This is a genomic window from Bathymodiolus thermophilus thioautotrophic gill symbiont (assembly GCF_003711265.1).
In the GTDB taxonomy this organism is placed as follows: Bacteria; Pseudomonadota; Gammaproteobacteria; order PS1; family Pseudothioglobaceae; genus Thiodubiliella.
In genome coordinates, this window is record NZ_CP024634.1 from 2,652,294 (window position 1) to 2,708,462 (window position 56,169).

Consider the following 56,169-nt stretch of genomic DNA (forward strand, 5'->3'; position numbering starts at 1 on the left):
CGTGATAAATATTTTTATGCTTACCTGATTTATCTCGTTGATTGATAATCCATAAACTGTCGGTATTTACTTCCAGTTCTTTCCAGTTTGATAAATCTAAGTCGTTAAATTTCATACAAATATTCATTAGCAAACAAATCCTGCACAGTCTCACGCTTGCGTATTAACTGGTGGTTGGTGTTTGAGACTATGACTTCGGCGACTCGGGGGCGGCTGTTGTAGTTGGAGCTCATGGTGAAGCCGTAGGCGCCGGTGGACATTAGTGCTAAATAGTCGCCTTCGGATAGGGATAAATCTCGGTTTTTGGCGAGGAAATCGCCGGTTTCGCAGATGGGGCCGACTAGGTTCCAGTTGGCTTGGGTGCCGGCGGGGGTTTTGTTGATGGGTAGGACTTGGTGGTAGGCGTTGTAGAAACTGGGGCGTAGGAGGTCGTTCATGGCGCCATTGACAATGGCGAATGCGTGGGTGGAGTTTTGCTTTAGAAATTCAACTTTGGTGATAAAAATACCGGCATTGCCGACAATGGCTCTGCCGGGTTCTAGGATGATTTCGGTTTGCCCTACTTTGCTGATGATGGCGTCAATGTAGGCTTGGATATTGATGGTTTCTTCGCCTTCGTAATTGATGCCAACGCCGCCGCCTAGGTCTAGGTGTTGAATGTTGATGTTGTGTGTGTTTAATTGGTCGAGTAGGGTTAATACTTTATCTAGGGCATCTAAGAATGGGGAAACATCGGTGATTTGTGAGCCGATGTGGCAGTCTAGTCCTTGTACTGTTAGGTGTTCGGAATGTTGGATGTGTTGGTATAAATCAAGTGCTTCGCTCATGTCAACGCCGAATTTGTTTTCTTTTAGTCCTGTGGAGATGTAGGGGTGGGTTTTGGCGTCAACATTGGGATTGACACGGATGGAAATTGGGGCTTGTTTGCCGACGGAGCGGGCGACGGATTCTATTCTATTAAGTTCGGAGGCGGATTCTACATTAAAGCAACGCACGCCTACTTCGAGTGCTCGTTCGATTTCTATTGCGGTTTTTGCTACGCCTGAAAAAACGCATTTATTTGCTGTGCCGCCTGCGGCAAGTACGCGTTCTAATTCGCCAATGGAGACGATGTCAAAGCCTGCGCCGATTTTTGCCAATACATTCAGCACTGCCAAATTAGAATTTGCTTTGACTGCATAACACACTAAGTGTGGATGCGTGCCAAAGGCTTGGTCAAATTCACGCCAGTTGTTTTCAATATCGGTGCGAGAATAGACATACAGTGGTGATCCGTAAGTATCGACTAACTCTGGAATGGCAACAGAGTCGGCGTGCAGGGTGTTGTTTTGATAAGAAAAGCTCATAATGTAGAATCCGTTTGTGTGGCATTTAGTGTGGTTAATGGGGCAGGTTTGACCTGTTCCAATTCGCCCATTCTGCCACAAGCAGAAAGGCCGATGACAACGATTAATGCTGTTAATTTAATGATTATTTTCATGTTAATCTTCTGTTAATTTAGTGCTTATTTTAACAGCAATTCGTCTAATCGTTGAATGAACGCATCTCGTGGCAGATTGAATGCGCCTAGGCTTTGTAGGTGTGGGTTTTGCACCTGACAATCAACCAATTCATAACCCATATTTTGTACCAAATGCACAAAGGCTATTTTTGAGGCGTTGCTTACTAGAGAAAACATGGATTCACCAAAAAACACCTTGCCCATACGCACGCCATACAATCCGCCGACCAGTTCCGTATTTTGATAGACTTCCACCGATTGCACCACACCTTGTGCGTGCAATTCGGTATAGGCTTGTACCATCGCTTTATCAATCCAAGTGCTGTCTTGTCCTTTACGCTTGATGCTTTTACAGTGATGAATGACGCGTTCGAAATTGCTGTTGGTTTTGAGGGTGAATTGATTGGTTCGTAGTGTTTTTCTTAAACTTTTAGAAATATGTAGCGTCTCAGGCGTAATCACCATTCGTGGATTTGGACAATACCAAAGCACTGGATCGTTTTCACTATACCAAGGAAAAATACCTTGTTGATACGCGCTAATAAGCCGATTAGGGGATAAATCGCCACCAATGGCAATCAAGCCATTTGGCTCCTCTAGTGCTAATTCAACCTGTGGAAATGGCGTGTTTGGCGTGTATAGAATAAATGCTTCAGGAATGTTGATTTTTAACAATCTCCCTTGCCATATACAACGCTGCAATACTTCTGGCTTCGGTTAAATCTTCGTGATAAACCAATTTTTCTAAGTTAGACAATTGATGCTCAACCACCTCTAACGGCTCTGGTTCATCACCTTCTGCACTGTCTTTATACAAATCCTGTGCCAGCACGATGTGCGTCACACTAGATTGATAACCGGGGGCAATGGTTATTTCTTTGATAAAAGTGAGTTTGTTGGCACCATAACCAATTTCCTCAATTAATTCTCTATTGGCGGCTTCAAGTGGCGTTTCGCCATCGTCAATTTTTCCTTTCGTGAGTGCCAATTCATATCTATCTGTGCCGCCAGAATATTCATAAATCATCAGCACAGTGTCATCATTTAACATAGGCACTACCAGCACCGCACCGTTTTCAGAAGGTTTTAGCCGTTCATATTGGCGTTTTTCGCCATTGGAAAAGGCAACATCCATACTTTGAATGTTGAAAAATTTTGTCGTGGCAATATTTTTAATATTAGATACTTTAGGTTTTTTTTGCATATATCTATTATAAAGCATTTAAAGGTCTTTACATAAATATGGATAATTAACAACAATCATTATCCGTTGGGCAACATTGCGACTTAAACCATGATAGGACTGTTACTTTGTCAGGAATACCACCTGCGTGTGCGATTTTTCCATCTACGATAACACCAGGGGTGGACATAATTCCATAAGACATAATTTCTGCTGTATCTTCAATTTTCTTTAAATTAATTGAAATGGCGTTATCGCTGGCTACCTTTTCAATTAATTTTTGTGTTGCCTTGCAATTTGCACACCCAACACCCAGTACTTTAACTTCAATCATTTACTTCTCCTTTTTTTTATAAAATAACATTAAACACAACGCCAATAAGGGTAATTGCAATGGCAATAATCGTGGTAAAAAGTATAAGCGCTTGCCATTTGATCACCTTTCTTAAAATCAATAATTCTGGCAAAGAAATTGCCGCAATACTCATCATAAAAACCAAAGTTGTGCCAACTGCCACTCCTTTAAGTAACATTGCTTCAGCCAACGGAATTACGCCTACTGCATTTGAGTATAAAGGTACGCCAACTAAAACTGCCATTGGAACAGCCAAAAGATTGTTGGACTGACCCAGACTTTGCACCCAAGTTTCTGGAAAAAAGCCATGGAACCAAGCGCCCAAGCCAACGCCTAAAATCACCCATTTCCAAATTCTCCCTACAATTTCCTTTACCTCGCCTATTGCATAACGATTTCTGACTTTAAAACTATTGTCTTGCTTGAGAGTGGGCATTTCCCCCATTTGAATATCCCAAACATAGTCCTCAACCCATCTTTCAGGTTTAAATTTTTCAATAATAATGCCACCAAAAAAAGCAACTAGCAAGCCAGCACCAACATACATAGCAGTAATTTCCCAGCCTACAATCCCCAATAACATCATCACAGCAATTTCATTAATCATAGGGCTGGCAATTAAAAATGAAAAGGTAACGCCAAGTGGAATGCCTGCCTCAACAAAGCCAATGAATAACGGCACAGATGAGCATGAACAAAATGGTGTGAGTGCACCTAAGAAAATAGCAAGAATTCTAGCGATAAATTTGGATTTTCCACGCACATAATGACGCACTTTTTCAGGTGAAACAAACGAGCGGAATAACCCCATAATATAAATAACGATAACCAGCATAAAAAATATCTTGCTAATGTCCATTACAAAAAAATGCATACTTTCGCCAAGTTTGGTTTTGGCATCCATGCCCATTAAGCCAAATACTAAATAATTGGCTAAAATTTCAAACATTATTTTGCTCTGTATTTGGTCTATTTTCCATTTCTGTTAATCTTTGTAAATCTTGCTTACATAAGGTTTGTTTGCACGCTTCTATTGTTACAAGTTTAATAATTGTCGCTTGAAAATCCGTCAAATTTGGGTGGATAGAATACAAAACCCATTTGCCGCAACGGCGTTTACAAATCAAGCCATTAAGTTTTAGGATGCTTAGATGGCGTGAAGTTTTAGATTGTCCAAGATTAAGCGCATACTCTAATTCACAAACACACAACTCTTTATACTTATAAATAAGCACCAAACACCTAAGTCTAGTTTCATCAGACAAAACATTAAAAAAATCATTCATATTTTATTTATTCGTTTATTCGTATATACGGTTTTTCATATATTATATAGTAAAAAAATAAATAGAATAAATATGGTGAGACCTTTGCATAAATATGGATGATTAGCAAAATTCAATTTTTGCCCACTTGGTAATTTTCTTAAACCTTGCCCTAGTAGGGCTAAGGCTGGGTTTAAAAAATTACCAAGTGGGTGAAACGAGGATTCTTGATGATTATTCATATTTATGCAAAGGTCTCATGGTGTATCATATTTCATAATTTAATTCGGGGAGAGTATTATGAAAAAAGGTCTATTGATATTATTGGTAATCGCTGTTGGTATTTATTTATTCTCCAATTCAGAAGCCTATAAATTTGAAAAAATTGCCAAGAATGTTTTCGTCATGCACGGCTCATTGGATGAGCCTAACCCAGAAAACAAAGGATTTATGAACAATCCGGGGCTTATCGTTGGCAAAAACGGTGCTATTATTATTGACCCTGGGAGCAGTTACCAAGTGGGAAAGATGGTGCTTGATAAAGTTAAGGCCATTACCGACAAACCCATTGTTGCAGTATTTAACACCCATGTTCACGGCGACCACTGGCTGGGCAACCAAGCCATTGTTGAGCAATATCCAGCCATCAAAATTTATGCTCACAAAAATATGATTAAACAAGCCAAAGAGAGTGAAGGTGAGCGCTGGATAGCACTGATGAGTGATTTAACCAAGGGTGCATCTGATGGCACTATTGCCACTTTTCCCACCAATACTACCACGCACTTACAAATTATCAAGGTAGGGGGTGAAACTTTCAGGATGCACCACGATATTACAGGCGTGGCGCACACCAATACCGATTTAATGGTTGAGCATCTGCAAAGCAAAACTTTGTTTCTTGGTGACAATGGTTTTGTCCACAGACAGGGCAGATTTGACAATACCTCTGATATGCACGGCAATATCAAAGCCTTAGAATATGCGATTAATTTAAAACTTGCACATTATGTACCGGGACATGGGCCAACGGGCGATGCAGACCATGCTGTTAAACCATTTTTAGATTATTTATTGATTATTCAAGATGAAGTTGAAAAAGGCTATAAAGAAGATTTAGCCGACTATGAAATTAAGCCCACTGCGCTTAAAAAACTAACAGCCTATCAAGAATGGCATGGATTTGATGGTCAATTTGGCAGGCATATTAATAAAATGCTACTTGAGATTGAGGCACTGGACGATTAACTTGAGGCTTAAATACTGTGCCTTTTAGGCATTTTTTGGCAAAATCGAGAACGCAGGATAGGGTTTTTATCGAAAGGTTAAAGGTGCGTTGATTTTTTTTAGAATTTCCTTTTCGTTACTATTTCTTAGAAACGACATCGGACATAACGGCGTATTCTAAATACTTTATGGCATCTTCTGTTACTTGTTGGCAATCACCCATAAAGCAAACTTGCATCCAATTATTTTCTAATAAATAATTACTGTTGTAACTAACCAAAATACCTAAATTAAGCATTTTTTGTCCTAATTTTGAGGACGATACGCCTTCTGGCAAAACAATGGTGGTAATATGTGGTGCACGATAGTTTTCATGTGCCAATACTTTAAGTCCAGTTTTTTCTATTTTCACACGAAAATCATGTGACCATTTTTCAACTTGGCTAAATTGAGCGTCCCAATCCTTTTTTAAGGCAATAATTAACCCATAAACCGCATTGGAAGAAATGGTATATGGCACACCTTGTGCATATATATAGTCAGACAAATCAAAGCAACGAGGCAACAAGCAATTAACTTCACTCACCAATCCACTGCTAAAAATAAGTGCCAATCCAGGCAAGGAGCCTACCCCTTTGCCACTCGTTGCCGAGGCAAGATAAACATCTGTCAAATCAACAGTGCATGAGCCGATTGTGCTAATGGCATCCAAACACAATAAAACTTGTTGCTGTTGACACCATTCTCGTATTGAATTTAAATCATTTAATACGCCTGTTGAGGTTTCGCAATGCACCATCCACAACCAGCGAAATTCACCATTGTCATTATTAATTTGCTTGAGAAAGTCTTGTGTAAATGCCAAGCCATCCTCCACAACAAAAACTTCATAATCTAAATTAGCCCGCCTTGCATGGTCTTCTATACGCCTGCCAAACTCTCCACTCACCAAAACAATCCCTTTGCCCGATATTTTTGACAGTTGTGCTGCAATAATATCATTGGCAAATGTTCCGCTTCCAGTGGTAATATACGCTTGCTTTGTGTTTAAACGCTGGCACAAGGTATCTTGCAAACGGGAAAAATCATTCATAAAATCACCCCCTCTGTGCGAGATTGGTGTTTTTGAATAGGCTGCCATAATGTTTTTACTAATAGAAACAGGGCCCGGCAAGTAATTGAAAATTGTTTGATTTTGATTCAGAGATTTTAGTTTTTTCTTAAAATCAATTGCACGGTCAAGTGTAATATACATAGGTTGAAATTGCACATCTTGCGCACCAACAAGATCACCAAATGCTTGAAATCCAACATGTCGATAAAGTCTTGCCTGCTTGGTAATGCCAGAGATAACCATTAAATCATAACCTTGATTTATAACAAATTCAAACAACTTTTCAAAAATGCCAGACAAAACATCGCCATGCCGATTTTTAGACACAATGCTTAACAGTCTAATCTCACAAATCGACCGAAAACTAGGCAAATGCTCATCAATATTCTTTAACTTATTGTCCAAAGAAAATGGACGATTGTCATTCACGGACAGCATTCCTAATAAATCTTGACCTTGCAAACAAACAATATAGGCGTTGTGTTCATGGAATTTATCAATCAATTTTTCTTCTTGATTGATATCATGTTGTGGAATTTCCTCAACAAAAGTTTGATAATTCAGCCGATGTATGGCGTCAAATTCCCATGCTTCAGAGGCTACTTTAAAAATTAATGGATTATTATTCATAATAAAGTTAAGTCTTTTTGTATATTATTTCTATGTGCATAAACGACCAGTATACTAGAAATAACGATGGCGTAAGTAATAGGTGGAGATTGAAAATCTCGGATAATGATTATTAGCAATAATAAAATAACGCTCAGTATCCAAGACAAAGTAAATCGCCGTGTTATTAAAAACAACAACCCACTCACAAGCGCTATAAAGACAACAACATAGATATCAACCATTAAAAATGCACCCAACGCTGTTGCAATACCTTTGCCGCCATGAAAGTTTAGATAAAATGGCCATATATGTCCAGCAATAACCGCAATAACCATAAGGGAGATAATCGTATCACTTTGGTTTAACATCCGAGCAATTGACAACGCCAACACCGCTTTTAAACAATCGCCAAGCAGCGTTATGGCAAAACCAGGTTTGCCCATTAAACGACCCACATTTGTTGCCCCTATGCCACCACTACCGTGGTTACGAACATCTTGTTGCATTTTCCACCAAATCAAATGATAGCCAGTTGCAAAACTTCCCATACAATAGGCAAATACAACCAACAAAGTGCCAACTGTCAAATCAAGCATAACACCTTCCCCTCGTTTTTTCACTTCTTAACACAGAGAAAATCCGCAAACTTAAGGTAGCAATAATGCGCTTAATTAAGTGAACGCCTAAAAAATGCAATACTTGTGTGTCAAAATACGCCAAAACTTGAGCAAGAATACGCCTGACCAATAAAAACCAATAAGGCTTTACGCCATTAGATTGGCTTTTAAGGTTAAATAAAATAATTGAAATAATCAGTATTTGCATTTTCTATTTTTGGGTTAGCGTATAAAGTAATAAGAAACACCTTGAGCATTTTAACTACCAAGTTAATCTTAAATTTTAGGCCTTTGCATATAATATAAATAATCATCAAAATCCACTATTCGCCCACTTGGCAATTTTTTAAACCCAGTCTTAACTTTGCTAGGACAAGGTTTAATGAAATCACCGATTTGGTTAGCGCTCTTTATAGGAGGGCAAAAATTGAATTTTGCCAATCACCCATATTTATGCAAAGGCCTCATCCATGTCGTTCTTAATTTAACAAATCTCAAAAAAATAAAACTAGTCGAAAAATCCATCCATATGTAACTCGGTAAGATCGCTAAAGCCACCAATATGTTTATCATCAATCACAATTTGCGGCACCATTCTAGCGCCATTAGTAACCTTTGAAAACTCTGTCATCAGCACCCGGTCTTCATCAATCATTTTTTGCTCAAAAGGTAGTTTCCATTTATCCAACAAGGTTTTGGTTTTAACGCAAATTGGGCAAGTGTTAGTAGAATAAACGGTTATTTTCACGCCAATGCCTCCACGACCAAATCACCCATTTTGCTTGTGCCAACAACGCTACTACCTTTACTGGCAATGTCTTGCGTGCGATAACCTTGGTCTAACACCGTAATAACTGCCGCTTCGATTTTTTCAGCCAAGTCTGCTTGATTAAGCGAATAACGCAACATCATTGCCACTGATAAAATAGTTGCTAAAGGATTGGCAATATCTTTGCCTGCAATATCAGGTGCTGACCCATGAATAGGTTCGTACATACCAAAACCATTGCCATTCAGTGAAGCCGATGGCAACATACCAATTGAACCGGTAAGCATTGCTGCACAATCAGACAACACATCGCCAAACAAATTACTGGTAACCATAACATCAAATTGCTTGGGATCTTTAACGAGTTGCATGGCCGCATTATCTACATACATGTGCGATAATTCTACGGTTGGATAATCTTTTGCCACATCCTCCATCACCTCACGCCACAACTCACACACCTCTAATACATTCGCCTTATCTACCGAACAAACACGCCCCTGACGAAGTTGTGCAATTTTGAACGCTGAATGCCCAATGCGCCTAATTTCTGACTCATGATAAGTGGCTGTATTAAAGCCATATTTCTGCCCATCACGCACTTCAATCCCGCGCGGTTGTCCAAAATAAATACCTGCCACTAACTCACGCACAATCATTAAATCCAGTCCAGACACCACTTCTTCTTTAAGGGTTGAAGCGCCAGCAAGTTGCGGATATAAAATCGCAGGACGCAAATTAGAAAACAAATCCATCTCAGTACGCAAACCCAATAAGCCTCGCTCTGGTCTCAAATCTCGCTCTAATTTCTCCCATTGATAACCGCCCACAGCACCTAACAAAATACTATCACATTCTTTAGCAGCGTCTAATGTTACTTGTGGCAAAGGCGAACCCGTCTCATCATAAGCTGTTCCGCCAATCAAGCCATGCACCAATTCCATATCTAGTGCATCATTTTTGTTTAAAAAATCAATGACTTTTAACGCTTGCTTGACAATCTCTTGCCCGATACCATCTCCTGGCAATATAAGTATTTTTGACATTAAATTTCTATCATATCAAATTGATCCTTACTAACGCCACAATCAGGACAAACCCAATCCGAAGGCACATCTTCCCATTTTGTACCGGGTGCAATACCTTCTTTTGATGAGCCTGTTGCCTCATCATAAATCCAACCACAAACCATACATTTGTATTTTTTCATTATAAACCTCCAATTTTTAAATTATTATTATCTTAAAGTTCCTACAATTGACAAAACAGTGATTTAAGCGCATAAAAACAACACATTCTACCTATTCAAATATGAAGAAAGTAGTGGTTGAAACCAGCAATTAAATAAAAGATGTTGTCTTTATAGGTTTACCAAGTGATGCGTTAACTACAAAGATTTTGCATTGGGATAGGGAGGATATTGTTTAATTGTACATTCACTTGGAATCCTTTCAGAATGAGGGTGGTTAAAAATTTCTGTACTAGCAATACAATTGTTATAGAATGCTGCATTAAAATTTGCTCCCACCTTGAGACAAGCTTCTTCGCTCTCATGAGCTGAAATAATTTTGTCTTCGGTTGATAGCCATAACACATCCTTCCATTCGGGATTCATACAACAAGCGTATGATGGAGCATTAGGGCAATCAGCCACTTGTACAAATTTACTATCAGCATAAGAATGACTGGAAATTGACATAACCAGTAAACCAAAAATAAAAGTAAAAAAGTTTTTCATTTTATTTCTCCAAATGTTAGAAAATATTATCAATTACAAATTATCTGCATTTTTAGCCAAATACTCAGCCACACCTTCAGGCGTGTCTTTCATACCTTCATCACCTTTGTTCCAACCCGCTGGACACACTTCACCGTGTGTGGTGTGGAAATCAAGAGCATCAACCATACGCAACATTTCATCCACATCTCGACCCAAAGGCAAATCATTGACCACTTGATGGCGAACCACAAAATCTTCGTCAATTAAGAACGAAGCACGCAATGCAATACCTGCAGGGTGGACAATGCCATAGGCTTCCATAATTGAATGATTAACATCAGCAACCAATGGAAAGTCAATCTTACCTAAGCCACCATCTTTAGGCTCAGTGTTACGCCATGCGTTGTGCGTGAATTGTGAATCGACTGATACGCCAACCACTTCAACACCTTTTTCTGCAAATTGCGCTATACGATGATGATGTGCCAAAATCTCTGATGGGCAGACAAAAGTAAAATCTAACGGATAAAAGAACACGCAAATTTTCTTGCCTTTAAGGCTAGAAAGCGTGAAATTATCTACGATTGAACCATCTGCTAATACTGCCGCAGAAGTGAAATCTGGTGCTGGTTGTGTTACTAAAACGCTCATATTCTTCTCCAAGATATAATAATAAAAAAAGGATAATTATACAACCATAACGCCTTTAAATTCCATAAAAAATGCAAGCAAATACCGTAAAATAATAATCATGCTAAAAATATACAACACACTCAGTAAACAAAAAGAAGATTTTCATCCCATTAATCCAGAAAAAGTAGGGATGTATGTTTGCGGTATGACGGTTTATGATTATTGCCACATGGGTCATGCACGAGTGCTGGTTATGTTTGATGTCATTACCCGCCATCTTAGGCGACATTACCCCACTGTTGAATATGTGCGCAATATTACCGATATTGACGACAAAATTATCCAGCGTGCCATTGAAAATGAAGAGGATATTTACACATTAACCAACCGTTTTATTGAAGCGATGCACGAAGATGAACGCGCACTCGGCATCTTGCCACCTGATATTGAGCCACGCGCCACTGATGCGATTGATCAAATGTTTTATATGATTGAATCTTTGATTAAAAAAGGCATTGCTTATCAAGGTAAAAGTGGCGATGTCTATTATTCAGTGCGTAAATTTAAAGGTTATGGCAAACTGAGTGGTAAAAATCTTGATGAACTTGAGGCAGGCGCTAGAGTTGATGTGGAAACAGACAAAAAAGACCCTTTGGATTTTGTGCTTTGGAAAATGGCAAAACCAAACGAACCAAGTTGGACATCGCCTTGGGGCAAAGGTCGCCCTGGTTGGCATATTGAATGTTCAGCCATGTCATGCACGCACCTTGGTAAACATTTTGATATTCACGGTGGCGGTATGGATTTAGCATTCCCCCATCACGAAAATGAGATTGCACAATCTGAGGGGGCTAACGACTGCACTTTTGTTAATACTTGGATGCATGTGGGGTTTGTCAATATCAATGATGAAAAAATGAGTAAATCGCTCAATAATTTTTTCACCATTCGTGGCGTATTGGAAAATTATGATGGCGAATCCTTGCGTTACTTTATTATGAGTTCACATTACCGCTCTCCACTGAATTTTTCAAACGAAAATTTAGACCTTGCCAAAACCGCCTTAACCCGACTATATACGGCAATGCGTGGACTGCAAGCCTCAGAATCGGCAATGACAGAAATCTCACAACGCTTTGATTTTGAAACACGAGTAATCGCAGCCTTAGATGATGACTTTAACACTCCAATTGCGCTCAGTGTCTTATTTGAATTAGCCAAAACTGCAAATGCCGAGCGTGAAAAAGACCGAGATCAAGCAAATGCCTTAGGTCAATTATTAAAAAAACTCGGTGGCTACCTCGGTATTTTGCAAATGAATGCAGAAGAATTTCTCAAACAAGGCGTGTCGTTATCCGACAAAGAAATTGATCAAAAAATTGAACAACGAAATGCAGCCCGAGCCAATAAAGATTTTGCCACATCCGATCAAATTAGAGATCAATTGGCTGAATTGGGCATTATTTTAGAAGACAGCGCAGGCGTAACGACATGGCGCAGAAAATAAAACCAAAAAACTCAGATTCTGAGCCAATCAATTGGTCAAATATTGACACTATTCTACTGGATATGGACGGCACACTGCTAGATTTAAACTTTGATTTACATTTTTGGATGGAATACATACCCTTGGCTTTTGCCAATAAGCATAATTTAACGCATGATGAAGCCAAAGATAAACTTTTCCCTATTTTCAGAGCCGAAGAAGGAAAGTTACATTGGTATTGCCTAGATTATTGGCAAGAAAAATTACAACTTGACATCGCCAAGCTCAAAGAGGATGTTGCACATTTAATTCAAATCCATCCTTTTGTATTAGAATTCCTAACCCAAGCCAAAGTCCATAAAAAACGCATTTATTTGGTTACCAACGCCCACAGAAAAACCATTCAACTGAAAATGCAGATAACCAATTTAGCCTCTTATTTTGATGACATTATCTCTTCTCATGATTACAATGTTGCCAAAGAAAAACAAGAATTTTGGCATAAATTAGAAAATGCCATTCAGTTTGATAAAACCAAAAGCATCTTCTTTGACGACTCACTATCCGTCCTCAAATCTGCCAAACAATACGGCATCGGTACCGTAGTCGCCATCAGCAAACCCAGCTCCAAAGTGGAGACTAAACAAATTGAAGGTTTTATTAATATTGAAACTTTTGAACGCGCACTCATCAATTTAAAGCATTAATAAAATGAAAATCGGCATCCTCTCAGACTCTCACGGCTGGATTCACCCTGAAATTATCAGTTTAATGAACAGTTGTGATCAAATAATCCATGCTGGCGATATTATAGAGCAACAAACCTTAGAAGTGTTTACCACCCCTCTAACCGCAGTAAGAGGCAATAATGACGCACACCTTAAGTTTGCCGATATTGAAACATTTGAACTGTTTGGCAACCTATTGGCGGTGGAGCACGGACACGAACATGGATGGAAAACGCCATCACATGACTCCTTACGAAAAGCCCATGCCAATGCAAAAATGGTCATTTATGGCCACACACACAAACAAGTGATTGACAAAACTGCCACACCTTGGATCGTTAATCCTGGTGCATCAGGTGCGGTGCGCAATGGTGGCAGTTCCAAATGTTTAATTCTCACGATTGATGAACTGCAAAAATGGGAAATTACCGCTCATCACTTTGCCAATAATGACTAAGTAGTGAATATAACAATCCAGCCTAGCAAGTCAAAACAAGCTGCAGAAATAACAACATTGTTGCGACAATCAATTACCGAACTGTGTGCCCCAGATTATAGCAACAACAAAGCCTTTTTGGGCAACTGGTTAGAGAATAAAACAAAAACAAACATTGCAAAATAGATTAAAAATAACGACACTTGTGCAATCTCTGCTTTTCTTGAAGACAAAATAGTCGGTTTCGCTTGATTTACAATTGATGGGAAAATATTACTTCTTTATGTGTTGCCGATATTCAAAGGCAAATATATTGGCAAATCCTTGTATCTTTATGCAAAGGTTTCATTATAACGCTAAAGCCTGATTTATTTTTAGTGTGCCGTGCAAACCATACAAGGATCAAATGATCTAACAATATGCTCTACTTTAACTGATTGACTACTAGGGGCATTGGTTCCAATTAATGCTTGCTCCAAAGCGCCTTTTTGTTTTTTATCATCCATTGGGGAGAAATTCCAAGTAGTAGGAGCAATGATTTGATAATTACTAATTTTGCCATCTTTGACTTCCATCCAATGACCTAAACTACCTCTGGCAGCCTCTATCAACCCTTCTGATTGAAAATTCTTAGGTAACTCTAAGGCTTGATAAAAAGGGTTACCTATTTCAAATTCATCCGCCCACTGTTCAAGCAATAGTGCAATTCTTGCAACTTCTATCATTCTCGCAATAACTCGATTGGCAACATTTGACTTGGTGTGGTGATTTAAATCAACTATTAATGGCTGTTGATCAATCACTTGTCGAGCAAAAGCACCCACTTCAATCACTTTTCCATCTAACCTCGGTGCCTTGCACCAACTATAGGCTTCATCGGGTAATGCAGTTGGCATCTCTGTCGTATTTTTCAAAGGATGTTTGCCACTACAGGTGTTGTTTAAATAACTATATTGGGTATGCTCTTTAATTTTATCAGCATCTAATGGTTGTAATTTTCCTTGATGAAAAATGCCTGATGCAAAAGCGGTTGCTTCAGCCGATTGGTAATTTCCATAACTCATCAGGGTTAAATCCACACTGCCTAAATCCTCCAATTCATTGACTTCAATTAACTGAATAAATTGTGCAAAATCAGAGGCATTGTCATTAGCCCAATCTAGCAATTCTGCTCTGGTTTGCTTCTCTAAGAGTGTATGCAATGAGCCACCAAAAACACTTTCTTCTAAAAATAGTTTAAACTGACGAATTGTGTTTTTCAATTCAATTTGTTCATATTTGTCAATCGCCTTACTGCTACCACCCGGCTGAATACTAAGCGTATGAGGCCATTTCCCTGCTAGAAGTGCCACCACTTTTAACAAGTCGGCCCTTGCTGGGAGTATGTCATTTAATGCTTTGCCTTTTCCTGCTTGAAAGCGGTTTTTAATAGTTGGATACCAAGGTTTAGATTGATATTCTGCTTTAGCAAAATCTGGCATAAAAAACAAATAAAAATGCGTTAAATGATCCAATATATTCTCTGTTGCTAAAACTAAGTTGGTGGCAATTCTACCATTGTGTGGCACTGTTTTTGACTGACTATTTTCTAAAGCATAAGCACAAGCAATAGATTGTGATACCGAACAAATACCGCAAATTCTAGGTGTATAAACCAAGGCATCTAGCGGTGGCTTACCAAGCAAAATTTGCTCAAATCCTCTATACATAGGCGAAGTTACTTTAGCGTCTAATATCTGATTGGATTGTATGTCTAATTTAAGTTCTAAATCGCCTTCAACTCGATTAAAAGGCCCTACAATAATATCAGACATCGGTGCCTCCTTTATTTGGCGTGCCTGACTTATAAGAAACCACATCTGCAGTAGCGCCCTCTTTTAAACGCTTCGGTGTTGCTGCTTTTGCCAAAGTGGACAAGGCAATAAACCAAGCCTTGGGCATATCCAATGGCAAGCCAACAGGAATACCACCCAATTTAGGTGTTTTCATAAAAGATTGCCTAGGTTCTTCAAAATCAGGTGCCGTGCAGTTAATACAAGCAAATCCACCTGATGTACAAGAGCCGCCACCAGGCCAAGGTCTAATATTGCAATCGGCTTGAGCTTGTGTGCCTAAACACCCCATATTTTCCATCATACAACCCAAATCTGTAGGTTGGATAGCACTTGCTTTAAACTCATAATATTCATTGCGATTACAACCATGATGAACCAAATGTTTGGTAAAAAATTTGGGTCGTAAATACTCATCTAAATCCTCTAAAGCCAACTGATTGTTTGCAATCATACTCAAAGTAATCAATACCCAATCTGGATGTGTTGGGCAACCAGAAATATTAATAACGGGCAGATTTTTTTTAGATTTATATTGTGCAGATAACAATCCGCCAGCAATATGCCCCTCATATTGAAGTCCGCAAGCATCAGTTGGATTGCCACCAGCAGAAGTAATACCGCCATAAGCTGCACAACTACCCACTGCCACCGTGTAATCAGACTTGTTGGCCAATTTCTCCATCCAATCAATAAACGGAATATTGGTGCCTGCCATTATATGGCAAAATCCCGTCTTATTTGGCGCCCTTAACAAAGAGCCTTCTAGGCAAAGTATGTCTAATTTAATTTTATCCTCTAAAATATCTGTTAATATTTCAAGCGCCTGATGGGTGCTTTCCTCGCTAATTGAGGGGTGCCATAATAAGTTAATATTACTAACCTTTAATTGCTGGATAAAATGTGGATTGTTAGCAGATAATAACGACATCGTGCAACCCCCACAACCACCCGATTGTAACCATAATAAATTAAGCATTATCATCACCCACAAGAGGCAGCACCAAAGTAAGTGTCAACCCTTGTCCTATATTATTTTTAGCCGACAAACTGCCTCCGAATTCTTGGACAATATTGTAACAAATATACAATCCAAGCCCCATTCCTTCCCCGGTTTCTTTGGTGGAAAAAAAGGGGTCAAATATTCTAGATAGCTTCGATTGCTCAATACCTATTCCATTGTCAATAAAATCAATTTTAACCGTGTCCTTTTCAACAATGCTGTGGATTGATAAAACCGGATTGTCAATCGACTCAAGTGCGTGTATAGCATTTTGCATTAAATTAACAAACAACTGATGTAACTTGCCAGTGTTGGCAAAAATAAATAAGCCTTTTTGTATATTATTATCAATTTCAATGGGCTTTTGTTGGGATTTTTGTGTCCATAAAACAGCTGTTTTCATCACCGAATCAAGCTTAATCTTCTGAAATTCTTCTTTATAAATAGTAGAAAAATTACGCAATCCTGTAATAATATCAGTAATACGCTCCAAACCTTCAATCGTGCCTGCCATCAACTCTGGGAGGTCGTCAAATATCTCTTGAACTTCCCTTTCAGGTGGCTTGTTATTGTTTACAATTTGTTGCTTCAAAATATCAAATGACTGACTTAATTCATAAATATTACCGTAAACAAAAGAAACGGGATTGTTGATTTCATGCACAATACCAGAAACCAATCTGCCCAATGATGCCATTTTTTCAGATTCAACTAGGCGATTTTGAGATTTTTTGAGTTGAGTGTGTGTCAGTTGTAATTTTTCATGTGCTCGTATTAATTCACCAATCGGCCTGCCAATAAAAACATAGCCAAGCATCCTTAGGCGACTGTCTCTTCTTATGCAGCAACTAACATTATATTTTTCTGACTTATTAAAATCGCCAAATTTTATATCAAGATTAACATCTTGTAAATTTTTCCGCTCTTTTAAGCGCAACAATAGCGTTGCATCTAAATTTAACAATTGACTAAAATGTGTGCCCAATATTTCTTTTTCTATGTGATTTAATTGGGTTTTAAATGCATTGTTACATTGAACAACAAGACCATCTTGATCGCAGACCAGTAACACATCGGTCATTGAACTCATAATATTTGATAAAAACACTTGTGTGGTTTCTAGCGAACTGTTTTTGTCTTCAAGTTCTTGCTGGTTTTTGCTCAACAAACTATATGTTTTTTCAACTTGGTTCATTACTTCAACCCAAGCGGCTTCATTAAATTGTTGGTTGGCTTCTTTCATAATTAGCAAATCCTTGGCAGTTGATCCCCTATGAGTTTGTCAATAATTTTAGTGCCACCAAATAAGGTTTTAAGCGCCACGATACCTTCTGGGCCAGTGGTTACTTCGCCAATAATACAGGCATTCTCTCCTTCTTTCGTGCACTTCATTGCTGTCAGAACTTGATCCGCATCTTGTTCTGCCACAACGCATACCAGCGTGCCTTCATTTGCCAAATAAAGGGGATCCAGTCCAAGAATTTCACAAACACCACGCGTTGGCACTCTAATCGGTAGAGCGTCCTCTTTGATACTAATACAAACCTTAGAATCACTTGCAATTTCATTTAGCACAGTAGCAACACCGCCACGAGTTGCATCACGCAATGAATGAATGTTGCTTGAAACACTGAGCATTTTTTGTACCAAATGATTAAGCACTTGGCAATCGCTGTCAATGTCTGCTGAAATGGCAAGTTCGGTTCTTGATTGCATAATGGTTGCGCCATGGTCACCAATAAAGCCGTTAACAATAATTTTGTCACCAACTGTGGCCTTATATGCGTGTATTTCTACCCCTTTATCAATGACACCTACGCCAGCAGTATTGATAAATATCTTATCAGCACTGCCTTTTTCCACAACTTTGGTGTCGCCACAAACAACTTTAACACCTGCTTCTATTGCGGTTTTTTGCATAGACTTGATGATTTTATCCAATATATCAATAGACAAACCCTCTTCTAAAATCAAGCCACAAGTTAAATATAATGGTTTTGCGCCACTCATTGCCAAATCATTTACCGTGCCAGTAATAGCCAACTTACCAATATCGCCCCCTTTGAAAAACAAAGGGCTTACCACAAAACTATCTGTCGTCAATGCCAGCTGACCTGTTGGCATATCAAGCCGTGCCTGATCTTCCATGGTTGCCAAATAATCATTGTTAAAAGTGTCTACAAAAATGTCCTTAATCAAATCACTACTCGCTTTGCCACCGCTACCGTGAGCCATGGTAATTTTTTTATTTTGATATTTTTTATTCATAACTTTTGGTTGATTAAATCAATATTTTGCCCATAAGAATAATGCGCAGAACAAGCGCCTTCGGTTGAAACCATAAGCGCCCCTAGTGGTATTTCTGGCGTGCATTCTTTGCCAAAAACTTTACATTGCCAAGGCTTTAAAACACCTTTTAACACTTCTCCACATTGACAAACATCGGGGTCGGTTACCGTAACTTCTTTTAACTTAAATACCGCCTCTGCATCATATTGACGGTATTTATCATTAATTTTAACGCCAGAATGATTGATAGAACCCAAGCCACGCCATTCAAAAAATTCTCGTAATTCAAATACCTCTGCAATAGGGCTTAAAGCACTGGCATTGCCATTATCGTTCACCAGTCTTTTGTATTGATTTTCAACTTTTGCCTCGCCATTTTTAAGTTGTTTTAAAATCATCCAAACGGATTGTAAAATATCTAATGGCTCAAAACCCGCTGCTACCAATGGTTTTTGATATTCATCAGCGATAAAATGGTATGGCTTGGTGCCAATAATCAAACTCACATGCCCTGGACCTAAAAACCCATCAATACGCATACCAGGAGAGTCTAGCACGGCTTTAATCGTTGGGATAATAGTAATATGATTGCAAAATAAATAAAAATTATCTACACCTAATTTCTTAGCTTGCATAATTGACAATGCCGTTGAGGGCATTGTAGTTTCAAAACCCAAACCAAAAAACACCACCCTTTTATCTGGATTATTCTGCGCAATTGTCATTGCATCAAGAGGGGAATATACCATCCGAATATCACGCCCATCTGCTTTTAAATCTAATAAACTTTTTTCACTACCTGGCACTCGCATAGCATCGCCAAAAGTGGTAAAAATGACATCTTCATTCTCAGCAATACGAATACAATTATCCACCACTGAGCGTGGTAAAACACACACAGGGCAACCTGGTCCGTGAACAAATTCTAATTTTTTAGGCAATAATTGATTCAGTCCATAGCGAAAAATAGAATGGGTATGTCCGCCACACACTTCCATAATTTGAATCGGCCTGTCTTCTGGCAGGACAATTTCGGTGCATAATTTATCGATTTCAAGAAGTATTTTTTTAGCCTGCTTTGGGTCTCTAAATTCATCAACATATTTCATTATTTTTCCCCTTGCTTCAGGTCTTCCATAGTGGCATATAATTCACCTATTTCATCTAGGATTTTTAAGGTTTTATACGCCTCTTCTTCGTCAACTACACTTAATGCAAAGCCAACATGTACTAAAACCCATTGACCAATTAAAGTTTCTGCTGAATTTGTATCACTCAGAACACAAGCAATATTAACCGCCCTTGATACACCAGATAAATCTACCATTGCCATTTGATTGTCCATATCAACAATTTCTTTAATTTGTGCAGGAACACCTAGACACATAATTATTTCTCCTTTAGTTTGGCTGACAAATCATCAGCCGTAATGTAATCAGTTTGTGCCAAAACCATGGCGCGCTGAATTTCATTTTGCAACTCTCTAACATTACCACGCCAAGAAAAATTTTCAATTAACGCAATGGCATCATCCGTAATTCCTTTAACTGTCTTATTAAATAACAAGTTGCCTTGTTTAACAATACTCATGCTAATCAATATAATATCGCTTTTACGCTCCCTTAAGGGTGGCACTCTAAATTCCACGCCTGCTAATCGATAAAATAAATCCTCTCTAAAGCGACCTGATTTTATTTCTTGCTTGAGGTTTTTATTGGTGGCAGCAATTACTCTGATGTCAATAGGAACATAGCGATTGCCACCTAGGGGGCGAATAATCTTTTCTTGTAAGGCGCGTAATAATTTAACTTGGAATGAAAGGGAAATATCGCCTATTTCGTCTAAAAAAATCGTGCCGCCATTAGCCTGCTCAAGCAATCCTTTTTTGTCATTATAAGCACCCGTAAAAGCACCTTTTACATGCCCAAATAACTCACTTTCTAATAGGTCATCAGGCAATGCGGCGCAATTTTCTATAATCAATGGCTTTTCTTCTCTGCTACTATAATAATGAATGGCTCTAGCAAACAACTCTTTGCCCGTGCCAGACTCTCCATAAATTAAAACCGGTATATCGTAGGTAGAAAAATTTTGCACCTCTGTGCATAATTGATTTAATGGACTATCTTCGGCACGAATTAATTGATCAAAAGCATATTTTTTAGCAATGGCGTCTTGTTTGTTTTTAATGTGTTTTTTGAGTTGCGCTTCACTAGGCCTAGGCAGTTCAGCGCTTAGTTCCAAAGACAACAATTGATTTTGTTGCTGAAGTTCGTATATGTTAACTGCATTGGCAATGATTAATTTTAAGTTTTCTGGATGCCAAGGCTTGCATAAAAATTGATAAATACCTGCCTCATTAATGCCCAATATTAAATCCCCTGAATCACTAAAAGCAGAAATAATAATACGCACGATATCGGGATACTTGGCTTTAACTTGTTTCAAAAACTCTATACCCGTAGTATGAGGCATTTTTTGATCCGACAACACAACACTAATTGGAAATTCATAGAGAATTTCCCAGGCATCTTTAGCGCTAATGGCGCAATGCACTTCATATTGTTTTTTTAGCGTCCTATGATAGGTTTCTAACGCGCGTTTTTCGTCGTCAACAACCAATATATGGGCTTTTTCCATTATACTTTAAGCGCTTTAACACTTGCCATTTGTGCCTTAAGCCATTGATACCACCTGTCCATTCCTTCTCCAGAAGTGGCAGATACTTGTAACACTTGAATTTTAGGATTAACCTGACGAGCAAAACGGATACACTTGTCTACATCAAAATTTAGATGTGGCAATAGATCTATTTTATTAAGCAACATAATATCTGCGGCTGCAAACATATCTGGATACTTAAGGGGTTTGTCTTCGCCTTCTGTTACTGATAGAATTGCCACTTTACAATATTCACCCAAATCAAAAGCAGCAGGACACACTAAATTACCTACATTTTCAATAAACAACAAACTGTCTTGTTCAAGATTAAGCGCTTCAAATGCATTGCCAACCATATTGGCATCTAGATGACAGCCTTTGCCGGTATTCACTTGTACGGCTTGCACCCCTGTTTTGTTAATTCTATCGGCATCGTGTGTGGTTTGTTGATCACCTTCAATCACTTTTAAACTAAATTCTTGCTTTAATGCCAGTAGACTGGTTTCCAACAATGAAGTCTTTCCAGAGCCCGGACTAGAGACTAAATTCAGTGCCAAAATACCTTTTTCTAAAAAATAAGTACGATTGTTATTAGCATAACCATTGTTTTTTGACAAAATATCTAACTCTACTTGCACAATTCTTTCCTGACTCATGCCAGCAATATGCAAGCCAGCACTACCTGTGCCATAATGATGATGGTCATGGGAATGGTCGTGGTCGTGGTCGTGTGACTGATCATGAGGGTGGTCGTGATCGTGGTCATGTGAATGATCATGAGAATGCCCATGATTGTGATTGTGTTGTGTTTCACCACATCCGCATACTGTGCACATACTATTACTCCTTTATTGCTATTTGTTTAATTTTTAATTCTTCACCAGCAGTTACTGTAAGTTGATGAGAATTACATTTTGGACAAGCATCATATCGTTGCTTGACTATTACAGTTTTATCGCACTTAAAACACCAAGCACTTGCTTGGGTTTGTATCACTTCTAATTTAGCGTTATGTGCTATGGTATCACGAATAACTACTTCAAAACTAAATTCTAATGCCTGCACTTCAACGCCTGAAAATGGGCCTACTTCTAGCCACACCTTCTCGATGGCCTTGTAATTATTTTCCTTCGCCGATGCTTCTAAAGACTCAATAATACTCATGCAAATACTCATTTCATGCATAATCCACCTCAACACTATAGCCCACACAAGGATCAATGGCATTGACCAATAATTTTACCTTGGCAATTAAGTCTTCTTTATCGGTGAAATTAAGCGAAAAAATCATTTGCTTTAACACGCCATTGGGATGAAAATTCCATTCTGTTGGCGCCAAAATTTGATAGGATATGATTGTTTTATTGCGAATACTCATTTGATGCACCAACCTTCCTCTTGCCGCTTCTAATTGGGTCAAGGCAGTTGTTTCAATCTCAAAAAATTGCGGTGTATAACTAATATTTTCAAAAACAATATGTTGATAATCGTTTTTAACACGATGAAGTAATTCAAACACTTCGAACAATTGTGCGCTTGCCCGAGTAAACACACCTCTGCCATTAACTTCTGTCATTTCCTCAATAAAAGAATGGGTGGATTGTCTAGAATATGGGGTTGTTTCATAAAGGGTATTTTGATAATTAGGTTGCTTAATATAAGCATCATTCTGCAACAAAACACCCAGTTCTTTTAAATTTAAATCTGGTAAGTGTAACGCCTTAACATCCCCTATTTTATTAAGCGATTGCAAATTATTTAAAAAAATAGCGGCTTTGCTTTCAGCTGTTTGTAACCAACTGTCAAAATGCTTTAAGTGGCTAAATACAAGATTAGAATCAACTTGTTCTCCGAGCAACAAAGATTGTAATTGCTTTTCAAGTTTGAATATCAATTTTTCAACAGACTCAAAAGGTTGCAATTGTTTGTTTGCCAAAGATAGGGGGTCGCCCCCTGTAAACAAGGTGTTGCTAATTTCTTTGATTGTGGTCAGTAGGCTTATAATGCCGACATCAATTGAAGTGTACTTGCTTATATTCCATTTAGATGCAATGCTAAAGCAGTGCTCTTTTATTGTTTCTAATGCTAGCAATAAATGGTAAGCGCTCATTTCATTTTGACTCAATTGAATTGTTTTATTTTCATTTAATAATTTTAAAAAAGCAAATCTATGTGCAATATTGCATAATTGATAAAGCATATTAATAATATTCTCAACAGTATTTATTGATTTTCCAATAAATAATTGAGCAATGTGCAATGGGCGAGAGGAAGCAATTTCAACAAATTCAATCTGAGAAAATCTGGCCTTAACCTTGATTGTTATTTCACCTTCAACAGGCATTGCCCCCTCCTTTAAAAAATGCCCTTCTTGAGGAGGCTTTATTTAAGACTTCTTGATCTTTAATCAATTGTTGCGCTTCCGCTTTGTCTTTTTTAATTTGCTTAAACGCTTCAGTTTGCAGGAGTTGCGCCATGGCGGCTGCGGCAGTTTCTCGTGCGTCACGCTGAGTTTTAAAATCAAACATAGGGGAAAACAATGAGCAAGTTAAATAAATACCAAAATCTGCATCCACTTGAGTTAAAAAAGAGTACTCGCCATCTGGAAACAATATGTTGACTGTTTTGCCAACCCTGACTTCCTGCCTCATGCTGTCTTTAGGAAGTAGTACGATATTCATAAACCAAGGTGTGATTAACACGCCCACTTCCACTTCAGATTGATCTTTAGAATGCCCCCAATCAACAAAACCAACTGCCTCAACTTCAAGTGCTTTATTAAGAATAGGTATGTCAGCCATTTGATTGACACAAACAGATTGATAATGTGCTTCTAAACGATTAACATTATTACTAAACATACCAAGCTACACAATATCGCTTCGATCAATCACCATAAATTGATCTTGAAAACCATCACAATTAGGGCAATGCCAATGAGCTGGTAATTTAGAAAACGGTGTATTGGGTGCTATTTGCCAATAATCATCACCTTCTTCAGGTTGGTAAACATGATGACAAATCTTGCATTCCATACATGCATCGTCTGCTATTTTTTCATCATCACCTAAATAACTACCTTCAAAAGTCTTCATAATTCATCAGCAAATTCTTTGAGTCTTTCGACGCTTGATTCTATATCTTCTTGCGCTGCACATGCAACAATAGGTATTTTAACCACCTCAATCGTACTTAAAATCTCATTATCAGTAGAATTAAAATATTTTACCCACCAAATAGACGAAGTGCCTGTTGACACAATACGACAATTGCCATAACCCCTAGACAAAATGACCGTATCACCGGCACCCAAAATATTATTAATACAAGCAAGGTCTTCTTCTGTATGCGGCAATAATGTTAAGTTAATGGCCTCAATTGGGTTGTTCATTTCATCAATAACAATATCACCAAGCGAATCAAGCGTCTTTCTCTTGTCTTTTAACTCGGTTAAGATTGCAGGTACATTTACGACGCCATCTGGCAATAGTGCATTATTAAAAAGCACCTTGCCTGGTTTTTCTTGATTGACACTAACAATCATTTCAGGAATATTACCTGCTTCAATATAATCTTGCAAGAGAGTGTTGTTATTGTCAACAACAGTAACACGCCAAATACCAGTAAATATGGATTCTTGAATATTCACAATTTGATGTTTCTGCTTAATCACGGCACTAACTTCACCCTCGCCAAGCAGGGTATTTAAATAATCTAAATTCTCGGCATTGAGACCCGTTACTTCAAAAATTAAATTATCGTTATTGATGTCATAGCCTGCTAATTGCGTATAAATGTTTTCTAAAAACACTCGACATTCAGACAGGTTTATATTTTCATCAAATGCATAAATTTTGCTGTCTATATCAAAAGTGGACATCTCTGTCGGCATTTGCATATATTCAAGTGTGTCTTCTTCGGAGGTTGTTTGAGAGCCTGCGCCTAAAAAATTAGCTGGAATAGGTGGAACTGGTATAGATGACATGGTCATTTCTCCTTTTTTTAGTTTTGAGTTAAATCTATCTTAACAGGTGGTGTTGTGGGCTCTGACATCATTAATTTTTGAATTTCATTCATATAATCATCCCAGTTTTGGACTTTAGAAATCACACCTAAATACGCACCCTCTTTAAAGAAAACCAAAGAAGGCCAAGTGCTAAAACCGTAGTTTCTCTGAATTTTCATTTCATCATCACGACTGACAAGCGCTGGTACGATTTGTCCTTTAAAGGTAGAAATCAACTCAGGCAAAATAATAGCAACATCCAAACTTTCTGGAAATAATTTAGCATCATTACAAAAGAATAACACGCTATAACGGTGTTGCTTAATAAAGTTACTAATATTGCTTTCTGATAAAAGCGGATAATTGTGTGTGGTTATTAATTGTTGTATTAGTTCTGGAAACATAATTTATTTATCGTTATTTAAAAAAGGATTAATCGGTTCGCGATTAATTAAATCACCAAATAAGGCTTGCACTCTATCGTCTTCACTGCCTTGAGTGGCTAAACTAACCGCCTTAAGTGCCGCATCAATTTCTTTGGCTCTGGCGGCAGAAATAACTTCTCTAGCGGCATCAATAAACACCAACACCCAAGTGCCTGTAATTTGAGGCCCCACGAGTTGCATATTAATTTTGTTATTAACGCCATTATTTTGACAAAGTGCAAAAGTATCACTCACAGGATCAATCACTTGCATAGGAATACCAATACACATCACTTGCCCTCAAAATGTTTTCTACCATCAACAAAAACATTGGTATCACAAGATACATCTAACAATTCCACCTCTCTTTGCTCAAAAGTATGATCAAATAAAACTCGGTCATCGCCTTTTCTGCATGCCAAGTTTTCCGAAGGTCTGTTCACCTCATATTCGCTCATGCCAATAGTTGGGCTGTTGACGCCCTCATGCTCAGAAAGTGGGGTCTTTCGTTTTTTATAGACAACATTGTAACTGTCTAAATAATCAAGACAATGTTGGATTGCTGGCTGCATTTGTGCCTTGACCTCATCTCGCAAACTACCGCCAAAATCTTCTAATTCTACAGGTTGAACGCCAATTAGAAAAATATGGTCAGGCGTTTCACCTGTTAATTCTGCGGTAGATAAAACTTCTTGAAAACCAGTTTGATGTAAACTCATTTTTTTAGCACCCATAAATTTGGGCACTTCTTGGTCATGAATTAACTTCATCACACCGGGTTTTAAACCATAATCAATGGCATCAAAAACAATCAACAAATCACACTCTTGCACATGTTGAATTAAATACAAACCTTGGGTGCCACCATCCATCAATTTAACATTATCACCAAACTCATATTGTCGATTAATACTTTCAACAGTTCTAACGCCAAAACCTTCGTCAGCCCACAAGATATTACCAACCCCTAAAATTAATACTTTCATATATCTCACTATAACAAGACAGGATATTTTGCAATACCCTGACATTGATGAAAAAATAAGAATACCGGCATACAATCAATCTTTGCGGTTATCCTTCCATGTTCTCCAGCCATTAATCATTGTGCTAACCAGTGTTTGCCTTGACATAATGTCCTCTCTAATTGCAACATAAATATGTAGCATAATAAAAACAATTAAAAACCACATGCCCAAATGGTGCCAAGTATGCACATCTTGACTTTGCCCAAAGAGTGGAATCAGCCACCCTGCAAACGCATCATACCACCATGATCCCATGCCTTGACCTTCTGCATACAGTGCAAATCCAGTAAAAAGCATAAAAATAGACCCTGTAACAAACATAAAAAACATAAACAATGAAGCGGCTGGATTGTGTCCAATGTATTTTTTTGGCTCTTTTTCTAAAAATGCATACCAACGCAATTCATGCCATACTTCCTTCCACCATTGTTTATTAAAGATAGGGGGCATAAACAGTTGTTTGGCGTGTTGATTGCCTACGAATGCCCAATAAACTCTACCAATCAAACCAATGGCAAAAATATAAGCTGCTGTGAAATGAAAAAATCGAATATAGCCCATCAAATAATAATCACTCGCCTCACCCGATAAACTCGGCAAAGGAGAGCCAATAAAATAGCCCGTTATTGCCAATACAACTATTGCCGCTGCATTAATCCAATGCCATAAGCGCACTGGTGCTTCATACACATAAGTTGCCTCAGTTTTGGATTCTATTGATTTTGAATTCATCACTCACCTCCTTTTTCAAAATTTATGACAACAAAAGTCCAATGCCCAATATAGAACCCAAGACACCAAACAATGTTAAGGTTAAACTGAGCACCTGCTTTCTTTTATACACAAAAAATGCGCCGGTCATTAGTGCAAAACTCAAACTGAGTATGGCAACAATGTGGTAATTACTAGAAAAATAATGCTGAACCGCTGCCATAAGATTCGCAAACTCAGATATACCATGACCAGGATGGGCAAAAACGGTGCTTGAGATAAATACAATTGCTATTGTTAATATTTTTTTCATTTTAAGACTCCTATCTTACTTTAACATTAATTAATTCTTCACCGTCTTCGCTCATTATATGAGTAGAGCAGGCGAGACACGGGTCAAAACTGTGCAAAGTGCGCAAAATTTCAACAGGCTCATCAGCACGCTCAACAGGGGTTCCCATCAAACTTGCCTCAAATGCGCCAATATTACCATCAGGATCACGAGGTGAGCCGTTCCAAGTTGTTGGCACCACACATTGATAGTTTTCAATTTTTCCGTCATTAATAACAATCCAATGCCCTAATGCGCCACGCGGTGCTGCTGCTGTGCCATAACCTTTGGCGTGTTTTGGCCAAGTTTTTGGATCCCACTTCTCCATATTGGCCGTTGAACTGTCGCCATTTTTGATATTTTTAATAAGCGCATGCCAATCATCAACCATCATATCTGCACAATATTCGGATTCTAATGCTCTAGCGAGAGTGCGGCCAATGGTTGACTGCAACGCTTGTTTTGCATTTAATTTGGTGCCAGCAAGAGCGTTGAGTGCAGAAAGCGCTTTGTTCGTTTGCTCAATAACATATTCAGAGCCTTGTGCATAAGCCAATACATAACGAGATAGTGGCCCAACTTCAACAGCATGACCTCTCCAGCGAGGCGCTTTAATCCATGAGTATTTTGCGCTTTCATCCAATTCTTTAATATTTGTTCTGGTGCCTTTGGTTTTAGAGCCCAATTCATAATTTGCCTCTGTGATGCCATCCCAAGGATGCAAACCCTTAGACTCATCTGGATATTTATACCAAGAATGGGTTACAAATTCCTGCACTTGTTCTGGATCTGCTGGATCAACTGGGAACACTTCATCCCAATTGTCATTAAGAATAACGCCACCTGGTAATTGGTCGGTTGATTTGTCATAATTAACCTTAGGATAAGCACCGTAATCCATAACACTCTTGCCACCAATGCCACCGCCCCACAATTGTTTCTTATAAAAACTGGCAATGGCAATCACATCGGGAACATAAACATTGCGATTAAATTGCACCATTTCATCAATACGCGACTTGACAAAATTTAAACGCTCCATATTAAGTGGTGCACCTGCCGCCATATCGCCATCCATATTGATAGCACAAGGAACGCCACCAACAAGGTAGTTGGGATGTGGGTTTTTGCCACCAAAAATTGTATGTAATTTGACAAATTCTTTTTGCAAATCTAACGCTTCAAGATAATGAGCCACTGCCATCAAATCTGCTTCTGGAGAAAGTTTGTACGCAGGATTGTCCCAATAACCATTTTTAAACGGCCCCAACTGACCTGATTCAATAAACTTTCTGATTCTGGTTTGAATATCTTTAAAATAACCGGGGCTAGATTTTGCATGTTTTGGAGAAACGAGATTTTGTAAACCAGATGTCGCTTTCGGATTTGCCTTTAATGCATTAACTGGATTAACCCAATCTAGCGCATGTAAATGATAAAAATGCACAACATGATCATGCACTTGTAAAGTTTTTGCCATCATTTCACGAATCAAATGAGCATTCAACGGAATCTTAATATCCAAGGCATTTTCAACTGCTCTTACAGAAGTCAAAGCGTGGCAACCTGTGCATACGCCACAAATTCTCTCAACAAAAGCCCAAGCATCACGAGGATCTCTACCTCTTAAAATAACCTCAAGCCCACGCCACATTGTACCTGTTGACACAGCGTTAACAATGACATTATTTGCATCTAAATTAACCTCGCAACGCATGTGCCCTTCAATTCTGGTTACTGGGTCAATAACAACACGCTTACCACTGTTGTCTAGCGTATAACCATTTGGTGTGTTTATAACTGACATAATTTACTCTCCTTTAACTTCTTTTTGATTATTCTTAGCGTTTTTTAAGGCACTTGCTGCTGCATGAACAGCAATAGCAGCACCTGTCGCACTTGCAACTGCAATGCCAATCTCATCAGCATCCGCCTCAATGCCAAACCCATGAACCTCGGTTAGGCGGTCATAAAATGAGCCCTTGTCCCAAAATCCATCCTCAGAACAACCAATACAGCCATGCCCTGCTTGAATTGGGAACGAAGTGCCTTCATTCCAGCGAATAGTAGAACAGGCGTTATAAGTGGTTGGACCCTTGCATCCCACCTTATACAAGCAATAACCTTTTTTTGCATTGTCATCATCAAATTCTTCAACAAATTGACCAGCGTCAAAGTGTGGACGACGATAACACTTGTCATGAATCCTTTGTGAATAAAACATTTTTGGCCTACCCTGCCTGTCTAAACTTGGCATTTTTTCAAAAGTGAGCATATAGGTAATAACGCCTGTCATTACTTCTGCAATTGGCGGGCAACCTGGTACCTTGATAATTGGCTTGTCAGTAATTAATTTATGTGTTGGTGTGGCACCTGTGGGATTAGGCCTGGCTGCTTGAACACAACCCCAAGAAGCACAAGAGCCCCAAGAAATAATTGCTTTACAATGTTTTGCCACTTTTTCAATTTGATGATGAAACGGCTTGCCTGCAATAATACAAGACATACCCTCTTGATTAAGTGGCGTATTGCCTTCAACCGCAAGAATAAAGTTGCCGTCATATTTTTTAATCGTTTCGTCAATAATGGCTTCTGCCTGATGACCTGCTGCTGCCATAATGGTGTCGTCATAATCAAGTGAAATCATCGACAAAATAACATCTTTTGCCAATGGATGTGCTGAACGAATAAAAGACTCCGAACAACAGGTGCACTCTAGTCCATGCAACCATAATACGGGTATTCTGGGCTTATTTTCCATTGCATAAGCAATTTTGCCGACAAACGAAGGCCCAAGTCCTAATGCAGTTGCCGTTAAACTACAATATTTAATAAAACTACGACGACTAATGCCTTGTCTACGCATAACATCGTAAAAACTCTCAATTGGCAATTTTGTTTCTGTCTCAGCCATTTTCTCTCTCCTTCTTGATTACTAAAAAAATTATTTAGCCATTTCATATTTTTATAAAACTCACTTGCTTTATAATACAAGCAATAACTATGCCAAAAATTTCATTACAAACCAAATTAGGTTTCAATCTTAACCTGACACCTTTATTGAAAAACTCAATAAAGCTATTGTCTATGCCGTATGTAGAGTTATTGTCTGAAGTCAATCAAGCATTAGAAAATAATATGCTGCTTACCGAAAATCAAACAAAAACAACCGAATCTTCTTATTATTCTCGCAACCAAGAGGAAGTTATCTCGCAAATATCGTCCAAACCCTCTTTATTTTCCAGTTTAGAAAGCCAATTACGCAATGCTAATTTGACCACCTTACAGCATAATATTGCTCAAATTATCTTTGAAAATATTACTGAAAAGGGCTTTTTAGAAGTGGATATCGCATTTATTGCCCGAATTTTCATTAAAAAACATTCTCAGCAAACAATTGATAATCAAGATTGTGAACAAGTTAGGCAATACATACAAAACAATTTTGAACCGCTTGGCGTTGCTTCTTTAAGTGTCCAAGACTTTTTGCTATTGCAACTTAATCAACAATCCAATATTAAACACAAGTCTTTATTCGTCCAATTACTTTTAGCGCAAATTGACCTAGATGCCATCAGCCCAAAACAAAGAAATCAGTTTCTCGCACTGATTAAAACCTTATCCAAAACGCCCGTTGATAACTTTGACAACAATGCTGATCGACAATATATACAAACGGATATAGCCATTGAAAAAGAAGGGGAAAATTGGCACATTCATTTAAGAACACTACCCAGTATTGCCATTAACAAAAAATATTTATCATTACGGGCTCACATCCAAGACAAAACTTTATTTAATGAACATTTGATGGCTGCCCGCAGTTTGATTAGTTTTTTATCCTATCGTAATCAATTTTTACAACTTATTACCAAAGAATTAATTGTTAAACAGACTCAAGCGCTAACCAAAGGGCTGAAATATTTAACCCCATTGACACAAAAACAACTGGCTATTGAATTAAATATAGGTGAATCAACGCTATCACGCTTAATTAAAAATAGATATATGGATACCCCTATTGGGACAATTAGGATTAAAGATTTGTTTTCTTCTAATGTTGGCAATTATGCCTCTAAATCCGTTCAACAAATTATCAAAAGCATCATCCAGCGAGAAACCAAACCCTTGTCCGATCAAAAAATAACAAATTTACTAATACAAAAAAATATAAACATTAGCAGAAGAACGGTAACCAAGTATAGAAAAACCTTAAACATTCCATGCGCCAAATACAGAAAATTAGCACTTTAGAGTCCTTTTAACCTTGCTCCCAAGGCAGGTCATCATAACGCCATCCATCTAAATTGCCGCGTTGCGTTAAAGCATCTAAAGTGCCTTCAAAACCTGTTGTAATATGACTTACATTTTTAAACCCTTTTTTAATTAAAGCATTTCCAGCCTCTAACGAGCGATTACCTGAACGACAAATCAAAATAATTTCAACCTCTAATGACGAAGGTCTATTTGCCAACAAGGTAGAAACTGCATGGCAAAATCTAGGATTAACATCCCATTCAGGCTCATCCATCCATGGCAGTAAAATTACCTCAAGCGGATGCCCAACAAATTTATATTCCACACAAGATCGCACATCTAAAAATAAAACACCTTTATCTGCTTGTATTTTTTCATAGGCTTCCTTGGGGCTTAACTTACTAACTGCTTTCATCTTGTTCCTTTACATTAATGTATTTAATTACTAAATTGTGCATACTGGCAAAATCAAGAATATGATTTAATAAAACTGGGTCAACATCAGTCAAACATTCTTTAATTTGAATGCCCTTAATACCATCAACATTGATGATAGACACACATTCCCTAACTTTTTGATTAGTTGTATATGAACTGACTAATCGTTCTGTCCAGTCGTTAGGTCTAAATTTTATTTTTTTATCACAAAGACCAAGAACGATAAAACCCTGCATTTCTTACTCCAAAATAATAATTTATAACCATACTGAGACCTTTGCTGTGGCATATAGCGTATAGTAATTAGTTAAAAGCAATAACTGTGCCAATTGGGTAAAAAGTGGATTCTTAATGATGATTCATATTAATACAAAGGTCTCTACAAGCTACAACAAACTATGTACTAAGTCCCAAAGAATATGGTAACTGGTTAAATGTGATTCTTGCACGCGGTGAATGCTATCAGTTTCAACTGTTAAACAAATATCAACCGATTTGTTCTTTGCCATTTCGCCACCTGTTTGCCCTGAAAATCCAATAGTGGACAAGCCTATTTCTTTTGCAACAACAAAAGCTTGAAGTAAATTCTTTGAGTTACCACTGGTAGAAAAACCAATCAAGACATCATTCTTCCGTGCCATACAAAGCAATTGTCGTAGAAAAATATGATCATGGCCAACATCGTTAGCAATGGCAGTCATAGTGGCAATATCAGCACTCAAATTAGTGGCAGCTAATGCCTTTCTACCAGTGGTTACTGGGTGCATAAATTCAGTAGTAATGTGTGCTGCATCACAAGATGAGCCACCATTGCCCATGGCAAATAAATGCCCGCCTTGTTGATAACTTTTGGCAATGGTTTGTGCTGCCTGAATAAGTTTTTCGGTGTTATTTTGAAAAAATATCTGCTTGGTTTTGATGCTGTCTGCTACTTTTTTATCAATTGACGCCAATAAATTTGGGTCAGCGATATTGTCTTTGTCTAAAAATGGATATAAACTTGATAAAGTTTTTTCATTTGCCATATTTTTTCTCCCTAGCGGCACAAATTGCCGCCTGTCCTAAACTAATTCCCCCATCTCCCATCGGTATTTTTGCAGGTATTAGTAATGTTATATGCGTGATTTTATCAAATAAATTGCAAACCAACTCTAATAACAACCGATTGTTAAACACGCCACCTGATAGAACAATGGTATCAAAACCATGTTGCTTTTGTAATTGTAAGGCACAATCGCACAATAATTTAGCCAAATAAAGATGAAATTTATATGCAATAACTTCCTTTGGCAACTTGTTTTTTATGTCTTCAAGCATTGCTACCCAAAGTTTAGCGGTGGTAATAATATTTTTTTCAGTCGTCATTTTCACATTAAAATCATAGCCTTGTTGCTGGTCTTGCTGCAAACATTCACTGGCTAAATTTTCTAATTCAATTGCCGCTTGAGCCTCATAACTAATATTTTCTGGACAAATTCCCAACAAATAAGCCACTGCATCAAACAAACGCCCCACCGAAGAAGTTTCATATAGTGGCATTTTACTTGCCAACAAGGCGTCGAATGCTTTGGTTGGCTTGCCAGAGAAACAATCTTTTGTAGTCAATCCATGCTTTTTAACATAAGCATACATTATTCGCCACGGCTCGTTTGTGGCTTTATCGCCACCGAGCAATGGAATATATTCAAATTGTGCAATTCGATTAAACCCTAAATAATCTGCCAACAAAAACTCCCCACCCCAAAGACTATTATCACCCCCCAAGCCCATACCGTCCCAAACTATTCCCAGCACTTTGTTGCTATTTAGGGGTTTACCATATTCAAACAAACAAGCGGCGATATGAGCGTGATGGTGCTGAATCTTGGCCAATTTAACACCATGTTTTTGTGCGTAATTTTGAGCATATTTAGAGGACAAATAATCTGGATGTAAATCACATGCTAATCCCTTAATATTCGTTTGATACAATTGTTGATACAAGCGAATGTTGTTTTGAAAATCTTGATAACTTTCCAAAGTTTTTAAGTCGCCAATATGCTGAGAAATGATGACCTGAGAATCGGTAAACAAACAAAATGTATTTTTTAATTCTGCACCCACTGCCAAAAGTCCAGCACACCCTTCAAAGCCTTTAGGAATAGACAATGAAGTTGGCGCATAACCTCTTGCTCTACGAATTACTCTGGTTGCACCACTAACATATTGCACCACTGAATCATCAACTCGATTAACAATATTACGATTATGCATTAAGAAATAATCTGCAATATTACTCAGTTCATTCAATGCCTCCTGATTGTCTATGATTTGCGGACAATGGCTTTGGTTGCCAGAAGTTAATACTAGTGGTACATCTAATGCTTGCAACAATAAATAATGGAGAGGAGAGTAAGGCAACATAAAGCCTAAACATTTTTGCTTGGGGGCAACTTGCGTTGGCAGTAACGCATTATTTTTAGCCAATAATACAATGGGTGATGCCTTGCTTGTCAACAAACTCTCTTCTTGCTTGGATACAAAACAGTATGCCTTTACCATGGTAATATTTTTTGCCATCAAAGCAAAAGGCTTGTGCTTTCTATGCTTTCTTCTTCTAAGGGTCGTAATGGCAGTTTCAATATTTGCCAAACAAGCCAAATGAAAACCACCAATCCCTTTTATGGCAATAATTTTTCCATTTTTTAAAAGTGACACTGTTTTTTCAATAATATCATTTGCAACAACATCTTTATCCGCTGCACTTATTAATTGCAATTGAGGTCCGCAATCAGGGCAAGCATTTGGTTGTGCGTGAAAACGCCTGTCATTTGGATCTTGGTATTCTTTTTCACATGTTAAGCACATTGAAAAAACTGACATACTGGTCGATTTTCGATCATAAGGAATACCTTTAATAAAAGAAAACCTAGGGCCACAATTGGTACAATTTGTAAAGGCATAACCATAACGCCTATTGCACCTGCTTGTAATATCAGCCATGCAATCCTCACAAAGACATGCATCAGGCAAAACCATTGCAGAAATATCGCCTTTTCTGCTTGTGCCAATACTAAATGTTTTATAAGTCTGATCATGTTGATAATTATCTTCAATATGAATATCAATTATTTCCGCAAGACTTGGCAGATCATCTATAAGCAAGGTCAAAAATTTATCCAACTGTAGTTGGGTGCATTGAAGCACAACAACAACACCGACACTGTCATTATAAACTTCACCAAAAAGCTCAATTTGTTGTGCGATTTTATAAACAAAAGGGCGAAAACCAACGCCTTGAACAGCGCCAATAATATTTATTTTTGCACTCAAAGACCTTTGCATAAATACAGGTGATTGGCAACATTCAATGTTTGTCCAATTGGCAATTTCTTTAAACTTTGCCCTAACAAGATTAAGGCTGGGTTTGCTCCCCTAGAGGACTGCTGAGTGTCGCTGGAAAAATTGCCAAATGGGTAAAAAGTGGATTCTTGATGATTCATATTCATGCAAAGGTCTCACTCAGTAACACTCGCTATAGATTGCCAAAATGATAAATTTACGAATTTTCACTTTGCTTTTCTGTCTTCTCTTTATTGGTAAGCACTTGCCCATATTGCTTCATATGCTCTTTTAACATCTTGTTAAATTCTGCTGTATAAAACTCAATAGCCTTATCAGTACTCTGATCGTAGTTCGCCTTTGACGCAGACATAGAGGCTGTAATAAAAGCGCTAAATCGTGCTGATGCATACAGTAACGCAGCATTGATCAGTTGATGGTCTGGAGATTCCACTTCACATAATTTATTAGCCTGCGCTATAAAAACATCTGCCAATTTAATAAAATTTTTATTTGCCTCTAATTGCTTTTGATTAAAGTCTTTTTGTTGATTATTGGTTTGATTCATGGCTTTATTTTAATGTATTTTTATATCAAGAGAGACCTTTGAATAAAGGACAAATTTTATTCAGTTGTAATTTTTTATAAACAAAGGCTGGGCTTTAGTTGGTACTTATGTCTAATACAAGGCTCTCAAAGACCCCATCTTGTTTAAAAAAAATTGAGCACAACTCAATTATTTCGTTTAAGTCAGATATTCTTAGTGTAGAATTATCAATATTGACAAGTAAATATCACCTTAGAATCCTTGTATGAATATGGATGACTAATAAAATCTATCCTATATATAGCATCAGCCAAATTGGTGAAAAATAGATTCTTTTTAATGGCTGCACATATTTCTACAAAGATTTTTCCACTAATTAATAACAAAAACAATATGAAGCAAAAAATGCTAATTTTTATACTGGGATTATTATCTGCAATAGCCTGCCAAGCAGTAACAAGTAAAGATAATGCAACAAATATGGACTATGATTATCAATTGCCAATTCAAGAATTTCACTTTTTTAATCAAATTCAAAAGACGGGGAGCGCTACTACTACGCTAACAGTCAGTTATAAAGATTATAATGGCAAAACTCATAAAGATGGACTCCTTGAAATTCCTGCTGCCATTACTGATCAGGTAAAAAAATTATTTAACAACCTACTAACTAGCGGTTTTCTTTTTCAAGAAATCAAGCCTTTGTCACACTATAGTAATATTTTTGAGGCAATAAAAAGCAACGCCACTTTTTTCTTCGCATCCAATACGGGAAAAATATGGTTAATGGTTAATCCCGTCAATAATCCGCTGATTATCCGTAATGACAAGAACAATAATAAAAAACTGACACATCATACACATACATCTGTTGACACAACATCCAACGAGTTAACAATATTTCCTGCTGCAGGTGTCTTATCAGTAAATGTAAATCAAACCGCTTCTACTGGAAAACTTATGCCAAAAATACTGGATGTATTCTCCAAGTATAATTTTTTACAAGCTTTACAGGTAGGTGGCAATCCTGATTACTTATTTTTTGGTTTATTAGGTTACAAATACAATGCACCCCCTTCAATGCCTCCTAAAAAGATTAAAATGTCCAGCGCACCTTCAATTGACCCAATATTCTCTTACGAGCCTCTGCCAGATAATGTGAAAAAAGCATTAATTGCCAGTGGATCGTGGAAAAAAGGCTGTCCAGTTAGTTTAGAAAGACTTAATTATGTTCAGTTCGGTTATCATGGCTATGATGGGAATATTGCCCAAGGGGCATTGGTAACAGCCGATGTTGTTGCGCCTAATATTTTAGAAATTTTTAGAAACTTTTTTAAGAATAAAATTAAAGTTGAAAAACCGGGCGGTGGAAAAGTTGGTGGCACTGGTATGTTTATTTGTCGAAAAATCACTGGTGAATCTGGATTTTCACTCCATTCTTATGGTACTGCACTTGATCTCAGTTACTATCGAAACCCTTATGTAGGGGAATATAAACACATTAAAAGTAGCGGTGGCGCGTTCGCAACAGGGGTAATTATCACGCCAGACAGTCCGTTAACCTTTTTGAATCGCAATCAAAAGATAGGAGGCTTTAATGAAGTCCATGTTGATTATATTCGCTCACAAGGTTTGTCTGAATGGGGTGGCCATTGGCTTAATCGCACTGACTATATGCACTTTCAATCCAGTCCATTTTTCTCATACTTGTTCCCTCTTATTGATTACGATAGTGGCAGAACCTTGTTAACTCTAGAAAAAAATGCAGACCGAATTTTGCATAAGTTTTCCATTCAAAGTACAGAAATAGCCAAATGGGTATTAATGGTGCGACTTTATCCCAAAGATTTTGCTCAAATGTTCGTTAAAAATATCGCTCAATTTGATGCTTTGGGTGAGGACAAATTTTACCAAATGCTTTACACAAAACTCCAGGCGCAAGCGAGCAAATAATTTTGATTAAAGCGTTAAAATATCAAGCCTGTGTCTTGCCTTTGTGTACGCTCATAAAAAATGATATTTTGCGTTATTATTCGTAATAACCAAAAGTCTCACTGTATAATTAGTGGTTTTTTATAATGTCAAAGGATACAACAATGAAGAATGCTTTTTATGCACAATCTGGTGGCGTAACTGCCGTAATTAATGCTTCTGCTTGTGGTGTGATTGAAACAGCACGCAAGCACTCGGATAAAATCGGCACAGTTTATGCGGGTCAAAACGGTATTATTGGCGCATTGACTGAAAATCTAATTGACACTTCTAAAGAGTCTGATGCTGATATTTCAGCACTCAAGCACACGCCTTCTGGTGGCTTCGGTTCTTGTCGTTATAAAATGAAATCCTTGGAAGACAACAAAGCAGAATACGAAAGATTAATTGAAGTATTTAAAGCACACGATATTGGTTATTTTTTCTACAATGGTGGTGGCGATTCAGCCGACACTTGTTTAAAAGTTTCTCAATTATCAGAGTCTATGGGCTATCCAATTCAGGCAATTCATGTGCCAAAAACGGTTGATAACGATTTACCAGTAACAGACAACTGCCCAGGATTTGGTTCTGTTGCAAAATACATCGCTGTTTCCACTATGGAGGCAAGTTTTGATGTGGCATCTATGTGTGCCACTTCAACTAAAATCTTCGTTTTAGAAGTAATGGGTCGTCATGCTGGCTGGATTGCTGCCGCAGGTGGCTTGGTTGACGATTCAATCCCAGTGGTTATTTTATTCCCAGAAGTGGATTTTGATGAGAAAAAATTCTTAGCCAAAGTTGATGCCAATGTTAAAGAATTTGGCTATTGCACAGTTGTGGTTTCTGAAGGCACAAAATGGGCGGACGGTCGTTTCCTTGCTGAACAAGGCACTCGTGATGACTTCGGTCATGCACAACTCGGTGGCGCAGCGCCCGTGGTTGCTAACTTAATTAAAGACGCTTTAGGGCATAAATACCACTGGGCAGTGGCAGACTATTTACAGCGTGCAGCACGCCACTTGTCGTCTAAATCTGATGTTGAGCAAGCCTACGCATTAGGTGAAGCAGCAGTAAACTTAGCGATGGAAGGTAAAAACTCAGTAATGCCTGCAGTAATCAGAACTTCGAACAATCCTTATACTTGGGAAATCGGCATGGGTGAATTAAAAGACATTGCGAATGTTGAAAAAATGATGCCAATGAACTATATTTCTGATGATGGTTTTGGTATTACTGCTGCATGTCGTGAATATTTGCAACCACTTATCGAAGGCGAAGACTACCCACCATACAAAAATGGCTTGCCAGATTATGTGGTAATGAAGAAAGAAATGGTAGAGAAAAAATTGCCTTCATTCGAGGTTTAATACCCTTGAATACCTTTTATAGGGTGTATAATTTTTTTAATATACATTTAATTTTTTAGAAAATATTATGACAACGCACCAGCAATTATTTGATTCAGTCATTAAAAACTACAATGGGCAATATCCAACGCCTGTAGCTCAAATTGCTGCTGAACTTGGTATTACTGTTGCAAGCAATAATTTCAATGACCAAGATAAATACGGTGAACTTAGTAAGAGCGAAGCAGGGAAATATGCCATCACTTATAATTCAGAATCAGATGCTTTGAGACAACGACACACAATTGCTCATGAAATTGGACATTTTGTATTGCATGAAGAATACTTTAAAGACCATAACGCCATTACAGATATGAAGCTTCATTTTCGAAATGGTGGCTACACAGAATCAGATCTTATTCAAGAAGAACAGGCGAACAATTTTGCAATTGAACTTTTAGTGCCGAAAAATTCTGTATTCACAATGTTAGTAGAAGGAAAATCTATTGAAGAAATTGCAGATATTTTTGTTGTTACTGAATCCACTGTTAATTTAAGTATCGGCTGGGAGGTTGGCCTTGAATGGTAAGAACAAATCTATTGATGATGAGTTAGTTACAGCAGCTAAAAGAAACAAAGAAGCGGGTATGCATGATAATGCTAACGAAGTTGGCAAAGCCTTTAAAAACATCAAAATATGGAGCGCATATATTGGTGTTGGGATAGTAGTATTATGCATTGTCCTTATATTAATACATTATATCGCTAAATTAAACGATCCAGCCGTTAATGCAATGGGATTTTCTCTCATTGGTGCCATTGTTGGTGCTTTAATTAGCCATTTACTAACTAAAAAATTATGATTGGTCCAAGAGAAATTAGTGTCCCTTTTCGCCCCATCCCACTGGATGTGCCTGAAGGAATGAAACCGAATGAGTTTTTTAACTCACCTGAGAATTTGGCAGATTTGTCCAATAACAACGGCTTGCTAGTCAATGACGAAGATTTGTTATTCTATAGAAAGGCGCTAGGACATTCAAATGAATTTGATTGCTCTATTATTTACAACACCTCGCAAAAGATTTTAAACCCACTTGGTAGGCCAGTTAGGCGCACACAGGTGCCTGATAATGTGAAGAATGTTTGGAATCGAATGAACCAAATTATCATCAGTTTTATGCTGGAGCAATATCCAAATCCAGAGACCCATTTGGTGTTAGCAGGTGAAGCCTCATTGGATTCTACTTGGCCGATTACTTCCCCTGGTGTACCGAGTATTAGGATGTTGCACAACCACTTTATTGTATTTGACAAACAACAGCTTAAAGAGGCAAAGATAACAGACACTAGTAATCCGAATTTAACCGACGGTGGACAGCACTCTTTATTTGCTGCTTATATGCAAGAAGTTTATGTGGAGTTTTTATCGTCATTAGATTTAAAAATACTTAAACCAATGTCTGGCGAATCCTCCAGTCTTGCCCTTACGGGCTATCCACAAGGGCTAACACGCTGGGAAATACAAGGTGGTATTGACAGTTTAAAGAGCATTGATTTTTGGCATGAATACGATCAAATCCTCAAAGGCTTCTTAGATTTTTATCGTACTTTTTTTGCGCAAGTGTCTAGTCGAAATTCAGGAGTGCCAAAAAATGCTTATTTCCCACAAGAAATTGAAAAAATACTCTTGTTTAACAATGGATTTTTATCTGCCGCTAAGAAAGTGCGTGACAAATGTCTTAATGATGCCAAATATGCCTCTGATATTCGCTGGCAACCTGCATTCAAGCAACTTATCTACCGTGATGACCAAGGTAGATTAATTGTTACTATTTCGCAAAATTCTATCGGCAATGCAATTACCGAATTACTGGGCGTGGTAGTCAAACGCACACCAGATGCCGAAGGTTATGAGCAATCTGAACCTGCACTAATTGAAAAACTACTAAAAGTGCGCTCAAGGCTGATTGAAGCAGATTTAGGTTATGGTATCAAAACTAAATACTGGGATAAATAGCACTCCATATCGTTAATAACACTTGTTTACAGCTCAAATTTGACCTGTAAACAAAGGCGTCATACTTTCTACCTTAGAACATCAAATATTAATCGTAAAAACACCTATGCTATTTATTAATAACATAGGTGTTTTGACGATTAATATTAAAACAAAAGTGTTAAATTACTTATTACCTAAAACGGCATAATTTACAATCAACTCACCTTTGTTTTAAATTAGAGTTTGTGCAATAAACTATTTTATGTCTTTAAGTGCTGCAAGAATGTCTTTGTAATTTGGCTCTTTTTCTATATGTGCAACAACTTGCTTATAAGCAACCTTTCCTTTTGTATCCACTATATAAACAGTTCTAGCAAAGAATTTTTCTAAAAATTTAGGCGAAGCGATCACAGAACCGTATTTTTTCGCATTACTTGCACCTTTATAGTCTGAAAGTGTATTAACATTCTTCACATCGCTTGCCTTGCAAAATCTAGAAAATGCGAAAGGAGTGTCTTTGGAAATAATATTTATTTCAACATTGTCCATTTTGGCAACCTGCTTATTAAAATAAACGGTTTCTAATGCACAAGTATCTGTATCAATAGAAGGGACAAATGCAATAATCTGAACTTTATCTTTAGCACCACCAACAGTAACTTCCTTAAGGTCGTTTGACACGACTACAAATTTTGGTGCATCATCTCCAATTTTCAACCCTTGATTATTTGTAACAACTTTATGCTCCAAAAACATGGTATTCATGCCTTTGGAGTTATAACATCCAGTCACACTCAATGTTACTAATAACGCTAAAAATATTGATCTGCTTAATGATTTCATTTTTTCATCCTTTTTTAAAAAAATGTTATTGTACCCTATACTGAATTTCTAAAATTGATTCTAATATCATTTTAAAAAAAAAATAAAATACCTGCAATTGAGCAAATATTAACTGTAAAAATTTATGTTATTAGCATAAATATGGGTGATTAGCAAAATTCAATTTTTGCCCACTTGGTGATTTCCTTAAACTTTGTCCTAGCAGGACTAAGACTGGGTTTAAGATGAATGTGCATCAATGCTGACAACTGTAGAGATCCTGTATTAGGCATGGATGTTGAATAAGGGGCAAAATTTATAAATGAGTGAAAGTTGGTCTTTGGTTAATATTTATATCTAATACAGGGTCTCCTGTAGGATTTGTGCCTGATAAAACTTACTACCACACCATATTGCTTTACTTGATTCAGGTGTTTTAGGAAAAATCATTTGCTTGATTCTTATGCTGTTGCCACTGCTTTTCTTGTGCTTTATATTATAAGACCACTCTCTTGCGTCTAAGTTTTTTTTACACCAAAAAAAATTAATTATTCTTTATTAATTTCTACTTTCAAACCTTTGGTATTTTTTGAAAGGGAAAAGTCGGCTTGCGCCTTCATAATAGAATCAACACACTCATCTAAATCGGTATATTCATCTGTACCCGTATCAAAACGCTTGTCACGCATAAAGTAAAACATATTTTTATACTTGCCATCCGCTATTTTAAGCACCACAAAAGTGTAGTAACCATCTTCCCAAACAGCTGCTGGCTTTTCTTCGCCACCAACTTCAATATCGCCCATATGCACACCATGGTCTTTCTTTTGCCAACGACCATCAATATGTTTTTTAATGGTATCAATTTCAGATTGAGTAAAGTCTATTGCCATAATAATATTAAATACCTTAAATTAGTGAATTTTGCGAGCGTTTGGCATATCAAACGCTGGTGTATCTTCGATTGGGCCACCAGCGGCGGCCTCTTCATCAGTTGGCTCACGCACAGTAATAACTTGTAGAATGAAAACAACTTCTCTGCCACACATTGGATTATTGCCATCAACGGTCACTGAATTTTCATCAACACGAGTAACGATAAAATCTTTAGGCTCACCTGCTTTATTTTCCATGGTAACAGTCATACCGATTTTTCTATACGCCTTTGGCACATTGTCAATATGGTCAGTAAAAACCAATGACTCGTCTCTAGGGCCATAAATTTCATCACAATTAATGGGTAATTCAATAACATCACCTTGTTCTTGACCCACCAATTCTGCTGTTACTTCAGGCGATAAAACTTCGCTAATCCCCTGTATGTAGCCGAGTGGAAACTCAACTTCAGACAATACATTCTTGGTTTTTTTATCAATGACTTTATAAATCAATTCAACAAATTTACCGTCTTCAATGACCATTTTACTCATTGCTAAAAAATAGTAGCGCCGAAGATTTTAATGTCATTATCTTCGTTATAACCCAACACCAAACGGCCAAGATACTCATTGCCCGCCATATTTTTATTGGTCTGCTTATACAACACAGTAACATGTTCGCCACGGCGAATCATACCCAAATACTCGGGGTCTTTTTCCAAACCCTTGGTCAACTTACTACGAGCAAATTGTTTACCCATTTCAATTTCATTGGCACCACGAAGCATTTCTTCAGAAAAGTTTCGAGTAAATGCGCCATAATTCTTATTGTTAGAGTATTTAACCAAATCATTCCAAAATGGGTTGGCAACTGCCAATATTTCTTCATCTGTTTTTTCAATAATATTCATTTTTTTTATTCTTAGCCAAATTATTTTTTTGAGACCACTATATGCACTGAGCATTCACTCAATGCATATAAAGGTCTCTTTAAACAAAATAAAAAACCAACATAAGAATGTTGGTTTTTTATCGTTTCCAACAAAAACTCGTTAAAAGCCTTTGTTAAGCAAGATTCCTACTTCTCGTTATCATCCACTAAGTGATACAATGGTTGTTTCTCCATCTTGTATTCACCAGTAGTGCGATTGCGCTGTGAAGTTGTCAAAACATGCCAATTTTCATCGTCAAGTTTCATCTTATCACCACGATAGTAGTAACCAGGCCAGCGAGTTTCCTCACGGAACAAAGTGTGCTGAACGACACACTCAGAAGTACGATGACGGTGCTTAAGCTCCCATGCGCGTAACAACTGGTGAATGTCTTCTGCACCTACTTTTTCTAAATCTTCTTCTAAAATCTTCAACTTATGAAGACCCATATTTAGAAGTTTGTCATTGGTCATATACTGAACCGTTACACCACCAGCATACTCATCCATCAACTTTTGCAAACGCTGTAAACCAGGCATTGGCAAAATGTAACTTGGGGATACTGTGCCACCAACGATTTCATTACGACCTACTGTGTAAGTTTCTAAAGGCTTATAAATTTCAGTCTTGCGATCATCAATTTGTTTTTGTGAAATGCTAATGCCTTCTGCTTTACCATCATCAATATATTTACAAGCAGCCTTTGCAGATAAACGACCTTCAGTAAATGAACCTGAAGAGAATGCATGTGGTGTACCACCAACAGCATCGCCTGCACCGAATAAACCATTAACAGTCATCATGCGGTTATAGCCCCAGAAGTACTCAGGAATATTACCTGAAATGTCCTCAGGACCTGAACACCATGCGCCACAACCTGTAGCGTGTGAACCCATAACATACGGCTCAGAAGTTGTTAATTCAGGGTTGATGTACTTAGGATCAATGTCTGTTGCAGCCCATAATACTGCTTGACCAACTGTCATACCTAGGAAGTTTTCCCACCCGACTTCTTCTAAATGAGGGTCTTGGAATGCTTCTACAGTTACCATGTGAATTGGACCACGACCTGCAGCAACTTCTGAGATAAAGGCATGGTTACGCAAACAAGTTGGAATTGGCTTGTGAGAGAAATGTTGATTTTCAGTATCAAGATACGCCTTACCTACTCTTTCTGCTAACTCTGGGAACCATTTTGACTCATACTCGTCGCCATAAGCATTTTGAGTATAAGTTTTAAGGTGTAAGAAGTAAGCGCCAACTGGGCCATAACCGTCTTTGAATCGAGCCAAAACGATACGGTTTTCCATTTGCGTCATCTTCGCACCTGCTTCAATTAATAATGCATAAGCAGAACCTGAAGACCATGGCGCATACCATACACGACCTGCACCTTCACCTACTGAACGCGGTTTAAAGATGTTAGACGCACCACCAGCACCAACAACAACTGTCTTAGATTTAAAGACATGATAATTACCTGTACGCACATTAAAACCAACGGCACCTGCAACACGATTATCTTGTGCATCGTCCATTAATAGGTGTGTAACCATAATACGGTTAAAAGTCTTATCAGCATTCACTTTAGCAGCTTCAGCAACGATAGGCTTGTAAGATTCACCGTGAATCATAATTTGCCAACGGCCTTCACGCATATAAGCACCTTTACCAAGTTCGCCCTCTGGTAAGTCTGCTCTCTTAGGATCTTTCATTAATGGCAGACCCCATTCTTCAAACTTATGTACTGCAGAGTCAACATGGCGCGCCATATCAAATGCTAAATCTTCACGAACCATACCCATTAAGTCCATACGCGCATAACGCACATGATCCTCAGGATTGTTTTCGCCCCAACGAGTACCCATATAACAGTTAATCGCATATAGACCTTGAGCAACCGCACCACTTCGGTCAATATTTGCTTTTTCAGCAATAATAACCTTCTTGTTACGACCCCAATATCTTGCTTCATAAGCGGCACCTGTGCCACCTAAACCTGCACCAACAACTAAAATGTCAATGTTATCTTCAATAATTGTCTTGTAGCTCATTAGTAGTACACTCCTTCTTTAAGTTCCAAACCGTTAGACTTTAATGTATGCAAGCCACCATCGTCTAAACGAATTGACTCAGGCTCAAACGCTAGCAACTCTGAGTTACGCATTTCAGCACTAGGCTCTGCTTCATTTCTGAAATCAGGGATTGCTGAACCCCATGGCTTAGTAGTGATTGGTGATAAGAAATTCTTCTCACGACCATCTCTAAATTTAATTTTCCATGCAATTGTGCCTTTTTCTTCATCACGAATTACACGAACACTGTGACCTAATGGTGCAAAGTCTGCGTAGCCACGAACATCAATTGCTTGATGTGGGCATGCTTTTACGCATGAGTAGCATTCCCAGCACATGTTAGGTTCAATATTTAAAGCACGACGATATTTTTTATCGATATGCATAATGTCAGATGGGCAGATATCTACACAATGTCCACAACCATCACAACGGGTCATATATACAAAAGTTGGCATATTATTTTCCTCTTTTTTAAGTTAGTTTATAAAATTAGTAATGGTTTGGCGTTTCACGCTTAATACCAAGACCCATATCCATCGGTGCATCAACTAACAGCTCCATGGAATGTCTTTTTTGTTGCTCAGGCTCATCTCTAGTAAGAGTCGGCAAGTTTTCAGCTGAACCGTCTGCTTTGGTAATACGCTTATCATAAGCAGCAAATGGCTTGAAGAACATGTGTGAAAACTTAGACCAGTAAACGCCGCCGAACAAAGAAGCAGTTGCAAGAATTACCAATGCAAACTCCCAACCCATTGCGTTGCCATTAAAAGACCAAATTAATGCACTCACAGAAGTTGCCATTAATGACAAACTAAATGCATCTCTTCTTAGGTCAATATTAAACGGTGAGTTACCCTCAGCAGCAACATCGACTTTGAAACAGAACCAAAACCAAAAACTACCTACAAACAACATAATCGCACCAATGTGCCATATTAGCGTCAAAGTTGCATTACCGCCACTTTCGCCAAATATCATTGCTGCTGTTGAAGCGTTGAATAAAATAAAACCATACATTGTTAACAAATGAACCAGTCGACGCACAGGATTGTTAAACTCACCTGCTGAAACAACATCAGTTGCAATCGTTGCTACTGCAATACCAACTTTGTCGCCAGCGGTCAATTCTTTTGTTGCATTTTTCTTGGCTTTACTTGCATTTTCAAAGAAGTACTTAGCGCTTTTCTTATGCAACATATCCATTACTGTCATAACAATAACAAGTGCAACCATTATGATGGCATAAGTTTGCATATCAGTATATGTGATATTTGTTGTCGCTTCTAATAAAGCGATTGGTGTATTAGTGATCATAGTTTTATTCCTCCTATAGGTAGTTAATCACATTAAAAAAATTATCAGGCTTTTCAAAAGCCGATAATTATATACTAGTTAGCAGAAGTCTCAACATGATTATGTTGAGGCCTCTGCTAGCTGGTATTTATTTGGCTGAGTGTCCACTCAACTTAATTTCTACTTTGTCTTCTTCTTTAATGGTGGCATAATAAGCCTGCAAAACTTTGGCCACTTCTGGGCGTGAAAACTCTTCAGGTAAATCTTCACCATCTGAAAGCATCTTGCGCACTTTAGTGCCTGACAATAAAACACGGTCTTTTGCTTCGTGCGGACAAGTCTTCATTGAAGACATGCCACCACATTCATGACACCAGAAAGTCCAGTCAATTTTAAGGGGTTGTGTAATGAGTGCATCATCTGCAATTTCATCAAAGATATTGTGTGCATCAAATGGGCCATAATAATCATCAACACCCGCATGGTCACGACCAACAATTAAGTGTGAGCAACCATAATTTTGTCTAAACAATGCGTGCAATAACGCCTCTCTTGGACCTGCATAACGCATATCTAATGGGTAACCAGATTGTAGCACTGTGTTATCAACAAAGTAATTGTCAATCAAAGTTGAAATCGCTTCTGAACGCACATCAGCAGGAATATCGCCTGCTTTAAGTCCGCCCAATACTGAATGAATCATAACGCCATCACAAATCTCTACAGCAATTTTTGCTAAATATTCATGAGAACGGTGCATTGGGTTGCGTGTTTGAAAAGCGGCGATGGTTTTCCAACCTTTTTCATCAAAATAAGCACGCGTCTCAGCAGGTGTCATATACAAACTACCAAACTTCTCAGGAAAGCCACCATCAGACAAGACTTTAATTGGGCCAGCAAGATTGTACTTACCTTGTGCCTTTACCATTACCACACCGGGGTGTGCATCTTCAGTGGTTTTAAATACCGTTTCACATTCGTGGTCTTTGTCAATGCTGTATTTTTCGGTTACGGTCATTGTTGCTAAAACTTCGCCAGATTTTCCGCTGGTAATGGCAATTTCATCACCTGCTTTTACTGCTTCATCATCGGTTGACAAAGTAACAGGAATTGGCCAAAACAAACCGTTTGTCATTGTCATATTATCACAAACGCCTTTCCAATCTGCTTCACCCATAAAGCCATCTAATGGGTTAAAACCGCCAATACCCAACATAACAATATCGCCTTCTTCTCTAGAAGAACAAGTAATTTTTTTCAATGATTCTGCTCTCGCTAACTCTGATGTTAAAGCATCACCTGATAATGCCAATGCATTTATTGTATCGCTACCATGTGGTGGGACTAATTTTGACATACCTCGTCCTATATTAAATTCAAAAGAAAGGATTATACCAATAGCGACTTTTGACGCTTTCTTTTATAGTAATACTTTTTTATACCTCCTAAGGGGTATATTAAAGGCATTATAACTTAATCTTAAATCTAACACGCCGAGTGCCGTCTTTAGACTTATTGGCAATAATCCTCTCTTCTTTAATATCGTAATCCAAAACACCGCCACTAAAAGACTCAAAACCTTGAGTTAAATGCGCCTCACCTTCAAGGCGCACCTGCTGTTTGTCAATAAAATAAACAATCTTCTGTGCCACCGCCTCTACAAAATTTGCCCGATTAGGTTGATTTTGTTGATAGTGTGCCAACTTCTTTTTAGTGCCTGTGGCAATGACCTTGGTAATAACTTGCTTTTTACTAAAAATTTGTATTTTTTCAGCACTAACAGCCAACGAGCCTTGTGTAATACTAGCGTTACCTGTGTAAGTACTAAGCCCCAAGCGTTCATCAATCACCACAGTATGTGCCTTCACATTCATTGGCGCCCTCTTCTCAGGCAATGCATGTGATGCAAAAGATAGCAACAGCATCATTAACAAAACGCTACTCATAACGCCCCACCACACCACCTGTTAGCTTTATTTTCTGTGCTTTAACATTGTAATGCATACCGATTGAATGAATGTCTAATGCCTTAGATTGATAATGCACTTTTTCCTTAGTGCTATAAATCTCATTGCCATTTGACTGGTCAATAGTCAAAGATTTGGTGTCAATACTTGCGCCTGATTTTTGCAAAATATGCACCTTACCAAGCAAAGTTGTCAGTCCTTTTTTCATATCTATGTCAATGCCTTGTGCATCAATTTTATTACCTGTCGCCAAATAAGTGGTCTTGTGTTTGGAATAATAATGTTTTTGCTGATTGGACTGGTCAATAAACAAATCTTGGGTAAATATCCTCTGCCCACCTTCTTGTTTGATGCGATTTTTGCCCTTTAACTGCATCTTATCTTCTGCCACTTTGATATGCACCCCTTCTGCTACTACTGTCGTTTTTTCATCAAAATAAATGACTTCTTGATGGCTAATCAAATCATGGGTTTTGGTATTTGCCAGCAATTCTTTGGCATTAATTTTATAAGCAACCCCTGTTTTGGAGCGAATATCCACCTCACCTGTGAATTTAACTTCGCCTGTGTCTAAATATTGAGCGCGTTTTGAAGTCATGGTATATATTTCTGCACCATTTTCATCATAAGTAATCACTTTTGGTGCTAACAATAAATCAGGGTCATTGTAAAAATTAAAGTATTGCTTGGCTTTAATAACATGCAAAATCCGTTGCTTTTCATCAAAATCCTGTAAGGCAAAATTATCAATTTTTTCGATATAATTAATACTTTGATTCGGCACCATAACCTTTGGTTTGTCTGCTGTAAATAACAATGAAGCCAGAAATATAAAAAGCCAAACAATGCCAACAAACACTATAATAAGAGTCATGACTAACAAATTGCGCCTTAAGTGGAAACTAATCATAATAAAAGAATAAGCGGCATTTACGCTATCACGCCAAACCATGCCTTAAACATTGACGCCATTGAAAAAGTTATTATTCAATACAATATCACCCTATTGCAATATCGACATAAAACGCTTGATGCGCAAACACGACGCAATGAAGCAACGCAATTGCAACAACTGTGCTTGAAACATCATACTTTATTTATCATCAATGATGACATTAACCTAGCAAAAAAAATAACCGCTGATGGCGTGCATTTGGGCAAAAATGACGCATCAATCCAACAAGCACGCACACAACTCGGCGCAAATGCTATCATTGGCGTGTCGTGCTATAACGATATTATTCTAGCAAAAAATGCACAAAATCAAGGCGCAGATTATGTGGCATTTGGCGCATTGTTTCCCTCACTTAGCAAGCCTGATGCCCCCCGATGCAGTTTGGATGTCGTTACCCAAGCACGGCAAATACTTGATCTTCCCATTGTTGGCATTGGTGGCATTGACTTTGACAATCAACAACAGGCATTAAATGCGGGCTGTAACGCTGTAGCAATGATTAATGCCTTGGATATGGAAACAAAAAAATAAAGGCATTGAGACCTTTACATAAATATGGATGATTAGCAAAATTCAATTTTTATCCACTTGGTAATTTTCTTAAATCTTGTCCTAGCAGGGCTAAGGCTGGGTTTAAAAAATTACCAAGTGGGTGAAACAAGGATTCTTGATGGTTATTCATATTTATGCAAAGGTCTCTAATAATTGATATTTTTTTAATTGTTTTTTGTTGTACAATGAGAACAAATTTACCAACAATTAAGGACAGCAAAAAAAATGTTAAAAATATTACTAGCAAGTCTTCTTTTCATCGCCTCCCAAGTACAAGCAGAAATGACACTTAAACATGGGTTTTATCTCAGTAGTTCCGTTGGCAGTCTAAAGGCAGATATTTCTGGAAAACATCAGGATTTCTCGGGTGGACTAACTGAAAATCCAACAAATAAAAATGCCACAGTCCATGATGGCAAAATATCTAACGCCCGTTCTTTTGGTTATAATTTGAGATATGTGCCAAAAGTTGGTTTTGGCTATGAAGTGGGGCTTTACTTTACTAAAATTAAAATGCCAACCCAAGATGCAGCATTAATGAATGATGATAATGGCGGTTACATTCAAATTCCTAAATTTGAGGAAGGGAACCCTTATCCTGTAGGTCTAAAAGATGCTGTCGTAGACTCCCCTTCATCTTACATGTCCACCACCGATCTGTATTTAGGTGGTTTGTATAATTTTAAAGTTATTGACAAAGTCATGCCTGATACAATTTTTGATAAAATAATGCCTTATGTTGGACTGGGTTATGCCAAAGTTAAAGGTGATTGGTACAAGTCTCACTACGACAAAAGCATTCCCAATGATCCAGCGTATGGAACCAAAGGAAAAACCTCAATTGATGGTCATTACCTCAGCGCCAAAGCAGGTATAAATTTCAACGAAAATTACAATGTAGAAATAGAACACGCCAAACATAAATTCCATGCTGATGCCTTTAGAAGTTTCAATATTAATGGCTCAGATGCTGAGTTTTCTCGCACTTCCATTAATTTTATTTATACTTTCTGATTGGTAATAATTTTTGACAAAAAAAGGTGGCTTTACTGCCTTTTTTTACGACTAAACCCAAGGAGTAAAAAGGCATATTCTTTATTTGAAAGACCCCTGCATTAGACATAAATATCGCCCTTATGTAGCAAAATAAACCATTAAAAGCCCTAAAATAACTACTTTAAATATAATTACACTATGAACTTTTTATAGGAGCGATTATGTCAAAACACCCTTTATACAATACATTAGGAGTTCAAAAAAATCTCATGTTCCAGTAGGTAAATATGGTATCTTTGTTCACAGGTTAATTGTGTATATTTTTACATGTTTCACTCCTTCTTCTTGTCGGATTAAAGAGTGGTTAATATACCCTTTGACCAACTAATTGAGTATTGCACTTATGATGTGAATTCAAGAAAGTTAGAAATACTGCTTTTGATTTAAATAGTATTGATATTGCAAAATGACATATTTTAAAAAAATATACTATTGTTTCACAGAAATAAGGACAAAACATGACAGCACTCATACAGCCAAAAACAATTAAAGAAACAAGATTGCCTCCCATTTTAAAATGGGCTGGTGGCAAAGAACAAGAGCTTAAATATATTCACCCTGCAATGCCTAAAAAAATCAATAACTACCATGAGCCTTTTGTTGGTGGGGGTGCTGTATATTTTTCACTTCAAGCAAAAGAGATGTTTATCAATGATAAATCTCACGAGTTAATACACCTTTACAAAGCTATTAAAAAGCAAGATGAAGATTTTTTTAGTGTTGTAAATGAAATTCTCCATAATTGGGAATTACTTGAAAAAATTGTAGAAAAAAACAAAAATATTTTTATTGAAACATATCTTAATTTTTCACAAAAAAAAATGTCAGAACAAGAGGTAGATAATTGGTTGTCATCTTTTGTATTGCTACATTCACAAGAATTTAACGGGATGTTTAGCACCTCTTTTAATGTTAATATTGATAACTTTCTAAAAGAAATAAAAAAGAATTTTAAAAGTAAAATAAAGAGAATGAAAAAAATCGAAAAGGAGAGAGGGAAACTCCCTGAAAAAGATATTTTAGACAATATGGAGGCATCATTAAAAAGTGCTTTTTATATGCACTTTAGACATCTGTATAACAATATAGAGCAATATAACATCTCTCATAGTTTTGTGGTTGCTATATTTTTCTTTATAAGAAACTATGCTTATAGTGGTATGTTTAGATATAACAAAAGTGGTGGATTTAATGTGCCATATGGTGGCATAGGTTACAACAGAAAGAACTTAGCTAAAAAAGTGAATTACCTTCAATCAGAAGAACTTGTAATGCACTTGCAAAAGACAATTATTGATAACTTGGATTTTGAAGATTTTTTCAAAAAAAACAAACCAAAAAAAGATGATTTTATTTTTTTAGACCCACCTTACGATAGCGAGTTTAGTACCTATGCTAAGAATAAGTTTACACAAGAAGATCAAAAAAGATTAGCTTCTTATCTTGTGAACAAGTGTAAGGCCAATTGGATGATGGTGATTAAAAATACTGATTTTATTTATTCACTTTACAACCATGATGGAATTTATATGAGTTCTTTTGATAAAAAATATCTTGTTAGTTTTCAAAACCGTAATAATAAGAATGCAAAGCATTTAATAATAACAAACTATAAAATCCGATATAATGGTTTTTTATTCAAAATAAAGGATTATAAATGCCAAGAATATCGGAATCTGATTTAATAATACCTGCCCTAAATGCAATGAATGCGTCTCCAAATGGAACAATATCTACTACAGACTTAATTGCTGAACTGACCACTTCAATGAACCCAACAGGTGAAGATTTAGACATATTGAAAAATAGAAATGATACTAAGTTTAGTCAAAAAGTCAAAAAGTCAGAAATCTTAAATCGCATAATGCCATGATAGGATTGGCTAGATATACTCATGCTACCGCACAAGGTGAAAGTGGTACTTTTACAATAACCACTAATGGTCAAACCCATTTGGCAGATAATTAGGAAAATTATGGCAAGAGTTACAGAAGAACAACTTATTTTACCCGCTCTTTATTTAATGAATATTTCTCCAACTAAGAGTATTACTACAACTGAAATGAAAGAAGATTTAGTTGAAATTTTTAAACCAACAGGTAAAGATAATGAGTTGGCAGGAACAAGAGGCGACACTCTTTTTACTCAAAAAGTTCGTAATTTAAAATCACATGATAAGCTTGAAAAACTAGGATATGCCGTTTATCATGAAAAAATTGATGGTGAGCCAAGTGGAAGATTTGAGATAACAGTAGCAGGGAGGCAATATTTAGATAAAAACATGGATATTGTTGATTACTTACTTAACAATACTTTTTCATCAGAAGATTTAAAAGTGGCTTTTGCAACTGTTTACAATAATAGAGATAAAGTTAAAAAAATAGAAATTTTTGATGAAAATGCAACCGTGGTTGAAGGAACGCAAGCTATTGCTAGAACCAAAGTATATAAACGGTCAAATAAATTAAGAAAAAAAGCTATACAATTCTATACTGTTAATGATAGAATTAAATGTCAAGCTTGTTGTTTTGATTTTGAAGAATTTTATGGGGAGTATGGTAAAAACTTTATAGAGATACATCATCAAAAACCTGTATTCCAATTTGATGGAGATGATTTAGAGAGAACTATTAAAAAAGCCCTTGAAAATGTCATCCCCGTATGTTCAAATTGTCACAGAATGATACACAGAAGAAGAGATAACCCCCTTACCCTTGATGAATTAAAAGAGTATGTTCGGCAAGATTTAGATTTTTGTAGTGAAGATTAAATATTTAAAATGAAATCTGAGCCATCCGAACTAAAACTAACCCACAATCAAACAAGCCGTAAAATATGCTTAGAAACATACGATGAGGGCTTTTTTAACCCAAAGCATAGGATTCAGAATTAGTTGTAAAAAAGCCATTTAACGATATGGAGTGTGCCTGATGGTGGAGCACACAGAAAAAGAGGCTAGAGGGGATTTAGTTAAGGCTATTGGGGGGGGTAAGGAGAATTAAGCGGTGCTATTTTATTTCGTTTTTGGTTATAAAATTAGCTTCTAAAGAAACATTTTTGCTTTACAAAAAGCGATTCTCTTATTTTGGGTTGCTTTGCTACATACATAAGGGCGATAAATATTAACTCGTAGGCAGTTCAATTAAGACGGGAATAGCAGGGCAATATAAAGCACAATGCACTGGTATTTTATAAATTTCAGACAGTGCTGTTTTGTAGAATGACAATTGCTTTGTATGTTGATCCTGTTGGCGTTGGATAAATTTTTGCAACGGTTCATTGTCCGCAGGCTCGGCAGTTTTAAAGTCAATTATCCATAGCGTGCCTTGATCAATAAACAATCTATCAATAGCAATAGCGCGCCCATCCACGATAAACTCAGCCTCATTTACAGCACTCTCTCGTGCTTTAAATAGCCAATCAAATTTTGAATCACTTTTAGTATTCTCAAGTAATTTAACAATAAACCCTTGCCAGCGCTCAATGTCTTGTGGTGCTGTGCCGATTTCAATCAAGCGATTGCGAATATTCTGCGTGCTTGGCGTGAATAATTGTTGTTCGTAATATTGATGCACCAGCGAACCCAATGTACTTTTAAATAAACGCTCAAAGTTTTGCTGGTATTGAACAGATTCACCTTGTGTTTGCTCTTTGTTTGTAGATGCTTGTAATTGGGAAAATCGATGTAGCAAGGGTGTCTTTAGATCGGTTACGGTGTCGGGCGTTGTGTCAATTTTTTCAAAGCGATGCGTGAAAAATGGCATTAAAAATGCCAACAAAGAATTGCTACTGGCTTTACCAGATTGACTTACTGCACCCAAT

The 56,169-nt window shown here is 37.5% G+C and carries 70 protein-coding genes (2 of these 70 running past the window's edge); 16 read left to right on the top strand and 54 right to left on the bottom strand.

From position 1 onward, the window contains the following. The 9 genes in view from MS2017_RS09915 to MS2017_RS09950 are tightly spaced (at most 46 nt apart) and all read right to left on the bottom strand, a layout consistent with a single transcriptional unit that may run on beyond the window. Positions 1–115, bottom strand: partial view of a class I SAM-dependent methyltransferase gene (locus tag MS2017_RS09915; protein ID WP_122952069.1) — the 5' end (the start) only. 653 nt of this gene lie to the left of the window's left edge; the window shows 115 of its 768 coding nt (coding positions 1–115); it begins with the start codon at positions 113–115; the stop codon falls past the left edge of the window. After that, a complete protein-coding gene (lysA, locus tag MS2017_RS09920) occupies positions 105–1,346 on the bottom strand; it encodes a diaminopimelate decarboxylase (RefSeq protein WP_122952070.1) in 1,242 nt (413 codons plus the stop codon). Before lysA ends, MS2017_RS09915 begins: the two co-directional genes overlap by 11 nt. Continuing rightward, positions 1,343–1,480 (bottom strand): hypothetical protein, encoded by a 138-nt coding sequence (locus MS2017_RS11555; RefSeq protein ID WP_158009347.1) that lies wholly within the window; start codon positions 1,478–1,480, stop codon positions 1,343–1,345. Before MS2017_RS11555 ends, lysA begins: the two co-directional genes overlap by 4 nt. Before the next feature lie 24 nt (positions 1,481–1,504). Next, positions 1,505–2,176: a leucyl/phenylalanyl-tRNA--protein transferase gene (aat, locus tag MS2017_RS09925; RefSeq protein ID WP_237732506.1), complete on the bottom strand. Its 672-nt coding sequence runs from the start codon at positions 2,174–2,176 to the stop codon at positions 1,505–1,507. Then, on the bottom strand, positions 2,154–2,705 hold the full coding sequence (gene nudE / locus MS2017_RS09930) for an ADP compounds hydrolase NudE (RefSeq protein ID WP_122952262.1): 552 nt from the start codon (positions 2,703–2,705) through the stop codon (positions 2,154–2,156). Before nudE ends, aat begins: the two co-directional genes overlap by 23 nt. 46 nt (positions 2,706–2,751) lie before the next feature. Continuing rightward, the gene (locus MS2017_RS09935) at positions 2,752–3,018 is read right to left on the bottom strand and encodes a thioredoxin family protein (protein WP_071564600.1); all 267 of its coding nucleotides are present in this window, start codon (positions 3,016–3,018) and stop codon (positions 2,752–2,754) included. Between the two features lie 16 nt (positions 3,019–3,034). Then, positions 3,035–3,988: a permease gene (locus MS2017_RS09940; RefSeq protein WP_122952071.1), complete on the bottom strand. Its 954-nt coding sequence runs from the start codon at positions 3,986–3,988 to the stop codon at positions 3,035–3,037. Then, positions 3,981–4,325, bottom strand: coding sequence for an ArsR/SmtB family transcription factor (locus tag MS2017_RS09945; RefSeq protein ID WP_122952072.1), 345 nt, complete (start codon positions 4,323–4,325; stop codon positions 3,981–3,983). The genes MS2017_RS09940 and MS2017_RS09945 overlap by 8 nt, the downstream gene beginning before the upstream one ends. Before the next feature lie 35 nt (positions 4,326–4,360). Continuing rightward, the gene (locus MS2017_RS09950; protein WP_122952073.1) at positions 4,361–4,546 is read right to left on the bottom strand and encodes a hypothetical protein; all 186 of its coding nucleotides are present in this window, start codon (positions 4,544–4,546) and stop codon (positions 4,361–4,363) included. 58 nt (positions 4,547–4,604) lie between these two features. On the opposite strand from MS2017_RS09950, the gene MS2017_RS09955 reads away from it, so the two are divergent. Further along, positions 4,605–5,552 carry an MBL fold metallo-hydrolase gene (locus tag MS2017_RS09955; protein WP_122952074.1) on the top strand — a complete coding sequence of 316 codons (948 nt, stop codon included), beginning with the start codon at positions 4,605–4,607 and terminating at the stop codon, positions 5,550–5,552. 118 nt (positions 5,553–5,670) lie between these two features. Here MS2017_RS09955 and MS2017_RS09960 read toward each other — a convergent pair whose 3' ends face one another. The 8 genes from MS2017_RS09960 to MS2017_RS09990 all read right to left on the bottom strand — a co-directional run bounded on the left by MS2017_RS09960 (position 5,671) and on the right by MS2017_RS09990 (position 11,014). Beyond that, entirely contained in the window at positions 5,671–7,275 is a 1,605-nt protein-coding gene (locus MS2017_RS09960) for an aminotransferase class V-fold PLP-dependent enzyme (RefSeq protein ID WP_122952075.1), read from the bottom strand. Then, a complete protein-coding gene (locus MS2017_RS09965; RefSeq protein WP_071565190.1) occupies positions 7,272–7,853 on the bottom strand; it encodes a glycerol-3-phosphate acyltransferase in 582 nt (193 codons plus the stop codon). The genes MS2017_RS09960 and MS2017_RS09965 overlap by 4 nt, the downstream gene beginning before the upstream one ends. After that, the gene (locus tag MS2017_RS11560; protein ID WP_164707702.1) at positions 7,846–8,082 is read right to left on the bottom strand and encodes a hypothetical protein; all 237 of its coding nucleotides are present in this window, start codon (positions 8,080–8,082) and stop codon (positions 7,846–7,848) included. The genes MS2017_RS09965 and MS2017_RS11560 overlap by 8 nt, the downstream gene beginning before the upstream one ends. Positions 8,083–8,382: 300 nt before the next feature. Further along, positions 8,383–8,622, bottom strand: coding sequence for a glutaredoxin domain-containing protein (locus MS2017_RS09970; RefSeq protein ID WP_122952076.1), 240 nt, complete (start codon positions 8,620–8,622; stop codon positions 8,383–8,385). After that, complete coding sequence (gene leuB, locus MS2017_RS09975; protein WP_122952077.1) at positions 8,619–9,689, bottom strand: 3-isopropylmalate dehydrogenase; 1,071 nt, start codon at positions 9,687–9,689, stop codon at positions 8,619–8,621. Before leuB ends, MS2017_RS09970 begins: the two co-directional genes overlap by 4 nt. Beyond that, positions 9,689–9,853 (bottom strand): rubredoxin, encoded by a 165-nt coding sequence (locus MS2017_RS09980; RefSeq protein ID WP_071565194.1) that lies wholly within the window; start codon positions 9,851–9,853, stop codon positions 9,689–9,691. Before MS2017_RS09980 ends, leuB begins: the two co-directional genes overlap by 1 nt. 177 nt (positions 9,854–10,030) lie before the next feature. Further along, a complete protein-coding gene (locus MS2017_RS09985) occupies positions 10,031–10,381 on the bottom strand; it encodes a hypothetical protein (protein ID WP_122952078.1) in 351 nt (116 codons plus the stop codon). A gap of 33 nt (positions 10,382–10,414) precedes the next feature. Then, on the bottom strand, positions 10,415–11,014 hold the full coding sequence (locus MS2017_RS09990; protein WP_071565196.1) for a peroxiredoxin: 600 nt from the start codon (positions 11,012–11,014) through the stop codon (positions 10,415–10,417). A gap of 100 nt (positions 11,015–11,114) precedes the next feature. On the opposite strand from MS2017_RS09990, the gene cysS reads away from it, so the two are divergent. From cysS to MS2017_RS11565, 4 genes are read left to right on the top strand one after another with little or no spacing between them, the layout of a single operon-like run. Beyond that, on the top strand, positions 11,115–12,503 hold the full coding sequence (gene cysS / locus MS2017_RS09995) for a cysteine--tRNA ligase (protein ID WP_076982519.1): 1,389 nt from the start codon (positions 11,115–11,117) through the stop codon (positions 12,501–12,503). Further along, entirely contained in the window at positions 12,488–13,189 is a 702-nt protein-coding gene (gene yrfG, locus MS2017_RS10000; protein WP_122952079.1) for a GMP/IMP nucleotidase, read from the top strand. The genes cysS and yrfG overlap by 16 nt, the downstream gene beginning before the upstream one ends. A 4-nt stretch (positions 13,190–13,193) precedes the next feature. After that, on the top strand, positions 13,194–13,667 hold the full coding sequence (locus MS2017_RS10005; protein ID WP_122952080.1) for a metallophosphoesterase family protein: 474 nt from the start codon (positions 13,194–13,196) through the stop codon (positions 13,665–13,667). Positions 13,668–13,670: 3 nt separating this feature from the next. Further along, the gene (locus tag MS2017_RS11565) at positions 13,671–13,832 is read left to right on the top strand and encodes a hypothetical protein (protein WP_164707703.1); all 162 of its coding nucleotides are present in this window, start codon (positions 13,671–13,673) and stop codon (positions 13,830–13,832) included. Between the two features lie 188 nt (positions 13,833–14,020). Here the strand turns inward: MS2017_RS11565 and MS2017_RS10010 are convergent, their stop codons facing one another. From MS2017_RS10010 to MS2017_RS10105, 20 genes are all read right to left on the bottom strand, one after another. Continuing rightward, complete coding sequence (locus tag MS2017_RS10010) at positions 14,021–15,460, bottom strand: nickel-dependent hydrogenase large subunit (RefSeq protein ID WP_122952081.1); 1,440 nt, start codon at positions 15,458–15,460, stop codon at positions 14,021–14,023. Further along, positions 15,453–16,457, bottom strand: a complete 1,005-nt coding sequence (locus tag MS2017_RS10015) for an NADH-quinone oxidoreductase subunit B family protein (RefSeq protein WP_420886039.1) — start codon at positions 16,455–16,457, stop codon at positions 15,453–15,455. Before MS2017_RS10015 ends, MS2017_RS10010 begins: the two co-directional genes overlap by 8 nt. After that, positions 16,450–17,724 carry an ATP-binding protein gene (locus tag MS2017_RS10020; protein ID WP_122952083.1) on the bottom strand — a complete coding sequence of 425 codons (1,275 nt, stop codon included), beginning with the start codon at positions 17,722–17,724 and terminating at the stop codon, positions 16,450–16,452. Before MS2017_RS10020 ends, MS2017_RS10015 begins: the two co-directional genes overlap by 8 nt. A 2-nt stretch (positions 17,725–17,726) precedes the next feature. Continuing rightward, complete coding sequence (gene hypE, locus MS2017_RS10025) at positions 17,727–18,749, bottom strand: hydrogenase expression/formation protein HypE (RefSeq protein ID WP_122952084.1); 1,023 nt, start codon at positions 18,747–18,749, stop codon at positions 17,727–17,729. Then, entirely contained in the window at positions 18,746–19,879 is a 1,134-nt protein-coding gene (hypD, locus tag MS2017_RS10030) for a hydrogenase formation protein HypD (RefSeq protein WP_122952085.1), read from the bottom strand. Before hypD ends, hypE begins: the two co-directional genes overlap by 4 nt. After that, a complete protein-coding gene (locus MS2017_RS10035) occupies positions 19,879–20,157 on the bottom strand; it encodes a HypC/HybG/HupF family hydrogenase formation chaperone (protein ID WP_122952086.1) in 279 nt (92 codons plus the stop codon). The genes hypD and MS2017_RS10035 overlap by 1 nt, the downstream gene beginning before the upstream one ends. Positions 20,158–20,159: 2 nt before the next feature. Then, positions 20,160–21,410: a sigma-54-dependent transcriptional regulator gene (locus tag MS2017_RS10040; protein ID WP_122952087.1), complete on the bottom strand. Its 1,251-nt coding sequence runs from the start codon at positions 21,408–21,410 to the stop codon at positions 20,160–20,162. Beyond that, positions 21,410–22,267, bottom strand: coding sequence for a hydrogenase nickel incorporation protein HypB (gene hypB, locus MS2017_RS10045; RefSeq protein WP_122952088.1), 858 nt, complete (start codon positions 22,265–22,267; stop codon positions 21,410–21,412). The genes MS2017_RS10040 and hypB overlap by 1 nt, the downstream gene beginning before the upstream one ends. Before the next feature lie 4 nt (positions 22,268–22,271). Beyond that, the gene (gene hypA / locus MS2017_RS10050; protein ID WP_241156933.1) at positions 22,272–22,595 is read right to left on the bottom strand and encodes a hydrogenase maturation nickel metallochaperone HypA; all 324 of its coding nucleotides are present in this window, start codon (positions 22,593–22,595) and stop codon (positions 22,272–22,274) included. Positions 22,596–22,608: 13 nt separating this feature from the next. After that, positions 22,609–23,775 (bottom strand): nickel-dependent hydrogenase large subunit, encoded by a 1,167-nt coding sequence (locus MS2017_RS10055; RefSeq protein ID WP_122952090.1) that lies wholly within the window; start codon positions 23,773–23,775, stop codon positions 22,609–22,611. Beyond that, complete coding sequence (gene hybE, locus MS2017_RS10060; protein ID WP_122952091.1) at positions 23,765–24,292, bottom strand: [NiFe]-hydrogenase assembly chaperone HybE; 528 nt, start codon at positions 24,290–24,292, stop codon at positions 23,765–23,767. The genes MS2017_RS10055 and hybE overlap by 11 nt, the downstream gene beginning before the upstream one ends. A gap of 6 nt (positions 24,293–24,298) precedes the next feature. Further along, positions 24,299–24,526: a rubredoxin gene (locus tag MS2017_RS10065; protein WP_122952092.1), complete on the bottom strand. Its 228-nt coding sequence runs from the start codon at positions 24,524–24,526 to the stop codon at positions 24,299–24,301. Then, positions 24,523–25,416 carry a hydrogenase expression/formation protein gene (locus MS2017_RS10070; RefSeq protein ID WP_164707704.1) on the bottom strand — a complete coding sequence of 298 codons (894 nt, stop codon included), beginning with the start codon at positions 25,414–25,416 and terminating at the stop codon, positions 24,523–24,525. The genes MS2017_RS10065 and MS2017_RS10070 overlap by 4 nt, the downstream gene beginning before the upstream one ends. Before the next feature lie 17 nt (positions 25,417–25,433). After that, on the bottom strand, positions 25,434–25,841 hold the full coding sequence (locus tag MS2017_RS10075; protein WP_122952094.1) for a thioredoxin domain-containing protein: 408 nt from the start codon (positions 25,839–25,841) through the stop codon (positions 25,434–25,436). A gap of 3 nt (positions 25,842–25,844) precedes the next feature. Then, positions 25,845–26,153, bottom strand: coding sequence for a HypC/HybG/HupF family hydrogenase formation chaperone (locus MS2017_RS10080; protein ID WP_122952095.1), 309 nt, complete (start codon positions 26,151–26,153; stop codon positions 25,845–25,847). Continuing rightward, entirely contained in the window at positions 26,153–26,848 is a 696-nt protein-coding gene (locus tag MS2017_RS10085; protein WP_122952096.1) for a HyaD/HybD family hydrogenase maturation endopeptidase, read from the bottom strand. The genes MS2017_RS10080 and MS2017_RS10085 overlap by 1 nt, the downstream gene beginning before the upstream one ends. A gap of 75 nt (positions 26,849–26,923) precedes the next feature. Further along, positions 26,924–27,622, bottom strand: a complete 699-nt coding sequence (cybH, locus tag MS2017_RS10090; protein ID WP_122952097.1) for a Ni/Fe-hydrogenase, b-type cytochrome subunit — start codon at positions 27,620–27,622, stop codon at positions 26,924–26,926. Between the two features lie 22 nt (positions 27,623–27,644). Next, positions 27,645–27,914: a hypothetical protein gene (locus MS2017_RS10095; protein WP_122952098.1), complete on the bottom strand. Its 270-nt coding sequence runs from the start codon at positions 27,912–27,914 to the stop codon at positions 27,645–27,647. Between the two features lie 10 nt (positions 27,915–27,924). Continuing rightward, on the bottom strand, positions 27,925–29,739 hold the full coding sequence (locus MS2017_RS10100; RefSeq protein ID WP_122952099.1) for a nickel-dependent hydrogenase large subunit: 1,815 nt from the start codon (positions 29,737–29,739) through the stop codon (positions 27,925–27,927). Positions 29,740–29,742: 3 nt separating this feature from the next. Further along, complete coding sequence (locus tag MS2017_RS10105; protein ID WP_122952263.1) at positions 29,743–30,819, bottom strand: hydrogenase small subunit; 1,077 nt, start codon at positions 30,817–30,819, stop codon at positions 29,743–29,745. Between the two features lie 116 nt (positions 30,820–30,935). On the opposite strand from MS2017_RS10105, the gene MS2017_RS10110 reads away from it, so the two are divergent. Next, the gene (locus MS2017_RS10110; RefSeq protein WP_122952100.1) at positions 30,936–32,186 is read left to right on the top strand and encodes an RNA polymerase factor sigma-54; all 1,251 of its coding nucleotides are present in this window, start codon (positions 30,936–30,938) and stop codon (positions 32,184–32,186) included. Positions 32,187–32,193: 7 nt separating this feature from the next. Here the strand turns inward: MS2017_RS10110 and MS2017_RS10115 are convergent, their stop codons facing one another. The 6 genes from MS2017_RS10115 to MS2017_RS10140 form a co-directional block, all read right to left on the bottom strand. Continuing rightward, complete coding sequence (locus MS2017_RS10115) at positions 32,194–32,604, bottom strand: rhodanese-like domain-containing protein (protein ID WP_122952101.1); 411 nt, start codon at positions 32,602–32,604, stop codon at positions 32,194–32,196. Then, the gene (locus MS2017_RS10120) at positions 32,591–32,863 is read right to left on the bottom strand and encodes a DUF3579 domain-containing protein (RefSeq protein ID WP_122952102.1); all 273 of its coding nucleotides are present in this window, start codon (positions 32,861–32,863) and stop codon (positions 32,591–32,593) included. The genes MS2017_RS10115 and MS2017_RS10120 overlap by 14 nt, the downstream gene beginning before the upstream one ends. A gap of 150 nt (positions 32,864–33,013) precedes the next feature. Beyond that, a complete protein-coding gene (locus tag MS2017_RS10125; RefSeq protein ID WP_122952103.1) occupies positions 33,014–33,652 on the bottom strand; it encodes a D-sedoheptulose-7-phosphate isomerase in 639 nt (212 codons plus the stop codon). Then, positions 33,642–35,939 carry a carbamoyltransferase HypF gene (hypF, locus tag MS2017_RS10130; RefSeq protein ID WP_164707705.1) on the bottom strand — a complete coding sequence of 766 codons (2,298 nt, stop codon included), beginning with the start codon at positions 35,937–35,939 and terminating at the stop codon, positions 33,642–33,644. The genes MS2017_RS10125 and hypF overlap by 11 nt, the downstream gene beginning before the upstream one ends. Further along, the gene (locus MS2017_RS10135; protein ID WP_164707706.1) at positions 35,936–36,109 is read right to left on the bottom strand and encodes a hypothetical protein; all 174 of its coding nucleotides are present in this window, start codon (positions 36,107–36,109) and stop codon (positions 35,936–35,938) included. The genes hypF and MS2017_RS10135 overlap by 4 nt, the downstream gene beginning before the upstream one ends. Before the next feature lie 56 nt (positions 36,110–36,165). Further along, entirely contained in the window at positions 36,166–36,516 is a 351-nt protein-coding gene (locus MS2017_RS10140; RefSeq protein WP_122952106.1) for a DUF3144 domain-containing protein, read from the bottom strand. Between the two features lie 384 nt (positions 36,517–36,900). Between MS2017_RS10140 and MS2017_RS10145 the strand changes: the two genes are divergently transcribed. From MS2017_RS10145 to MS2017_RS10165, 5 genes are all read left to right on the top strand, one after another. Beyond that, the gene (locus MS2017_RS10145) at positions 36,901–38,448 is read left to right on the top strand and encodes a M15 family metallopeptidase (protein WP_164707707.1); all 1,548 of its coding nucleotides are present in this window, start codon (positions 36,901–36,903) and stop codon (positions 38,446–38,448) included. A 143-nt stretch (positions 38,449–38,591) separates the two neighbouring features. After that, complete coding sequence (locus MS2017_RS10150) at positions 38,592–39,836, top strand: 6-phosphofructokinase (RefSeq protein WP_071563608.1); 1,245 nt, start codon at positions 38,592–38,594, stop codon at positions 39,834–39,836. A gap of 67 nt (positions 39,837–39,903) precedes the next feature. Beyond that, positions 39,904–40,404, top strand: a complete 501-nt coding sequence (locus MS2017_RS10155) for an ImmA/IrrE family metallo-endopeptidase (protein WP_122952108.1) — start codon at positions 39,904–39,906, stop codon at positions 40,402–40,404. Continuing rightward, the gene (locus tag MS2017_RS10160; protein WP_122952109.1) at positions 40,394–40,678 is read left to right on the top strand and encodes a hypothetical protein; all 285 of its coding nucleotides are present in this window, start codon (positions 40,394–40,396) and stop codon (positions 40,676–40,678) included. The genes MS2017_RS10155 and MS2017_RS10160 overlap by 11 nt, the downstream gene beginning before the upstream one ends. After that, positions 40,672–41,832, top strand: a complete 1,161-nt coding sequence (locus MS2017_RS10165; protein WP_122952110.1) for a hypothetical protein — start codon at positions 40,672–40,674, stop codon at positions 41,830–41,832. The genes MS2017_RS10160 and MS2017_RS10165 overlap by 7 nt, the downstream gene beginning before the upstream one ends. 237 nt (positions 41,833–42,069) lie before the next feature. On the opposite strand, the gene tpx is transcribed toward MS2017_RS10165, so the two are convergent. The 10 genes from tpx to lptC all read right to left on the bottom strand — a co-directional run bounded on the left by tpx (position 42,070) and on the right by lptC (position 50,736). Beyond that, complete coding sequence (tpx, locus tag MS2017_RS10170; protein ID WP_084032346.1) at positions 42,070–42,657, bottom strand: thiol peroxidase; 588 nt, start codon at positions 42,655–42,657, stop codon at positions 42,070–42,072. A gap of 527 nt (positions 42,658–43,184) precedes the next feature. Beyond that, complete coding sequence (locus MS2017_RS10175) at positions 43,185–43,529, bottom strand: hypothetical protein (RefSeq protein ID WP_071564817.1); 345 nt, start codon at positions 43,527–43,529, stop codon at positions 43,185–43,187. Between the two features lie 21 nt (positions 43,530–43,550). Beyond that, positions 43,551–44,066: an FKBP-type peptidyl-prolyl cis-trans isomerase gene (locus MS2017_RS10180; RefSeq protein WP_122952111.1), complete on the bottom strand. Its 516-nt coding sequence runs from the start codon at positions 44,064–44,066 to the stop codon at positions 43,551–43,553. 2 nt (positions 44,067–44,068) lie between these two features. Further along, a complete protein-coding gene (locus MS2017_RS10185; protein WP_071565145.1) occupies positions 44,069–44,425 on the bottom strand; it encodes a hypothetical protein in 357 nt (118 codons plus the stop codon). A gap of 167 nt (positions 44,426–44,592) precedes the next feature. Further along, positions 44,593–46,500 carry an adenylyl-sulfate reductase subunit alpha gene (gene aprA, locus MS2017_RS10190; protein ID WP_071565143.1) on the bottom strand — a complete coding sequence of 636 codons (1,908 nt, stop codon included), beginning with the start codon at positions 46,498–46,500 and terminating at the stop codon, positions 44,593–44,595. Beyond that, positions 46,500–46,979 (bottom strand): adenylyl-sulfate reductase subunit beta, encoded by a 480-nt coding sequence (gene aprB, locus MS2017_RS10195; protein WP_071565142.1) that lies wholly within the window; start codon positions 46,977–46,979, stop codon positions 46,500–46,502. The genes aprA and aprB overlap by 1 nt, the downstream gene beginning before the upstream one ends. A 34-nt stretch (positions 46,980–47,013) precedes the next feature. Continuing rightward, positions 47,014–47,778 (bottom strand): adenylyl-sulfate reductase, encoded by a 765-nt coding sequence (locus MS2017_RS10200; protein ID WP_071565144.1) that lies wholly within the window; start codon positions 47,776–47,778, stop codon positions 47,014–47,016. A 187-nt stretch (positions 47,779–47,965) separates the two neighbouring features. Further along, a complete protein-coding gene (gene sat, locus MS2017_RS10205) occupies positions 47,966–49,174 on the bottom strand; it encodes a sulfate adenylyltransferase (protein ID WP_122952112.1) in 1,209 nt (402 codons plus the stop codon). Positions 49,175–49,283: 109 nt separating this feature from the next. Then, on the bottom strand, positions 49,284–49,763 hold the full coding sequence (gene lptA, locus MS2017_RS10210; protein WP_122952113.1) for a lipopolysaccharide transport periplasmic protein LptA: 480 nt from the start codon (positions 49,761–49,763) through the stop codon (positions 49,284–49,286). Further along, positions 49,756–50,736, bottom strand: a complete 981-nt coding sequence (gene lptC, locus MS2017_RS10215; protein WP_338134306.1) for an LPS export ABC transporter periplasmic protein LptC — start codon at positions 50,734–50,736, stop codon at positions 49,756–49,758. Before lptC ends, lptA begins: the two co-directional genes overlap by 8 nt. Here lptC and thiE point away from each other — a divergent pair. From thiE to MS2017_RS10245, 5 genes are all read left to right on the top strand, one after another. Beyond that, positions 50,680–51,270, top strand: a complete 591-nt coding sequence (gene thiE, locus MS2017_RS10220) for a thiamine phosphate synthase (protein WP_071565138.1) — start codon at positions 50,680–50,682, stop codon at positions 51,268–51,270. The genes lptC and thiE overlap by 57 nt on opposite strands. A gap of 246 nt (positions 51,271–51,516) precedes the next feature. Next, the gene (locus MS2017_RS10230; RefSeq protein WP_122952115.1) at positions 51,517–52,305 is read left to right on the top strand and encodes a hypothetical protein; all 789 of its coding nucleotides are present in this window, start codon (positions 51,517–51,519) and stop codon (positions 52,303–52,305) included. A gap of 500 nt (positions 52,306–52,805) precedes the next feature. Beyond that, positions 52,806–54,032 carry a DNA adenine methylase gene (locus MS2017_RS10235; RefSeq protein WP_122952116.1) on the top strand — a complete coding sequence of 409 codons (1,227 nt, stop codon included), beginning with the start codon at positions 52,806–52,808 and terminating at the stop codon, positions 54,030–54,032. Continuing rightward, the gene (locus tag MS2017_RS10240) at positions 54,005–54,220 is read left to right on the top strand and encodes a hypothetical protein (RefSeq protein WP_122952117.1); all 216 of its coding nucleotides are present in this window, start codon (positions 54,005–54,007) and stop codon (positions 54,218–54,220) included. The genes MS2017_RS10235 and MS2017_RS10240 overlap by 28 nt, the downstream gene beginning before the upstream one ends. Positions 54,221–54,322: 102 nt before the next feature. Next, positions 54,323–55,117: an HNH endonuclease gene (locus MS2017_RS10245; protein ID WP_164707708.1), complete on the top strand. Its 795-nt coding sequence runs from the start codon at positions 54,323–54,325 to the stop codon at positions 55,115–55,117. Between the two features lie 352 nt (positions 55,118–55,469). On the opposite strand, the gene MS2017_RS10250 is transcribed toward MS2017_RS10245, so the two are convergent. Further along, positions 55,470–56,169, bottom strand: partial view of a UvrD-helicase domain-containing protein gene (locus MS2017_RS10250; RefSeq protein WP_122952119.1) — the end only. It continues 2,429 nt past the right edge of the window; the window shows 700 of its 3,129 coding nt (coding positions 2,430–3,129); its start codon lies off the right edge, out of view; the stop codon is at positions 55,470–55,472.

Excerpts from the sequence above, each read along its gene's own strand:
- lysA (WP_122952070.1), bottom strand. The coding sequence starts at position 1,346 with ATGAGCTTTTCTTATCAAAACAACACCCTGCACGCCGACTCTGTTGCC.
- MS2017_RS11555 (WP_158009347.1), bottom strand. The coding sequence starts at position 1,480 with ATGAAAATAATCATTAAATTAACAGCATTAATCGTTGTCATCGGCCTT.
- nudE (WP_122952262.1), bottom strand. The coding sequence starts at position 2,705 with ATGCAAAAAAAACCTAAAGTATCTAATATTAAAAATATTGCCACGACA.
- MS2017_RS09935 (WP_071564600.1), bottom strand. The coding sequence starts at position 3,018 with ATGATTGAAGTTAAAGTACTGGGTGTTGGGTGTGCAAATTGCAAGGCA.
- MS2017_RS09940 (WP_122952071.1), bottom strand. The coding sequence starts at position 3,988 with ATGTTTGAAATTTTAGCCAATTATTTAGTATTTGGCTTAATGGGCATG.
- MS2017_RS09945 (WP_122952072.1), bottom strand. The coding sequence starts at position 4,325 with ATGAATGATTTTTTTAATGTTTTGTCTGATGAAACTAGACTTAGGTGT.
- MS2017_RS09950 (WP_122952073.1), bottom strand. The coding sequence starts at position 4,546 with ATGAATAATCATCAAGAATCCTCGTTTCACCCACTTGGTAATTTTTTA.
- MS2017_RS09955 (WP_122952074.1), top strand. The coding sequence starts at position 4,605 with ATGAAAAAAGGTCTATTGATATTATTGGTAATCGCTGTTGGTATTTAT.
- MS2017_RS09960 (WP_122952075.1), bottom strand. The coding sequence starts at position 7,275 with ATGAATAATAATCCATTAATTTTTAAAGTAGCCTCTGAAGCATGGGAA.
- MS2017_RS09965 (WP_071565190.1), bottom strand. The coding sequence starts at position 7,853 with ATGCTTGATTTGACAGTTGGCACTTTGTTGGTTGTATTTGCCTATTGT.
- MS2017_RS11560 (WP_164707702.1), bottom strand. The coding sequence starts at position 8,082 with ATGCAAATACTGATTATTTCAATTATTTTATTTAACCTTAAAAGCCAA.
- leuB (WP_122952077.1), bottom strand. The coding sequence starts at position 9,689 with ATGTCAAAAATACTTATATTGCCAGGAGATGGTATCGGGCAAGAGATT.
- MS2017_RS09980 (WP_071565194.1), bottom strand. The coding sequence starts at position 9,853 with ATGAAAAAATACAAATGTATGGTTTGTGGTTGGATTTATGATGAGGCA.
- MS2017_RS09985 (WP_122952078.1), bottom strand. The coding sequence starts at position 10,381 with ATGAAAAACTTTTTTACTTTTATTTTTGGTTTACTGGTTATGTCAATT.
- MS2017_RS09990 (WP_071565196.1), bottom strand. The coding sequence starts at position 11,014 with ATGAGCGTTTTAGTAACACAACCAGCACCAGATTTCACTTCTGCGGCA.
- cysS (WP_076982519.1), top strand. The coding sequence starts at position 11,115 with ATGCTAAAAATATACAACACACTCAGTAAACAAAAAGAAGATTTTCAT.
- yrfG (WP_122952079.1), top strand. The coding sequence starts at position 12,488 with ATGGCGCAGAAAATAAAACCAAAAAACTCAGATTCTGAGCCAATCAAT.
- MS2017_RS10005 (WP_122952080.1), top strand. The coding sequence starts at position 13,194 with ATGAAAATCGGCATCCTCTCAGACTCTCACGGCTGGATTCACCCTGAA.
- MS2017_RS10010 (WP_122952081.1), bottom strand. The coding sequence starts at position 15,460 with ATGTCTGATATTATTGTAGGGCCTTTTAATCGAGTTGAAGGCGATTTA.
- MS2017_RS10015 (WP_420886039.1), bottom strand. The coding sequence starts at position 16,457 with ATGCTTAATTTATTATGGTTACAATCGGGTGGTTGTGGGGGTTGCACG.
- MS2017_RS10020 (WP_122952083.1), bottom strand. The coding sequence starts at position 17,724 with ATGAAAGAAGCCAACCAACAATTTAATGAAGCCGCTTGGGTTGAAGTA.
- hypE (WP_122952084.1), bottom strand. The coding sequence starts at position 18,749 with ATGAATAAAAAATATCAAAATAAAAAAATTACCATGGCTCACGGTAGC.
- hypD (WP_122952085.1), bottom strand. The coding sequence starts at position 19,879 with ATGAAATATGTTGATGAATTTAGAGACCCAAAGCAGGCTAAAAAAATA.
- MS2017_RS10035 (WP_122952086.1), bottom strand. The coding sequence starts at position 20,157 with ATGTGTCTAGGTGTTCCTGCACAAATTAAAGAAATTGTTGATATGGAC.
- MS2017_RS10040 (WP_122952087.1), bottom strand. The coding sequence starts at position 21,410 with ATGGAAAAAGCCCATATATTGGTTGTTGACGACGAAAAACGCGCGTTA.
- hypB (WP_122952088.1), bottom strand. The coding sequence starts at position 22,267 with ATGTGCACAGTATGCGGATGTGGTGAAACACAACACAATCACAATCAT.
- hypA (WP_241156933.1), bottom strand. The coding sequence starts at position 22,595 with ATGAGTATTATTGAGTCTTTAGAAGCATCGGCGAAGGAAAATAATTAC.
- MS2017_RS10055 (WP_122952090.1), bottom strand. The coding sequence starts at position 23,775 with ATGCCTGTTGAAGGTGAAATAACAATCAAGGTTAAGGCCAGATTTTCT.
- hybE (WP_122952091.1), bottom strand. The coding sequence starts at position 24,292 with ATGTTTAGTAATAATGTTAATCGTTTAGAAGCACATTATCAATCTGTT.
- MS2017_RS10065 (WP_122952092.1), bottom strand. The coding sequence starts at position 24,526 with ATGAAGACTTTTGAAGGTAGTTATTTAGGTGATGATGAAAAAATAGCA.
- MS2017_RS10070 (WP_164707704.1), bottom strand. The coding sequence starts at position 25,416 with ATGTCATCTATACCAGTTCCACCTATTCCAGCTAATTTTTTAGGCGCA.
- MS2017_RS10075 (WP_122952094.1), bottom strand. The coding sequence starts at position 25,841 with ATGTTTCCAGAACTAATACAACAATTAATAACCACACACAATTATCCG.
- MS2017_RS10080 (WP_122952095.1), bottom strand. The coding sequence starts at position 26,153 with ATGTGTATTGGTATTCCTATGCAAGTGATTGATCCTGTGAGTGATACT.
- MS2017_RS10085 (WP_122952096.1), bottom strand. The coding sequence starts at position 26,848 with ATGAAAGTATTAATTTTAGGGGTTGGTAATATCTTGTGGGCTGACGAA.
- cybH (WP_122952097.1), bottom strand. The coding sequence starts at position 27,622 with ATGAATTCAAAATCAATAGAATCCAAAACTGAGGCAACTTATGTGTAT.
- MS2017_RS10095 (WP_122952098.1), bottom strand. The coding sequence starts at position 27,914 with ATGAAAAAAATATTAACAATAGCAATTGTATTTATCTCAAGCACCGTT.
- MS2017_RS10100 (WP_122952099.1), bottom strand. The coding sequence starts at position 29,739 with ATGTCAGTTATAAACACACCAAATGGTTATACGCTAGACAACAGTGGT.
- MS2017_RS10110 (WP_122952100.1), top strand. The coding sequence starts at position 30,936 with ATGCCAAAAATTTCATTACAAACCAAATTAGGTTTCAATCTTAACCTG.
- MS2017_RS10115 (WP_122952101.1), bottom strand. The coding sequence starts at position 32,604 with ATGAAAGCAGTTAGTAAGTTAAGCCCCAAGGAAGCCTATGAAAAAATA.
- MS2017_RS10120 (WP_122952102.1), bottom strand. The coding sequence starts at position 32,863 with ATGCAGGGTTTTATCGTTCTTGGTCTTTGTGATAAAAAAATAAAATTT.
- MS2017_RS10125 (WP_122952103.1), bottom strand. The coding sequence starts at position 33,652 with ATGGCAAATGAAAAAACTTTATCAAGTTTATATCCATTTTTAGACAAA.
- MS2017_RS10135 (WP_164707706.1), bottom strand. The coding sequence starts at position 36,109 with ATGAATCATCAAGAATCCACTTTTTACCCATTTGGCAATTTTTCCAGC.
- MS2017_RS10140 (WP_122952106.1), bottom strand. The coding sequence starts at position 36,516 with ATGAATCAAACCAATAATCAACAAAAAGACTTTAATCAAAAGCAATTA.
- MS2017_RS10145 (WP_164707707.1), top strand. The coding sequence starts at position 36,901 with ATGCTAATTTTTATACTGGGATTATTATCTGCAATAGCCTGCCAAGCA.
- MS2017_RS10150 (WP_071563608.1), top strand. The coding sequence starts at position 38,592 with ATGAAGAATGCTTTTTATGCACAATCTGGTGGCGTAACTGCCGTAATT.
- MS2017_RS10155 (WP_122952108.1), top strand. The coding sequence starts at position 39,904 with ATGACAACGCACCAGCAATTATTTGATTCAGTCATTAAAAACTACAAT.
- tpx (WP_084032346.1), bottom strand. The coding sequence starts at position 42,657 with ATGAAATCATTAAGCAGATCAATATTTTTAGCGTTATTAGTAACATTG.
- MS2017_RS10175 (WP_071564817.1), bottom strand. The coding sequence starts at position 43,529 with ATGGCAATAGACTTTACTCAATCTGAAATTGATACCATTAAAAAACAT.
- MS2017_RS10180 (WP_122952111.1), bottom strand. The coding sequence starts at position 44,066 with ATGAGTAAAATGGTCATTGAAGACGGTAAATTTGTTGAATTGATTTAT.
- MS2017_RS10185 (WP_071565145.1), bottom strand. The coding sequence starts at position 44,425 with ATGAATATTATTGAAAAAACAGATGAAGAAATATTGGCAGTTGCCAAC.
- aprA (WP_071565143.1), bottom strand. The coding sequence starts at position 46,500 with ATGAGCTACAAGACAATTATTGAAGATAACATTGACATTTTAGTTGTT.
- aprB (WP_071565142.1), bottom strand. The coding sequence starts at position 46,979 with ATGCCAACTTTTGTATATATGACCCGTTGTGATGGTTGTGGACATTGT.
- MS2017_RS10200 (WP_071565144.1), bottom strand. The coding sequence starts at position 47,778 with ATGCAAACTTATGCCATCATAATGGTTGCACTTGTTATTGTTATGACA.
- sat (WP_122952112.1), bottom strand. The coding sequence starts at position 49,174 with ATGTCAAAATTAGTCCCACCACATGGTAGCGATACAATAAATGCATTG.
- lptA (WP_122952113.1), bottom strand. The coding sequence starts at position 49,763 with ATGAGTAGCGTTTTGTTAATGATGCTGTTGCTATCTTTTGCATCACAT.
- lptC (WP_338134306.1), bottom strand. The coding sequence starts at position 50,736 with ATGGTTTGGCGTGATAGCGTAAATGCCGCTTATTCTTTTATTATGATT.
- MS2017_RS10230 (WP_122952115.1), top strand. The coding sequence starts at position 51,517 with ATGTTAAAAATATTACTAGCAAGTCTTCTTTTCATCGCCTCCCAAGTA.
- MS2017_RS10235 (WP_122952116.1), top strand. The coding sequence starts at position 52,806 with ATGACAGCACTCATACAGCCAAAAACAATTAAAGAAACAAGATTGCCT.
- MS2017_RS10240 (WP_122952117.1), top strand. The coding sequence starts at position 54,005 with ATGCCAAGAATATCGGAATCTGATTTAATAATACCTGCCCTAAATGCA.
- MS2017_RS10245 (WP_164707708.1), top strand. The coding sequence starts at position 54,323 with ATGGCAAGAGTTACAGAAGAACAACTTATTTTACCCGCTCTTTATTTA.